The organism is Streptomyces sp. PSU-S4-23, from assembly GCF_055632315.1.
Window position 1 is genome coordinate 8037347 of sequence record NZ_JBVMUU010000002.1, and the last position, 57330, is coordinate 8094676.

Consider the following 57330-nt stretch of genomic DNA (forward strand, 5'->3'; position numbering starts at 1 on the left):
CCCACGGAGGTGCTGCGCCCCGACGGCGTCCCGTGCACGGTCGGCGCATGGGCCTTCCACACCCTGTCGATCGGGGACCGCTACACCCTTGCCGTCGCCGTCGGCGACGCCGGCTTCGGCCCCACGGCGGACACGGCGGCGGGCACGTCACTCGATCCCGGCGTCGTCGACGCCCTGGTGGAGGCACTGGGGGAGGAGGAGCGGGAGACGGCTGCGGCCGACGTGTGGTGACGAGGCGGTGATGCATCCCCGGCGCGGCGGCACCCCCGGCGCGCTGCCGTCCGTGCACGAGGTCCGGTCCCGCCCAGGCCGGTTGCGCCCGGGCCGGTCCCGCCCGGGCCGGTCCCGCCCGGGCCGGTCCCGCCCGGGCCGGTCGTGTCCGGGCCGGTCCCGCCCGGGCCGGTCGTGTCCGGTGCCGGGGCAGCTCCCCCGGCACCGGGCGGGTGAATCCTCACGCGGCCCGCTGGAGCGGCCATGACGGCTGGAAGAGCCAGACGCCGGGGCGGACTTCGAGCGGGATCGAGGACACCGCGGCCGACCGCCCCGACGCAAGTGCCGTGCGCAGGGCGGAGGCCGTGCGCCGCGCGTACTCGATCCAGCGGCGGTCGCCGGCGGAGCGCGCGGCGCTCTCGCACTCCCCGAGACGGGCGAGCGCCTCCTCGTGGCGGCCCTCGCGCTGCGCCACCAGGGCCAGTCCGCGCAGCGACTTGGCGGAGCCCCGCGGGTCGCCGTTCTGCCGGCTCACCGACAGGGCGCGTGCATAGGCCTGTTCGGCCTGGGTGACCCGCCCCGTGCCGAGGAGCGCGTCCCCCTCGGCGGACAGACAGCGGCCGGCCGCCGCCCGGTCACCGTGACGGGTGAACAGCTGCCAGGCTTGGCGGTACTGGGCGATCGCCAGTGAGGTCCGGTGGCGCTGCCAGGCCAAGTCGCCGAGGGACCGCAGGATGACGGCCTCCGCGTGGATGTCCCCGGACCGGCGGGCCGCGTCCAGCGCGAGGTCGTGCGTCGACTCCCACTCGTCCCACAGGGCACCCGCCTCGTAGTAGCCGGCCGCGGCCGAGGCCAAGGCGGAGCACAGACTCCACAACCCGGCCGCATAAGCCTGCCGCACGGCCTCCGACAGGCCCGCGGACTCCTCCTGGAACCAGCGCAGCGGCGCGCTGCCGACCACCTCCTCGGGACGGATCGCGGCCAGGGGCTCCACCTCGTACGCGAGCCGGTCCCTGCCGGGCGCCAGCTGCGCGTCCGCGTACCTGGCCAGGGTCAGGAAGGCACGGCACAGCCGTTCCACGGCCGCGGGGCCTTCCTGCGGGGACTCCTGGGCCAGCACCTCCAGGGCCAGCGAGCGCAGCAGCGCGTGGAAGCCGTAGCGCACGGGTTCCAGCCGCCCGGGCCGCCGCCGTGCCTCCAGCAGATGGGCCTGCACCAGCTTCTCGGTGAGCCGCTCGGCCCCCGCCCGGTCCGTGCCGAGCAGCGCGGTCGCACTCCACAGGGCGAAGTCGGGCAGCGAGGCCAGCCCCAGGATCCGGAAGGCGTGCCTGGTCTCCTCGTCCACGTCGCGGTAGGCGGTCAGCAGACTGCTGCGTACGTCGAGGTCGCCCAGGGCGAGCGCGGCCAGCCTGGTCCGCTCGTCGCGCAGGCGCCGGGCGAGCCCGGCGGCAGTCCAGTGCGGGCGGGCCGCGAGCCCGGCGGCCGCCACCCGGAGGGCCAGCGGTAGCCAGCCGCAGAGCCGGGCGATCTCCGCCGCCGCCTCCGGGTCCTCCCGCATCCGCTGTCCGCCGCACGCGGCCAGCAGCGCCTCGGCCTCGCCCGGGGCGAGCACGTCGAGGGTCAGGTGCTGGGCGCTCTCCAGCGCGCCGAGCACATGACGGCTCGTCAGGATCACGGTGCTGTCGGGCACGGCCGACAGCACCGGCCGGATCTGCGCCTCCGAGACGGCGTCGTCCAGGACGATGAGCATCCTGCGGCCCTCGGTGCGCGCGTGCAGCAGTTCCGCGAGTTCCGCCTCGGACGACGGCAGCGGCTGCGCGCCGGAGTCCGTTCCCGGTCCGGCTGCCGTCGCCTGGGGCCCGCGCAGCCGTCGCAGCAGGGTCGCCAGGGCGGTCCGCGGTTCGACGGCCCGCCCGCCGGCGTCCCGCAACGTCACCAGGAGCCGTCCGTCGGGGAACCGCTCGGCGGCGTCGTGGGCCAGCCGCACGGCCAGCGCCGTCTTTCCGACGCCCGCCCGTCCGGACACCACGAGCACCTTGTTGGGTCCGGGCGGATCACCCGCCAGCAGCCGCTCACCGACGGCCAGTTGGTCCTCGCGTCCGGTGAGGTGCGCCACGGCCGGCGGCAGCCACACCGTGGGCCCGGCATCCCGGCCGCCGTCCGCGGACCCGTCGGCCGGGCGGTCGTGGGATCCGCCGACGGGAACGAGCCGGCGCGCGGGCTCGCCGCGCCAGGCCAGCGAGGGGTCACAGGCCAGGATCCGTTCCAGCAGTCTGCTCAGCGCCGGGCCGGGTTCCACCCCCAGTTCGTCGACCAGGGACCGCCGCGCCTGGTGATAGACCTGCAGGGCGTCGGACTGCCGGCCCGAACGGTAGAGCGCCACCATCAGATGACAGCGCAGCGTCTCGCGCAGCGGATGTTCGTGCGCCAGGGCCATCAGCTCACCGACCAGTTCGTGGTGCAGCCCGAGCCGCAGATCGGCGGAGATCCGCTGCTCCAGTACCTCGGCGCGCAGTTCGTTCAGTCTGATCGCGGAGGTCTCCAGCGAGGGTCCGTGCGGTATGCCCGAGAGCGCGGGTCCCGTCCACAGCCCGAGCGCGCGGCTCAGCGCCTGCGAGGCGGCCTCGTACTCGTGCCGGCCGTACGCGGCCCGGCCCTCGGTCCGCAGCGACTCGAAGACGGCCAGGTCCAGCTCCTCCGGGGCGACCCGCATCAGATAGCCGGGGGACCGGGTCAGCAGAGGCTGCGGTGAGCCCGTTTCCGCCGCGGCCTCGCCGGTGTCCTCCAGCAGGGCCTTGCGGAGCTGGGACACATACACCTGGAGGGTGGTGGTGGCCGTGCGCGGCGGTTCCGCGCCCCACAGTTCGTCGATCAGGGTATGGGTTGACACCACCGTGTTGCTCTGCACCAACAGGGTGGCGAGGACCGCGCGCGGCTTGGCCGCGGACGGTGTACGAGGTGCCATGTGCACGGGGCCGAGGACTCTGTATCTCATCGCGCGCCTCAGCAATCCTGCAGCACGGAGGCGGAGACACGGGCCACGACCCGGCTGCCCTGGAGGAACGACAGCCGCAGGTCGACCACCGGGCGGCCGGCCGCGTCCCGGGACACCCGTCCGTCCGTGCGGCGCACCCCCTCACGGACCGTGCAGTGCAGCGGCAGTCCGGGTTCCGCGAAGCCGCGGAACGAGGCCTGCCAGCGGGACAGCACGGCGTGCGAGGGGATGAAGCCGCGCAGCTCCGCCGCGGCGAGCAGCCCGACCTGGCGGGACACCTCCAGGAACAGCATCGGCGGCACCTCGTCCGGCGCGTCCGGGGCCCCGAGCCGCAGCCCGGCGGCGGCCCTGGCGTCGATGGGGAAGGACAGCCCCTCTTCGCCGTCCGCTCCGGTGTGCTCGGGCAGCCCGACCAGGACGTTGCGGCCGTCCCGGTGGCCCACCTGTTCGGGCAGCGGCACGCCGGGGGAGGCCGGATCACCGTCCCCGGCCGCCACCGACTCCTCGCTCTGCCGCCGCCCGAGCACGCGATGGTTGTGGTAGACGCCCTGGGCGAGGAAGACCAGCCGGGCCGAGGCGGTGCCGCAGCGCTCGCCGTCGATGGAGACGGCGGCCTCGCACTCCAGGCCGCGCGGCACGCCGCCCACGACGTCGAGTGGCGTCACCGCGAGTTCCAGCGCGAGCCCGGCCCGCATGCCGCCGCGGCGCCATGCGTCCAGCCGGGTGATCGCGGCGCCGCCGGAGGCCACCACGGGGTGCCAGCTCTCCGGCACCCTGAAGTACCGGCGCGCCGCGAACAGCATGGTCTGGCGCAGTGATTCCACGGGGAACAGCAGGTCGTGGTAAGGCGACACGGAATCGCCGAACAGCGGGTGTTCTTCGGGCAGTTCCGCGGAGAAGGCGAAGTTCTGCCGTACCGGCGCGGTCGCCTTCAGCAGAAAGGCTTCGGGGCTGGCCGGCCTGTGGACCAGGTGGTGCGGTCCGAGGAAGGAGGGGGACGGAGCGGTGAAGGTGGGCATGAGGGGTCCTCTGGGGCGGTGTCCGGCGGCTCTGCGGAAACACATGTGGGGCGCATGCGCTTGACGTGTGCACGTTGCCTGACTCCGCTGAAGGACCAGGGAAGCCGTACTGAAGTACGAATGACGTCGGCCCCCTCCCCTAGGCGATCAGCCCGTTTTGACCGGCTCTCCCTCGACGATCGGGTGGTCCCGGGGCAGGGGGTCCGCCGTGCTCGCACCGCCGGGTGCCCCGGTCGCGGCGAAGACGTCCCGGTCCGCGGTGAGATAGCCGGACCACTCGTCGGGAAGGGAGTCCTCGTAGAAGATCGCCTCGACGGGGCACACGGGCTCGCAGGCGCCGCAGTCCACGCATTCGTCGGGGTTGATGTACATCTTGCGCGGGCCTTCGTAGATGCAGTCGACGGGACACTCGTCGATGCATGCCCTGTCCTTGAGGTCCACGCAGGGCTGGGTGATGACGTACGTCATGAGGCCTCCACGGTCCAGGTGTCGTTGCCGGTGAGGAGGGCGGCGAGGTCGCCCTTGCCGTTGTGCTCGATGGCGGTGTCGAGTTGGTCGGCCATGAGGGTGTCGTAGACGGGCCGGTCGACGGAGCGGAAGACGCCGATGGGGGTGCGGTGGAGGGTGTCGGGGTCGGCCAGGCGGGAGAGGGCGAAGGCGGTGGTGGGGCTGGGGTTGTGGGCGTCGTGGACGAGGATGTCGGCCTCGTTGTCCGGGGTGATGGTGACGACGTTCAGGTCGCCGGTGTGTGGGTCGCGGACGACGCCGTGTGTGTGGTCGGTGCCGAAGCGGATGGGCTGTCCGTGTTCGAGGCGGATGACGGCTTCGTCGGCGGTCTGCTTGTCCTTGAGGGGGTCGAAGGCGCCGTCGTTGAAGATGTTGCAGTTCTGGTAGATCTCCACCAGGGCGGTGCCGGGGTGGGCGGCGGCTTGGCGCAGGACCTCGGTGAGGTGTTTGCGGTCGGAGTCGATGGTGCGGGCGACGAAGGAGGCTTCGGCGCCGATGGCCAGTGACACCGGGTTGAAGGGTGCGTCCAGCGAGCCCATCGGGGTCGACTTGGTGATCTTGCCGAGTTCGGAGGTGGGGGAGTACTGGCCCTTGGTCAGGCCGTAGATGCGGTTGTTGAAGAGCAGGATCTTGAGGTTGACGTTGCGGCGCAGGGCGTGGATGAGGTGGTTGCCGCCGATGGAGAGGGCGTCGCCGTCGCCGGTGACGACCCATACGGACAGGTCGCGGCGTGAGGTGGCCAGTCCGGTGGCGATGGCGGGGGCGCGGCCGTGGATGGAGTGCATCCCGTAGGTGTTCATGTAGTACGGGAAGCGGGAGGAGCAGCCGATGCCGGAGACGAAGACGACGTTCTCCCGGGCCAGGCCGAGCTGGGGCATGAAGCCCTGGACGGCGGCGAGGATCGCGTAGTCGCCGCAGCCGGGGCACCACCGCACTTCCTGGTCGGACTTGAAATCACGTACCGAGAGCGGACTGTCCGCCTTCGGCACCAGCGACAGTGCCTCAGTGGGCATGGACGGCCTCCTTGAGTGCGGTGGCGAGTTGTTCCGCCTTGAACGGCATGCCGTTGACCTGGTTGTAGGAGTGGGCGTCGACCAGGTATTTCGCGCGGATGAGGGTGGCGAGCTGGCCGAGGTTCATCTCGGGGATGACGACCTTGTCGTAGCGTGCCAGGACTTCGCCGAGGTTGGGGGGGAAGGGGTTGATGTGGCGCAGGTGGGCCTGGGCGATGGGGGTCTGGGTGGTGCGTAGTCTGCGGACCGCCGCGGTGATGGGGCCGTAGGTCGAGCCCCAGCCCAGGACGAGTGTGCGGGCCTGGTCGGGGTCGTCGACGGTGAGGTCGGGGACCTGGATGCCGTCGATCTTGGCCTGGCGGGTGCGGACCATCAGGTCGTGGTTGGCGGGGTCGTAGGAGATGTTGCCGCTGCCGTCCTGCTTCTCGATGCCGCCGATGCGGTGTTCCAGGCCGGGGGTGCCGGGGATGGCCCAGGGGCGGGCGCGGGTGTGCGGGTCGCGTTTGTAGGGCCAGAACACCTCGGTGCCGTCGTCCAGGGTGTGGTTGGGGCTGGTGGCGAACTGCACCCGCAGGTCCGGCAGCTCCTCCGGTTCGGGGATGCGCCAGGGCTCGGAGCCGTTGGCCAGGTAGCCGTCGGACAGCAGGAAGACGGGGGTGCGGTAGGTCAGTGCGATCCGTGCGGCCTCCAGTGCGGCCTGGAAGCAGTCGGCCGGGGTGCGGGGTGCGACGACGGGTACGGGGGCCTCGCCGTTGCGGCCGTACATCGCCTGCAGCAGGTCGGCCTGCTCGGTCTTGGTGGGCAGTCCGGTGGAGGGTCCGCCGCGCTGGATGTCGACCACCAGCAGCGGCAGCTCCAGGGAGACCGCCAGCCCGATCGTCTCGCTCTTGAGTGCCACACCGGGGCCGGAGGTGGTGGTCACCGCCAGCGAGCCGCCGAAGGCGGCGCCCAGCGCCGCGCCGATCCCGGCGATCTCGTCCTCGGCCTGGAAGGTGCGCACACCGAAGTTCTTGTGCCGGGACAGTTCGTGCAGGATGTCGGAGGCGGGGGTGATGGGGTAGGAGCCCAGGAACAGGGGCAGGTCCGCCTGCCGGGAGGCGGCGATCAGGCCGTAGGCCAGGGCCAGGTTGCCGGAGATGTTGCGGTAGGTGCCCACCGGGAAGGCCTTCGCGGCCGGGGCGACCTCGTAGGAGACGGCGAAGTCCTCGGTGGTCTCGCCGAAGTTCCAGCCGGCCCGGAAGGCGGCGATGTTCGCCGCCGCGATGTCGGGTTTCCTGGCGAACTTGGACTGCAGGAACGCTTCCGTGCCCTCGGTGGGCCGGTGGTACATCCACGACAGCAGGCCCAGCGCGAACATGTTCTTGCTGCGTTCGGCTTCCTTGCGGGTCAGGTCGAAGTCCTTGAGTGCCTCCACGGTCAGTGTGGTCAGCGGCACGGGGTGGACGTGGTAGCCCTCCAGTGAGCCGTCCTGGAGCGGGCTGGTGTCGTAGCCGACCTTCTGCAGCGCGCGTTTGGTGAACTCGTCGGTGTTGACGATGATCTCCGCGCCGCGTGGCAGGTCGGCGACGTTCGCCTTCAGTGCGGCCGGGTTCATCGCGACCAGGACGTTCGGGGCGTCGCCGGGGGTGAGGATGTCGTGGTCGGCGAAGTGCAGCTGGAAGGAGGAGACGCCCGGCAGGGTGCCGGCGGGAGCGCGGATCTCGGCGGGGAAGTTCGGCAGCGTGGACAGGTCGTTGCCGAAGGACGCCGTCTCGGAGGTGAAACGGTCACCGGTGAGCTGCATACCGTCACCGGAGTCACCCGCGAACCGGATGACCATCCGATGCAGGGAACGGACCTCATGAGCCGGACGAACCGCTCGTTCCGTGTCCGTGGGGGCGCTCATGTCACTCGTACGCGTGGTGTCAACGGCCACCGGCCGCTCCTTCCCGTCGACGCAGCAGGGTGCCTGCCGCCGCACGGTAGGCAGCGCCCCTTGTGACCGGCCAAAGCCGGTCGGTCAGGCCGCGGGAGGTCGTGAGGGCGGAACGGTGCCGCACCGGCCGGAGGCCGTGCCGGTGGTGGGCGCACCGGCCCTGCCGGTCACCGCGGCCGCCGCCGGCGTGACGGCTTCCGCCGGGCGGGCCGAGGGCCGGCCGCGCCGGCGGTGCGCGTCACAGCAGCCAGTCCGCGTCCCTGGCGATGCGGATCGCGTCGACGCGGTTGCGCGCGTTGAGCTTGGTGACGATGGTGGTCAGATAGTTGCGCACCGTCCCCGCCGACAGGCGCAGCATGGAAGCGATCTCCCGCGCCTCCGCGCCTTCCGCCGCGAGCCGCAGGACCTGCGTCTCCCGGTCGGTGAGGGGGCTTTCGAACTCTCCCCAGGCGGCCAGCGCCAGTTCAGGGTCGACGGCGCGGTGTCCGGCTGCCACCCGCCGTACCGCGGAGGCGAGTTCACCGGGTGGGGCGTCCTTGAGGAGATAGCCGGAGACCCGGGCTTCGAGGGCCCGGCGCAGGGTGCCGGGGCGGCCGAGGCTGGTGAGGATGAGGACGCGGCACTGGGGGAGTTGTTTGCGCAGCTGGGTGGCGGCCGACAGACCGTCGACACCGGGCAGGTCGATGTCGATGATGGCGACGTCGGGCCGGTGCTTGAGGGCCATGTCGACGATCTCGTCCCCGCGTTCGACCTCACAGACCACGGTGAAATCGTCCTGGAGATTCAGCAGGGCGACCAGGGCGCCGCGGATCATGTTCATGTCCTCGGCGATCAGTATCCGTATCACTGAGCTCCCGTCTGCGGTACCTGAAGGCCCGGATCGCGGCGAGGTGACGTGATCCGTACCCTTCCTGAAGCGGCGCGCGATCATGCAGCTGATTCCTTGAGCGGGAACATGCCCCCTCGTACCTCCACGGTCGTCTCCTGCGGTTCGTTCAGGGGCACTTCGGTCGAGAACCGGAATGTGCCGTTCTTCGCGCGACCCGACTTCAGCCGTCCGCCGGCGCTGTGCGGCGAGGGAGTGTGGCAGACGGCGTCGACGCCGTCGTTCTTCATGGTGGTGACGAGCATGTGACCCGGCAGCGCGGCGATCACGACGGTGTGTGCCGGCCGGGGGGCGGGGAGACCGCTGCCGTGTCTGGCCGGGGCCGCGCCTGCACGGCTGCCCCTTGACTCGTTCGCACTGTCGGAACGGTCGTGACGGTCCATCATCTGCACGGCCTCTCGCAACCATGTGCGCCATCTTGCGCAGATGATAAGTCAATGTCGTGAAGAGTGTGCAGGAATCAAGCGCTCACGGGCACAAATTTGCGTAACACCCGAGCCCCGGACGAAAAGTTGAAACCTGCTCAACTTTTCCCGTACCGCCTGTACCGCGTGAGTTCGCCACTTCTTCCCAAGGCTACCCGTGCCCGCTCTGCACAAGCGGCTCTTTAGAGCCTCCCCGCAGGATTCGAGCGAACAGCACGCGTCGGCGTCGGGCCGGCAGTCTCGGGAGAGGTCAGCGATGCGCGTTCTTTTCACCATCTTTCCGGCAACGGCACACCTTTATCCGGTCGTACCACTGGCATGGGCGCTGCAGAGCGCCGGTCACGAGGTCGTGGTGGCGAGCCCCGAGGGCGTGGTCGATCCGAAGGTGATCGCGAACATCACCGCGGCCGGTCTCACCGCGGTGTCCCTGGGCGGCAGGGAGGAACTCACGGCCTCGCTGGCGCCCCTCATCGCCGGGGCGGGCCCCAACCGGCCCACTCTGGCGCTCGATCCCGACGACGACAACGCCTGGCGCACCGCCAGGGCCGTTCTCGCGGGCATGTTCAACGCCTACTACCCGCCGGAGCCGGCGGAGGGCGGGCGCCGGCCGGTCCTTGACACCCTGGTGGAGTTCGCCCGGGAGTGGCGCCCGGACCTGGTGCTGTGGGACCCGCTGGCACCGACGGGCGCGGTGGCCGCGCGCGCGTGCGGCGCCGCCCACGCGCGACTGCTGTTCGGGATGGACAACATCGGGCTGATCCGTTCCAGGATGCGGCAGGAGCGGGCCGATCCGTCCTCGAGCCCGGCCGAGGACCCGTGGATGCAGTGGCTGGGCCCCGTGCTGGAGCGGTACGGCCTCGACTTCGCCGAGGAGACGTGGGTCGGCCAGTGGACCCTGGACCTCACCCAGTCCCGGATGCGCAACCCGCTGGACCTGGCGTACGTCCCGGTCCGCCGGGTCCCGTACAACGGGGCCGCCGTCCTTCCCGAGTGGCTGCACTCCCGGCCCGAGCGGCCCCGCGCGGTCCTCACCCTGGGGGTGAGCCGTCGGCTGCTCGCGGGCCGGCACAGCGGCTTCCCGATGCGCGAGTTCTTCGACTCCGTCTCCGGCCTGGACCTGGAACTGGTCGCGACGCTGAACGGCGAGCAGCTTGCCGCCGTGGGCACGCTCCCGGACAACGTCCGGGCCATCGAGTACGTACCGCTCAACCAGGTGCTGCCCAGCAGCTCGGCGATCATCCACCACGGCGGCGGCGGGACGTTCGCCGCCGCCGTGGCGTTCAAGGTGCCGCAGTTCGTGGTGCCGCTGCCGATGTGGGACGAGATGGTCACGGCACGCTACGTCGCCCGCCGGGACGCCGGACTGGTCGCCGACCCCGCGGCGCTCGACGTCGACGTCATGCAGAAGGACCTCGTGCGGCTGCTCGAGGAGCCGTCCTTCCAGCTCGGGGCCCGCGGCCTGTACGAGGACATGCTGGCCGCCCCGGCGCCGAAGGACGTGGTCCCGGTCCTGGAGAGGCTGACCGCCGAGCACCGCGGCTGAGCGGCAGCCGTCCGCCGCCGCAGGGCTCCCGTGCCGCGCCGGCGTGTGCCCCCGGCCCTCCGGCGCGGGGTGCCCGCACCCGCCGGGCTTCCACCCGTCCAGCACGAGCCGAGTTCAGGGAGAAAGGGCGAGCGCGCCGTGCGCATCGAGGAAACCAGCATTCCCGGCACGTTCCTGATCGAGCCGGACCACATATCCGACGACCGGGGCGTGTTCTACGAGTCGATGCGGTCCGACGAACTGGAGCGGTCCGCGGGGATCCTCTTCCAGCCCCGGCAGATCAACTACTCGGTGTCCAGGCGCCACACCCTGCGCGGCATCCACAGCGTGAGCATCCCCCCGGGGCAGGCCAAGTTCGTCACCTGCGTGCGGGGTGTGCTGCGCGACATCGTCGTCGACCTGCGGATCGGGTCGCCCGCCTTCGGCCGGCACCAGGTGAACGAACTGGACGCCGCCTCGGGCCGGTCCGTGTACGTGCCCGAGGGCGTCGGCCACGGATTCCTGGCGCTCACCGACGACGCCTGCATCTGCTACGTCGTCTCCACCACGTACGTCCCCGGAACGCAGATCGACATCAACCCGCTCGACCCCGACCTGGACCTGCCCTGGGAGTGCCCCGGGACACCGCTGATCTCGGACAAGGACGCGAAGGCACCCACGCTGGCCGAAGCCCTGGCAGCAGGCATGCTGTCCGACTTCGAGGCCGCCTGACGCAGCGTCACCTGCTGTCCGGCCGGCCACGGCGCACCCGGGCCACGAGCGCACGGCCGAGGGCTGCGAACCGCGCACCGGATCGAAGCGGCATCACCACATGAATCGAGAGGACCTCCCATGAAGGCTCTGGTGTTGGCCGGCGGATCGGGCACCCGCCTACGGCCATTCAGCTACTCGATGCCCAAACAGCTCATCCCGATAGCGAACGTGCCCGTCCTGGAATACGTCCTGAGGAACGTCCTGGAACTGGGCGTGACCGAGGTCGGGGTCATCGTCGGCGACCGCGCCGAGGAGATCCGCGAGGCGCTCGGGGACGGATCGCGGTTCGGGGCACGTCTGACCTACATCCGGCAGGAGGCTCCGCTCGGACTCGCCCACACCGTCGCCATCGCCCGGGACTTCCTCGGCGACGACGACTTCGTGATGTACCTCGGCGACAACATGCTGCCCGAGGGGATCGCCGGCATCGCCGAGGAGTTCGCCGCGCACCGCCCGGCCGCCCATGTCGTGGTCTACAAGGTTCCGGACCCGCGCGCCTTCGGCGTGGCCGAACTGGGTCCCGGCGGTGAGGTGCTGCGCCTGGTGGAGAAGCCGCAGCAGCCACGCAGCGACCTGGCCCTGATCGGCGTGTACTTCTTCACCGCCACCATCCACGAGGCGGTCGAGGCCATCGAGCCGAGCGCCCGCGGCGAGCTGGAGATCACCGACGCGATCCAGTGGCTGGTGTCTGCGGGAGCCGATGTGCGGGCGGCCCAGTACGAGGGCTACTGGAAGGACACCGGGAACGTCGAGGACGTCCTGGAGTGCAACCAGCACATCCTGGAGAACCTGCGGCCCTGCGTGGACGGTGAGGTCGACGACGCCAGCGTGCTGGCCGGACCCGTCGTCGTGGAAGAGGGGGCGCGCATCGTGCGCTCCCGTATCGAAGGGCCGGTGATCATCGGTGCCGGCACGGTCGTGGAGGACAGCCACATCGGCCCGCACACGTCCATCGGACGCGGCTGCGCGGTCACCGGAAGCCGGCTGGAGTACTCCATCGCTCTGGACGGGGCGTCGGTCACCGGCGTCCAGGGCCTGAGCAGTTCCCTCATCGGCCGCTCCGCCTGCGTCGGCACCACCAGGCAGAGCACGGACCGTTACCGCCTGGTCGTCGGAGACCACACCCGAGTGGAAGTCGCGGCATGAGGATCCTCGTCACCGGGGCAGCCGGTTTCATCGGCTCCAACTTCGTCCGCAACCTCCTCGCGAACCGCTACGCGGGATGGCAGGACGCCCGCGTCACCGCCCTGGACAAGCTGACCTACGCCGGCAACCGCGACAACCTGCCGGCCTCGCACCCGCGTCTGGAGTTCGTCAGGGGCGACATCTGCGACGCGGGCCTGCTGCGCGAACTGCTGCCCGGACACGACGCCGTGGTGCACTTCGCCGCGGAGTCCCACGTGGACCGTTCGCTGGAGGGCGCGGGAGAGTTCTTCCGCACCAACGTCCTGGGCACCCAGACGCTGCTCGACGCCGTACTGGACAGCGGAGTCGAGCGGGTCGTGCACGTCTCCACCGACGAGGTGTACGGCTCGATCGCGGAGGGCTCCTGGACGGAGGACTGGCCGCTGCTGCCCAACACCCCCTACGCGGCCTCCAAAGCCTGTTCCGACCTGGTCGCCCGCACCTACTGGCGCACACACGGAGTGAACCTCTCCATCACGCGCTGCTCCAACAACTACGGGCCGTACCAGCACCCCGAGAAGCTCATCCCGCTGTTCGTCACCAACCTGCTGGAAGGACGGCAGGTGCCGCTGTACGGCGACGGACGCAACATCCGCGAATGGCTGCACGTGGACGACCACTGCCGTGGCATCCACCTCGTGCTCAACGACGGCCGGGCCGGCGAGATCTACAACATCGGCGGCGGCAACGAGCGGACCAACCGCGCCATCACCGAGCGTCTGCTCGAACTGACCGGCTCCGGAGCCGAGATGGTCCGCCACGTCCCGGACCGCAAGGCGCACGACCTGCGGTACTCCATCGACGAGTCCAAGATCCGCGAGGAGCTGGGCTATGTGCCGCTGACCGGGTTCGAGGAGGGCCTGGCCGCCACGGTGGCCTGGTACCGGGACCATCCCGACTGGTGGAAGACCGTCAAGTACGGGGCCGGCCGTGCGGACGGCTGACGGCGGCGCGGCGGCCGGGCGCCGAGTCGTGGTGCTCGGCGGCACCGGCTACCTGGGCCGCAGCATCGCGGAGGCGTTCCACGCCGACGGCGCCCTGGTGCACCTGGTGTCGCGGAGCCCGGCCGGGGACGGCCCGGCGGATGCGCGCCTCGTTCCCATGGACCTGCTGGCGGCCGGCCCACGGGAACTCACCGGCTTCTTCGGTTCGGTGCGGCCCGACGTGGTGGTCAACGCCGCCGGCCGGGCCTGGCGGGCCGACGAGGCCGAGATGACCGCCGGCAACGCGGAACTGGTCGCCCGCGTCACGCAGTCACTCGCCGAACTGCCCCACCCGCCGCGGCTGATCCAGCTCGGCAGCGTCCACGAGTACGGTGCCGGCACCCCGGGCGCCGGCACCTCCGAGGATCATGAGCCCGCTCCCGTCACCCCGTACGGGCGCACCAAACTCCTCGGCACGCGCACCGTCCTCCGGGCCGCGGCGGAACACGGCCTGGACGGTGTGGTACTCCGCCTCGCCAACGTGATCGGTGCCGGGGCGCCGGCCGGCAGCCTCTTCGGCATGGTCGCCGCCCACCTCGGTGAGGCCGCGCGTGCCAGGTCCCGGGGCGAGAAGCCGGACGAGCTCAGGCTCCCGCCGCTGCGCGCCCACCGCGACATCGTGGACCTGCGCGACGTCGTCGACGCGGTACGGGCCGCCGCCACCGCGCCGGGGGCCGACGTCGGCGGCCACGTGGTCAACATCGGCCGGGGCGAGGCGGTCCCGATGCATGCGCTGATCGACCGCATGGTCGAACTCAGCGGCGTGGACCTCCCGGTCGTCGAGACCGTTCCCGGCCACTCCCCCCGCGCGGATGTGGAGTGGCAGCAACTCGACGTCTCACGGGCGCGGCGGCTCCTGGGATGGCGGCCGCGGCGCACCCTCGACGCCTCGCTGCGCGACCTGCTCGCGGCGGCGGTGCCGGTGCCAGTCAACGGAAGGACATGACGATGAGCGACAACAAGGAACTGGTGCTGGACACGGTCCGCAGATACCACCGGGAGACGGCGCCCGACCGGGAGTTCGTGCCCGGTGTGACCGAGATCTGGCCCTCCGGCGCGGTCCTGGACGAAGAGGACCGGGTCGCCATCGTCGAGGCCGCCCTGACCATGCGTATCGCCGCGGGGCCCAGCTCCAGGAAGTTCGAGTCCGCCTTCGCCAAGCGACTGAAGCGGCGCAAGGCCCATCTGACCAACTCAGGTTCGTCGGCGAACCTCCTCGCCGTGTCGGCCCTCACCTCGCACCAGCTCGGTGACCGGAGACTGCAGCCGGGCGACGAGGTGATCACCGTGGCGGCCGGATTCCCCACCACCGTCAACCCGATCCTGCAGAACGGGCTCATACCGGTCTTCGTGGACGTGGACCTGACCACGTACAACACCACGGCCGACCGGGTGGCGCGGGCGATCGGCCCCAAGACGCGGGCGATCATCATCGCGCACGCGCTCGGCAACCCCTTCGAGGTCGCCGAGGTGGCCCAGCTCGCCAAGGACCACGACCTCTTCCTCATCGAGGACAACTGCGACGCGGTCGGCTCCACCTACGACGGCCGGATCACCGGCACCTTCGGCAACATGACCACGGTCAGCTTCTACCCCGCGCACCACCTCACGATGGGCGAGGGCGGCTGCGTCCTCACCTCCGACCTCGGCCTGGCCCGCATCGTGGAGTCGCTGCGCGACTGGGGGCGGGACTGCTGGTGCGAACCGGGCAAGAACAACACCTGTTTCAAGCGGTTCGAGTACCAGATGGGCAACCTGCCGGCCGGGTACGACCACAAGTACATCTTCTCCCACGTGGGGTACAACCTGAAGGGAACCGACATCCAGGCGGCGCTGGGCCTGGCGCAGCTCGCCAAGCTCGACGGCTTCATCGAGGCCCGGCGACGCAACTGGCGCCGGCTGCGCGAGGCCCTGGACGGCGTGCCGGGCCTCCTGCTCCCCGAGCCGACCCCCCGGTCCGAGCCGAGCTGGTTCGGTTTCGTCATCACGGTCGACCCCGAGGCCCGCTTCACACGCGCCGAACTGGTCGCCCACCTGGAGGAACGGAAGATCGGCACCCGGCGGCTGTTCGCCGGCAACCTCACCCGGCAGCCCGCCTACATCGGCCGGCCCCACCGCATCGTCGGCGACCTCACCAACAGCGACATCATCACCGAGCACACCTTCTGGATCGGTGTCTACCCGGGGCTCACGGACGAGATGCTCGACTACATGGCCGCCACGATCAAGGAGTTCGTGGCCCAGCACGGCTGATCCCGACGGGCCACCTCCCATCCAGAGACCAGGGGCGACGACGATGGACATTGTGGGAACCGGATTCCTGGCGCGCAGTCTGCGTCCGCTGGCCGGCCGGCATCCGGACACCGTGGCCCTCGCGGCGGGGGAGTCCCGGACCAGCGGCGCCACCGACGCGGACTTCGCGCGGGAGGTCGCGCTGCTGCGCGATGTCGCGAAGCAGTGCGCGGCGACCGGGCAACGGCTGCTGTTCTTCTCGACGGCCGCAACCGGCATGTACGGGTTAGCCGAGGGGCCGGGCAGAGAGGACACCCCGGTGACCCCCTACACCCCCTACGGCGCGCACAAGCTCGCGCTCGAGGAGCAACTGCGCGCCTCCGGAGTCGACCACCTCATCCTCCGTCTTGGGCACCTGGTGGGCCCGCACGGGCGGTACCACCAGCTCATGCCCACGCTGTTACGTCAGGTACGCGAAGGGGTGGTGTCCATGCACCGGGGCGCGACCCGCGACCTGATCCGTGTCAGCGACGCGATCACGATCATCGACCGGCTGCTCGCCGCGGGTCTGCGGGCCGACACGGTCAACGTGGCCTCCGGGTTCGCCGCCCCGGTGGAAGACATCGTCGACCACCTCGCCCGCCTGTTACGGCTCACGCCGCGCAAGGAGTACGTGGACACGGGTGTCCGCTACGCCATCTCCACGGAGAAGTTACGCGCCCTGGTCCCCCAAGTGGCGGACATGGGCTTCGGCCCCGGCTACTACCGCCGGGTCCTGGACGACTTCATCGCGGCCGAACATGCCTGACCCGGCGGCCGCGTACGCACACCCAGAAAGGCGGGGAGTTCCTCCGATGCCGACCCACACCCTCCAGACGCGTGAGAGCAAGAACCTGCCCGCCCGCATCGCACTGTCGGCCGCCACCGCCCAGGGCGCGCACCTGCGCACCGAGCATGTCGACGACTGGCTGGCCGAACGGGCCAGGGCCCATACCTTCCGGGTGGACCGGATACCGTTCGCGGAGCTGGACGGCTGGTCGTTCCAGGAGGCCACCGGGAACCTGGTGCACCGCAGCGGCCGGTTCTTCACCGTCGAGGGCCTGCACGTCACGGAGGAGGGCGAACCGCACGGCGACGGCCCGTACGCCGACTGGTACCAGCCCATCATCAAACAGCCCGAGGTGGGTGTCCTCGGCATCCTCGTCAAGGAGTTCGACGGGGTGCTGCACTTCCTGATGCAGGCGAAGATGGAGCCGGGCAACCCCAACCTGCTCCAGCTCTCGCCCACGGTCCAGGCGACCCGCAGCAACTACACCAAGGCCCACAAGGGCGCGGACGTCAAGTACATCGAGTACTTCGTCGGGCCGGACCGGGGCCGGATCATCGCGGACGTGCTCCAGTCCGAGCACGGCTCGTGGTTCTACCGCAAGTCCAACCGCAACATGATCGTGGAGGCGGTCGGCGACGTGCCGCTGCTGGACGACTTCTGCTGGCTCACCCTCGGCCAGATCGGCGAGCTGCTGCACCGGGACAACGTGGTCAACATGGACTCGCGTACGGTGCTGTCCTGCCTGCCCTTCGGGGACGCCTCGGACGGCGCGCTGCTCTCCGACATCGCCCTGCTGTCCTGGATCACGGGCGAGCGCACACGGCACTGCGTGCGGGCCGAACGCGTCCCGCTGGACTCCATTCCCGGCTGGAAGCGCGGCGAGAGCACGATCGAGCACGAGGAAGGCCGCTACTTCAATGTCGTGGCCGTGTCCGTACGGGCGGGAAACCGCGAGGTGACGGGCTGGACCCAGCCCCTGTTCGAGCCGGTCGGCCTGGGCGTGACCGCCTTCCTCACCCGCGCGTTCGGCGGTGTCCCGCATGTGCTGGTGCACGCCCGCGTCGAGGCCGGCTTCCTCGACACCGTCGAGCTGGGGCCGACCGTGCAGTACACGCCGGACAACTACGCCCATCTGCCCGAGACGAAGCGCCCCCCGTTCCTGGACACGGTGCTGCGCGCCCGCGCGGACCGCATCCGCTACGAGGCCGTGCATTCCGAGGAAGGCGGCCGCTTCCTCAACGCCGAGAGCCGCTACCTCGTCATCGAGGCGGACGAGGCCGAGGCTCCGCTGGACCCGCCGCCCGGCTACGCCTGGGTCACCCCCGCGCAGCTCACGTCCCTGGTGCGGCACGGCCACTACCTGAACGTACAGGCCCGCACCATGCTCGCGTGCCTCAACGCGACCGCGGTGAGGACCCGATGACCGGCCCCGTGCGCGTGGGGGTGATCGGATGCGCGGGCATCGCGGTGCGCCGCATGCTTCCCGCCTTCGCGGCCAGCCCCGACATCGAGATCGCGGCAGTGGCCAGCCGTGACCCGGCCAAGGCGCGGCAGGTCGCGGAGCGCTTCGGCTGCCGGCCCGTCCATGGATACGGCGAACTCCTCGAACTGGACGACATCCAGGCCGTCTACGTGCCGCTGCCCGCGGCCCTGCACGCCCAGTGGACCGAGGCGGCACTGAGCACGGGCCGGCACGTCCTCGCCGAGAAACCCCTGTCCACCGACCGCCACCGCACCGGAGAGCTGCTCGAACTCGCCGGCGCCCGCCGCCTGGTGCTCATGGAGAACGTCATGTTCGTCCACCACCACCGGCACCGGGCCGTACAGCGCCTGGTCACCGACGGCGCGATCGGCGAACTCCGCGCGTTCCACGCGGCGTTCACGATTCCGCCGCTCCCGGACGGTGACATCAGATACGACCCGGAACTCGGCGGCGGGGCACTGGCGGACGTCGGGATCTACCCGCTGCGGGCCGCACTGCACTTCCTGGGGCCCGAACTCGACGTCGTCGGCGCCCGTCTCGTCCAGGGAGCGGGACGGCAGGTCGAGACCTCCGGCGCCGCGTTGCTGAGCACTCCCGGCCCCGTCACGGCTCAGATCACGTTCGGCATGGAGCACGCCTACCGCTCGTCGTACGAACTGTGGGGCAGCGAGGGCGGCATCACCGTCGACCGGGCGTTCACCCCGCCCGCCGACCATGTCCCCGTGATCGGTCTCCACCGCGACGGGAAGGACGAGGAGATCCGGCTGGAACCCCACGATCAGGTGGCGGCCACCGTCGCAGCCTTCGCCTCGGCGGTGCGCGCCGGAACCTCTCCGGACACCCGCGACACCCTGCGGCAGGCAGAACTCCTCGACGCGATACGCCGGTCCGCCGCGCACGGAAAACCCATCGGAACCGGGTGAGCGGTCGCCACCCGGTCTCTCGGAAGGAGACACTCGTGCAACGCCACATCGCTTTCTTCAACTTTCCGGCCGTCGGCCATGTCAACCCCACGGTCGGCGTGGTCGAGGAACTGGTGAAACGAGGCCACCGCGTCACCTGCACGGTGACGGGGCACTTCGCTCCCATCGTGAAGGCCGCCGGGGCCGAGCCGGTCGGATACGACTCGGTCTTCGGCGACTTCTACCGCGCCCCCCTGACCGCCGACGAGAACGCGGGAGAGGGATTACGGTGCCTGAACGAAGGCGTGGCCCTCGTGGAACAGGTCGCACCGTTCTACCGGGAGAACAGGCCGGATGTGATCGTCCATGACTTCATGGCATGGGGCGCGCGTTTCCTCGCCGCCGAGAACGGCATTCCGTTGATCCGGACGTTTCCGGTGTTCGGGGCGAACGAACACTTCTCGATCCGGGAGAAGTTCCCCGTGGCGGAGCTGAACGATCCGCGGATGATCGAAGCGGCGAAGAAACTCGCGGCGGTGCTGCCCCAGTTCGGACTGCCCGCGGACCCGATGGGTTTCCTCACGAACATCGAGAAGCTCGGCATCATCTTCCTCCCGCGCGAGTTCCAGTACGCCGGCGAGACCTTCGACGACCGGTTCGTCTTCACCGGGCCCTGCATCGTCGAACGCCCCTACCAGGGCACCTGGCGGCCGGCCTCGCCCGACCGGCCCGTTCTGCTGATCTCGCTCGGCACCTCCGCGAGGGGCTGGCCGGAGTTCTTCTCGATGGCCATCGAAGCCTTCGGCGACTCCGAGTGGGACGTCCTCATCACCGTCGGTGACCACACCGACCCCGCCGGGCTCGGACCGCTGCCCGCGAACGTCGACGTACGGCGCTATGCGCCACAGCTGGACGTGCTGCGCCACGCCCGGCTGTTCATCACGCACGGCGGCATGAACAGCACCATGGAGTCACTGCACAACGGTGTGCCCATGGTGGTGGTGCCGCAGACGAGCGAGCAGCTGGCGAACGGCCTGCGCGTGGAAGAGCTGGGTCTCGGCCGTCTTCTGGCCAAGGAGGACGTCACGGTGCACAGCCTGCGCGACGTCGCGGCCCAGGTGACGGGCGACGCGTCCGTGACCGGCCGGGTGCGGGCCGTGCGGGAGCGTATGCGTTCCGTCAATGGTCCGGCCGTCGCCGCCGACGCCGTCGAGGCGTACCTGGCCCGCTTGGGCTGAGCGCCGCCGCCACGACCTGCGTCCCGACCGGTACCGAGCCGAACCCGCCTCGTACAAGCGGGGCACAAGGGGACGGCGGAACACTGGGGATGTGCCCACCTCCGCCCGCAGCCGCAACGGGCCGCACGAACCGCGCCCGGCGGCCGGCCCGCCGGCTGCCGGGCCACCACCCACGGCCTCCCGGTGGCGGCTGCCCGCCGGGCTCGGCCGGACCGGGCACATCGCAGTCGACCGGGCCTTCGGCTTCGGTCCGCGCCGTCCCGACGGCGCACTCCACTGACCGGGGACGGTGATCCGACATCATGGACCATCTGGAAGAGCTCAAGGAATTCGCCCGTCTGCACGCCCGCGGCCAGGGCATGACGGCCGAGCACGCCGCACGTGTCCTCACCCGTGTCACCAATGACACCACCGGGGATCCCGGCTCCTGGGCCGCGGTGTGGACCGCAGAGGGCCGGGCCGCCGCCGCTCGTGGCGACCTCCTCGACGCGTGCCGGCACTACGCCCTCGCCCGTTTCCCCTACCACGGCGACGCCGATCGCGTCCTCGCCCAGCAGCTCTGTGTCGACACCTTCGACCAGTGGCGCCGCGACCAGGACGGTATCGAGCGCCTGGAGTTCGACCACTCCGACGGCACCGTCGCCTGCTGGGCCGCCGGGCTCGACAGGCCCCGCCCGCTGCTGGTCGTCATGGGCGGCATCGTCAGCGTGAAGGAACAGTGGGCGCCGCTGCTGCCCCTGCTGCGCAGGCTCGGCTTCGCCGCCGTCGTCACCGAACTGCCGGGCGTCGGCGAGAACACCGTCACCTACGGCCCCGAGTCCTGGCGCACCCTCAGCTTCCTGCTCGACCGGCTCGCCGACCGCGCCCAGGTCGGTGACACCTCGATGCTCGCCCTCAGCTTCAGCGGCCACCTCGCCATGCGTGCCGCCGCCGAGGACCCCCGCATCCGCCGGGTCCTGACCGTGGGCGCACCCGTCGCCGGCTTCTTCGCCGACGAGGACTGGTGGCCCCGTGTGCCCGGCATCACCGCCGACACCCTGCGCCGCCTCACCGGCAGCGCGGACCTCACCGAACTGCGTCACCGCCTGCCGGGTTTCGCCTTCACGCCGGAGCGGCTTCGGCAGGTGCGCATTCCCGTCCGGTACGTCGCCAGCAGCCGCGACGAGATCATCCCGGGCAGCGAACAGGCGCTGCTGCGCCGCACGCTCGACGATGTCCGGTTCAAGACGTTCGACGACGTGCACGGCTCGCCCGCCCATCTCGGTGCGATGCGGCGCTGGCTCTTCTCCCAGTTGCTGTGGCTGCGCTTCGCGCGCCGCGGCCCCCGGCAGGCGTCCCGTTCCCTGGTCGGTGAGAGACCCTCATGAGTGAGCGCGGGAACGACCGCGAGGCGACCTCCACAACCGCCTGCGGCACGGTGCGGCCGTGGCAGACGCTGGCCTCACTCGGCATCACCGAGGACGACCTGACGGCTGTTCACCACAGGCCCTCCGCGCACCGGTTCCCCTCGGAGCGTACGGCGAACGCCGCCGTCACCTCCCTGCACGGGGGACCATGACGCGGGTGGCCCCGCAACCGCGGCCGGTGGCGCAGCCCTCGCCGGGATGCGATCAGGCGGCTGATCCATTGGGCGGGAACATGATGTGCCGCACCTCCGCGGTCGTCTCCGGCGGCCTTTTCGCCGGCACTTCGGCCAGCAGCCGGAATGTGCCGTCCGTCCCGGGCCCCGACTCCAGCCGTCCGCCCACCGCGGTCATCCGGGCGTGCAGATTGCCCAGTCCGCTGCCCCCGTGCGGTGAGGGGTCGTGGTAGGCGGGATCGACGCCGTCGTTCTCGACCACCAGCCGGACCAGGCCCTCCTGCTGGACGGCCCGGATGCCGCAGCGTGAGGCGTCGCTGTGCCGCAGCAGATTGGTGACGGCCTCCCGCAGTGTGGTGGCGAGCGCGGTGTCCACCTGGGGGGAGAGCGCCCCCAGGCGGACCTCCGTCCGTACGTCGATGCCGGCGGCGTCGAGCATCGAGCGGGCCGTCTTGATCTCCTGCTGCAGTGACATCTCGCGGAACCCGCTGGCGACTTTGCGGACATCGGCGAGGGACTGTCCGGCGATGCTCAGGACCTCGTTGATCTCCTTCATCGCGCGTGCCGGGTGCGCCGGGATGAGCCGGTGGATCAGTTCGCCCTTCAGGGTGATCGCGGAGAGGCTGAAGCCGAGCAGGTCGTGGAGGTCCCGGGCGAAGCGCAGCCGTTCTCTGGCGACTGCCTGGCGGGCGAGTTCCCCGCGGGCGGCGTGCAGTTGCGTGATCAGTTCCGTCAGCCGGGTGAGTCCGTAGACGACGAGTCCGGTCAGGAGCGAGGTCTCGGCGAGGTGGATGCCGTCGATGAGCGGCCGGCCTTCGAGGACGGGCGGGGTCAGCATGCTCAGCCCCGTGATCCCGTAGAGCGGCCAGGCCACCGGCGGCGGCAGGAGGAGCAGCACGGAACCGGCGAGGTATCCGGACACCGTCCCCCAGGAGGCGTGGAACACCGCGAGCGGCAGATAGGTCAGCAGTGTCTGGATGCTCAGGGTCAGGCACTTCTGGGGCAGAAGCGCCCGGCCGCTGCCCGGCGCGGAGTGGACGAGCTGCAGGGCGAGGACCGCCAGGAGGAGGAGCACACCGGTTGTCTTGGCCGCCCGGGACACACCGGCGCTCAGGATGGTGGTGGTGGTGAAGAGCGCGTAGCCCAGCAGCGCGGCGATGAGGATGGTGCGCGCCAGCCGGGGGGCGGGGAGACCGCTGCTGGGTCTGGGCGGGGACACCGCCTCATGTCTGCCCCGTGACTCGTCCGCACTGTCGGAACGGTCGTGGCTGTCGATCATCGCACGGCCTCTCGCAACTGTGTGCGCCATTCTGCGCAGATGATAAGTCAAGGGTGTGACATCCGGGCAGCAACGAGACCAACCCTCGGACGGTGAGCGAAACCAAGCTCAACTCCGCATCGTGGGTGGACCGTTCGCGTGCGGGCAGGCCGACCCGCGGCCCGGAGAGTCTGTGCGTGTCCACCGCCAGATGATGCCCGGAGTGACAGGAGTTGATGCGGAGCATTTGCCTTATGGGAGAAGCTTATTGAGTACCTGTCAGGAACTGTTCGGAGACTTGTGACCCGCCGGGCGTCGCACGGTGACCGGACCGGGCGGTGACCGGTGGCGCCGCCTGCGCGAGGAGTTCCCTCACGAGCGCGGCCACCTGCTCCGTCTCGATGAGGAAGCCGTCGTGGCCGCAGGAGGACTCGATCACCCTGAGACGGTCCGCCGTGGGGATGCCCGCCGCCAACTCCGCCTGCTGGGACGGAAGGTAGAGGCGGTCGGAGTCGACCCCCGCCACCAGGGTCCTCGCGGTCACCCGGCGCAGGGCGGCGCGCACACCGCCGCGGCCGCGCCCGATGTCATGGCTGTTCATGGCCTCGGACAGCACGACGTAGCTGCCGGCGTCGAAGCGGCGCACCAGCTTGGCCGCATGATGGCCGAGATAGGACTCGACCTGGTACCGGCCCCCGTGCCACGGGTCCTTCGTGCCCTGCGGTGAACGGCCGAAGCGGGCCTGGAGTTCGGGCTCGCTGCGGTAGGTGATGTGGGCGAGCCGACGGGCCAGGCCGAGTCCGGCGTCCGGTCCCTGACCGGTGTCGTGGTAGTGGCCGTCACGCCAGTGCGGGTCGGAGCGGATGGCGTGCAACTGGGCGCCGGCCCAGGCGATCTGCTCGGCGCTCGCGGCGGCCGCGGTGGCGAGCAGCAGAAGCGCGGCCGTGCGCTCCGGATGCGACACGGCCCATTCCAGCGCCCGCATCCCGCCCATCGAGCCGCCGACCACCAGGGCCCAGCGGTCGATGCCCAGCGCGTCGGCCAGGCCCGCTTCGGCCGCGACCTGGTCGCGCTGTGTCAGAAACGGGAAGTCGCCGCCCCAGCGTCGTCCGTCGGGGCGCAGCGAGGAGGGGCCGGTGCTGCCCTGGCAGCCCCCGAGCACGTTCGGAGCGACCACGAACCAGCGGTCGGTGTCCAGCGCGCGCCCCGGGCCGACGAGCCGGTCCCACCAGCCGGGAGTGGGGTGGCCGGGCTCGGCGGGGCCGGCGACATGGCTGTCGCCGGTGTGGGCGTGCAGGACGAGCACGGCGTTGGACGCGTCCGGTGCGAGCCGTCCCCACGTCTCGAACGCGAGGCGTACGCCCGGCAGTTCACCGCCCGCCTCCAAGACGAGCGGCCCCTCGCGCACATACCACCGGCGACGCCCGGGCGGGTCCCCCTCCCGCCAGCCCCCGGAGGCCGGCGGGAGGGGGACCCGCGAAGGCGTCAGTACGGTGCTCAGGACGCGCCCTTCGCCGCGCGGAACCCGGCCTCCAGGTCCGCCTTGAGGTCGGCGAGGTTCTCGATGCCCACCGAGAGGCGCACCAGCCCCGGGGAGGTGCCGGTGGCCGCGAGCTGCTCCTGGTCGAGCTGGCTGTGCGTGGTGGACGCCGGGTGGATGATCAGGCTGCGAACGTCGCCGATGTTGGCGAGATGGCTGAACAGCTCGACGGCGTCCACGAACCGCTTGCCCGCTTCGACGCCGTCCCGCAGCTCGAAGGACAGCACCGCGCCCGCGCCGCGCGGCAGGTAGCGCTGCGCCGCGCCGTACCAGCGGCTGGACGGCAGCCCCGGGTAGTGGACGGCTGCGACCTCGTCGCGTTGTTCCAGCCACTCGGCCAGGGCCTGGGCGTTCGCGGAGTGCCGTTCCATGCGCAGGCTGAGCGTTTCGGCGCCCTGCAGGAGCAGGAAGGCGGAGTGCGGCGCGAGGGCCGGTCCCAGGTCGCGCAGCAGCTGCACCCGGAGCTTGACGGCGAAGGCACCGGGGCCCAGGGCGGACCAGTACCGCAGGCCGTGGTAGCTCGGGTCGGGCTCGGTGAAGTCGGGGAACCGCTCGGTGTGCGCCCCGAAGTCGAAGGTGCCGCCGTCGACGACGACACCCGCGATGGTCGTGCCGTGCCCGCCGAGGAACTTGGTCGCCGAGTGCACCACGATGTCCGCGCCGTGCTCGATGGGCCGCAGCAGATAGGGAGTCGGCACGGTGTTGTCCACGATGAGCGGAACCCCGGCCTCGTGCGCCGCGTCGGCGACCGCCCGCACGTCCAGCACGTTCGCGCGCGGATTGCCCAGTGTCTCCGCGAACAACGCCTTGGTCCCCGGCCGGATCGCCGCCCGCCAGGCGTCGATGTCGTCCGGGTCGTCCACGAAGGACACCTCGATGCCCAGCTTCGGCAGCGTGTGCCGGAACAGGTTGTACGTGCCCCCGTACAGCGACGTACTCGAGACGATGTGGTCGCCGGCGCTCGCCAGGGTGAGGATCGCCAGGGTCTCCGCCGCCTGCCCGGAGGACACGGCCACGGCGGCGACCCCGCCCTCCAAGGCGGCGATGCGCTGCTCGAACACGTCCTGGGTGGGGTTGTGGATGCGGGTGTAGATGTTGCCGGGCTCGGCGAGCGCGAACAGATCGGCGGCGTGCCGGGTGTTCCGGAACACGAACGACGAGGTCTGGTAGATCGGCGTCGCCCGGGCCCCGGTCGTCGGGTCCGGCGCGGCGCCGGCGTGGATCTGCTTGGTCTCGAAGGACCAGGCGGATGTGTCCGGTCCGAACGGCTGGCTCATGGTTCTCCCCTGCGCAGGGCATCGTGGACGCCCGAGAATGTAGAAAGAGGCAAATGCGGATGTAAGGCGAAAAGGACGCCGGGTGAAGGAAGCGCACGACGCGGGCACGCACACCCGGGGAGGGCAGCGCTCAGCGGGGCGCGATGGGAAAGGGGTTGATCAGATGCCGGAGCGCGGCGTCAGCTCACGGCGCAACAACACGTGGTGGTGACACGCACGTAGTCAACGTGGCGGCGGGTCACAAGCACGGTCATGGAGACAGATAACCACATGGGCGCATCACCGCACCAGCTCACCCCGGTCGTCTCACATGCCGGGACGCGCTTTCGGGCATCCGCGGTCAAGGTCATGCGCTCGGGCGGATGCGCTCGGGCACCTGGGCCGTGATCGGGTCCGCGCGGAGCGGTGCCGGGCGGACGGTGGCTTCCCCGGTGACGGTCTGGCTCGCCACGCGGCCCCGGTCAGCCCGCGTCGGCCGCCGCGAAGCTCACCTCCGCCGTGCCGACGGTCCCCCCTCGGCGCCCGGGCGCGCTCTGCCACTTCCAGTAGAGATTGGTGTGCGCTATCACCTGCTCCGGGGCCGGCGCGCCGAACGCGGTGAGGTCCTCCGTCGTGTGCGCGTCGCCGACCAGCGTCACGTCGTACCCGCGGACGAGCGCGCCGTGCAGGGTCGAGCGGATGCAGGCGTCCGTCTGGGCGCCGGTGACGATGAGCCGCCCCACTCCGCGCTCGGCCAGCACCGCTTCCAACTCGGTGTCCTCGAACGAGTCGTAGTAGGTCTTGTGGACAAGCGGTTCCGCATCGCGACGCACCAGCTCCGGCACGTACTGCCAGCTCTCACTGTCCGGTTTGAGCTCGTCGCTTGAGTGCTGCACCCAGACCACGGGCGCGCCCTCCGCGCGCGCCCTGTCGATCAGGGTGTTGATGTTCGCGATCACGCTGTCGCGGTGGGGAGAGCCTGCCACCACCCCGTTCTGGACGTCGATGACGAGCAATGCGGTGTGCGGCCGGTTGGGCAGCGTCGTCATGGGTGCTCCGGTTTCTCGTCACGGATCCGTGTCGACTTCACCGTAGACGGGGCCACTGACAACGGCCCTGGCACGCGGTCAGCGCAGCAGTCCCGCCAGACGGCGCCAGGCCGCCCGGGGAAGGGAGTCGCGGGAGCCGTCCTCGATCACCTGCAGCGCGATGTGGTCCGCGCCCGCCGTGCGGAAGGCTTCGATCCGTTCCCGGATCCGTTCGTCGTCCCCCCAGGCGAAGAGCGCGTCGACCAGGCGGTCGCTGCCGCCGCGCGCGAAGTCGTCCTGCGTGAAGCCCAACTGCTGGAGGGCGGTCGTGTAGTTCGGCAGCTCCAGGTAGAGGGCGAGGCTGCCGCGGGCCGTCGCCCTGGCGCGGTCCGGGTCCGTGTCCAGGACCACCTTCGTCTCCGGTGCGAGCAGGGGAGTGCCGCCCAGGACGGCGCGGGCCCGGGCCGTGTGCCCGGGCGTCACCAGGTAGGGGTGGGAGCCTGCGGCGCGGTCGCGGGACAGCTCCAGCATCTTCGGGCCGAGCGCTGCCAGCACGCGGCGCCCGGCGGGCACGCCCGCGGCGTCGAGTGCGTCCAGATATTCGACCATCGCCGAGTACGGGCGGCGGTACCGCTCCGTCAGCGCGGCATGGCTCACGCCCAGTCCGAGCAGGAAGCGCCCGGGGTGCGCCGACTCCAGCTCGGTGAAGCGCGCCGCGGTCTCGGCCGCCCCGTACTGCCAGATGCTCTGGATGCCGGTCGCCACGGTGAGCCGAGAGGTCGCCTCGATCAGCGGTACCGCGTGGCGCACGGTGCTGCTGCGGCCCAGCCAGACGGCGCCGAAGCCCAGTTCCTCCAGTTCGGCGGCGGCCTCGGCCAGTTCGCCCCGCCTGCCGGGGTCCTCCGAACGCAGTCCGGCACTCCAGATGCCGTAGGCGCCGAGGGTCTCCTTCAGGGAGCCCTTCAGGGGGCCTTCGCGGTCCTCGCTCGTGACGTTGCCCATCGGGTCCGTTCCCTCCGTACTTCGGTGCCGCGTCCGGTCCGTGTGACCTGCCCCGCGTCACCCGGATCCCGGACCCCAGCAGAGCCCAACGGGCGGCCGCCGGTGCGTATTCCACGCCGGAGGCACCCTGGCGTACTCCTCGAGAGGCCGCACCACCGCGCACACTCCGGGACCGTGCGGCCGCGTTCGGCGGGCTACGCCGTGGACACGGCCGGCGGCCGCTGGGGGAGCGCCGCGCGGATGCGGGCGATCGGCGCCGGGAGGAACAGCGAGCCCACCGTCGCCGCCGCAGCAGCGGACAGGGCGATGCCCCAGGCCAGGGGCCCGAGGGGGGTGCAGCCGAAGAACTGGCTGAGGACCGGCGTCTGGACGACCGCCGCCAGGGCGGCCAGGGAGCCCAGCGAGGAGAGGACGATCGCCCTGCTCCGGCCCCCGGCCAGCAGGGTCTGGCCGAGCTGCGTGCCCACGAGCGCGACCAGGGCGACGGTGCGGGCGCGGCGGCCGCGGCCGGTGAACCGGGCGGCGAGCCAGCCCGAGGCGGCACCGAGCGTGGTGGCCACGGCGCGGCAGACCGTCTCCTCGGTCAGGGCCGTGCCGAGCGAGACCTCCGGTCCCTCGTGGAGCATGCGCTCGGCCGCCTCCGGCCGGGGCGGGCGCAGCGCGACGGCCATGGCCGGGACGAGGTCGGTGAACAGGTTGACCAGCAGCAGCTGACGGGCCGTCAGCGGCGATGTCCCGGTGGCGGCCGCACCGAGGAGGGTGAACGCGATCTCCCCCAGGTTGCCGCCGACCAGGATCGCCAGGGCCTGGCGCACGGAGGCCCACATGGCGCGGCCCTCGACGAGCGCGGCGAGCACCGTCTCCAGCCGGTTGTCGGTGACGACGAGGTCGGCCGCCGCGCGCGCCGCCGGAGTGGCCCGCACCCCGAACGCGATCCCTATGTCGGCGAGCCGGATCGCGGGCGCGTCGTTGGCGCCGTCGCCGGTCATCGCGACGGTGCGGCCCAGCCGCTGGAACGCCTGCACCACGCGGACCTTGTGCACCGGGGTGCCGCGCGCGACGACCCCGATCTCGGGCAGCAGGGCGTCGAGCGAGCGGTCGTCCAGGGCGTCGAGTTCGGCACCCGTCACCACCCGCCTGCCGTCCAGGACCCCCAGGTCGGCGGCGGCCTTGCCGGCGGTGCTCGGATGGTCTCCGGTGATCATCACGATGTGCACTCCCGCGTCCGCGAGATGGCGCACCGCGTCCGCGGCGGTGCCGCGCACACGGTCGGCGAACGCGAGGAAACCGACGAAGCCGAGGCCCCCCACCGCCTCGTCGGTGAGCCTCCCGTCGGCGGCGTCGCGGAGCTCGGCGACCGCCAGGACGCGATGGCCCTCGGCCGCCAGCTTCTCGCCGGTGGTGAGGATGTCGGCGCGGTCCTCCTCCGTCAACCGCCGGCCGGCGCGGGTGGCGCAGCGCGCGACGACCTCCTCCGGGGCTCCCTTCACGGACAGGATGCGGCGTTCCCGGGACCGGCCCAGGGTGGCGTGGAAACCGCGGCTCGGCTCGAACGGCAGGCCGGAGAGCCGCCGCCAGTCCGGTGCGCCCGTCGCCCGGCGCACGCCCGCCTCCCGGGCGCCGTCGGTGACCGCGCCGTCGGTCGCGTGCTCCAGTCCGTTGCCGCCGTGCGGGCGCGGTGTCGCCCGCAGCGCGGCGGCCAGGACGGCGCGCTGCTCGTCGCCGAGGGACTCCAGGGGCCGGCTGTCGCCGTCGGCCGCGACGGCGACGAGGAAGATGTGCCCATGGGTGAGGGTGCCGGTCTTGTCGAAGCACAGCACGTCGGTGCGGCCGGCGGCCTCGATGGTGCGGGGATCCCTGACCAGGGCCCCCCGGGCGGACAGCCTTCTGGCGGAGGCGAGCTGGGCCGCCGAGACCAGGAACGGCAGCCCCTCCGGAACACTGGCCACGGCCAGGCCGACACCCGCGCCGACCGTGTCCCGGGCACGGCGCCCGCGCAGGGCGCCGGCCACCACGACCGCCACGGCCGAGCCGAGGGCCACCGGCAGGGCACTGCGGGTGATCCGGGCCAGCCGGCGCTCCACACCGACGGCGGGCGCGGCACCCCGGCCCACCGCGGCCGCCCGGCTCGCCTCGGTCGCGGCGCCGGTCGCGACCACCAGCGCGCGGCCACGCCCGGCCGCGACGGTGGTGCCCTCGTAGACCATGGACGTACGGTCGGCGAGTTCCGACGCCAGCACCGGCGCGACGTCCTTGGCCACCGGGAGCGACTCGCCCGTGAGCGCGGACTCGTCGGCCTCCAGATGGTGCGCCTCCAGCAGACGCCCGTCGGCCGGGACGACATCACCGGCGCCCAGGTCCACCACGTCGCCGACGACCAGGTGCTGGGCGGGAACGGTGGTCTCCGTCCCGTCCCGCAGAACCCTCGCCACGACGGCCGACTCGCGCCGCAGCCGGGCCTCCGCACGGGCGGTCCGGTGCCGCTGGAAGCCGCCGAAGAGCCCCGACACCGCGGTGACGGCCATGATGACGACGGCGTCGAGGACGGCACCCACCGACGCGGACATGGCCGCGCCCGCGCCCAGCACGGGCGTGAGCGGGTTGGCCATCTCGGCGAGACAGGCCCGGCCGAGCGACGACGAGGGCGCGCGCTCGCCGGGTACGGCACCACGCCTCCGCGCCTCCTCGCCCGACAGTCCACCGGCCGTGCTCCCGGTCCGGGAGAGCAGGGTGGCCGGGTCCATGGCATGCCAGGGATGACGGGACTCGGCGGGCAGGGGCGGGGGAAGCCGCAGCAGCCGTACCGCCGACCAGACCCCGGCGGCGATGCCGAGCGCGGCCGCCGCGTTGAAGGCCGTCACCCCGCGCGCGGCGGACCGCTGCCGCCGTCCGGTCAGCGCCGCCGTCGCACCGACGGCCGCGGAGACCTGGGCGAGCCGCACACCGCGCCGCGCACTGTCCCGCGCGCCGCGGCAGCCCCGCACGACGACGGTGGCCGCCAGCGGATCGGAGTCCATGTACAGATCCGCGCCCCAGGGCGGGGTCCCGTCCGGGCCGGAGATCCCCACCCCGACGTCGGCCGCCCGCAGGGCGGACCGGTCCCGGGAGACCAGCAGGACACCGTCGCCGTCCCGCTGGAGGGCCCGTACGGAGGCGAGCAGGCCCTCGCCGGCGTCACGCACCGCGTCGGCATCCCGGACGGCGGGGTCGGCCGTGTGCGGACCCGCGGTCACGACGGTCAGCCCGGCGTCGTGGGCGGCGGGCACGAAGGCGTCGGCGGACTCGTGCATCTGCGGCACCACGCTGATCACGGCGAGCAGACGGCGTCCGTGTGCCAGCCCCAGCACGAGCCGCGCGCCGTCGTGGCGCAGCCGCTCCCGTTCCTGCGTCCCGGTACGTCCCTGCAGCGGCAGCCGCTCGACCGGCCCGAGCGCCCACTCGCCCTGCCGGGACAGCCGCTCGGGCGTGGCGCCGTCGAAGAGCCGATGGGCCCGCGCGGCGAGTTCTCCCGCGGGCACGTCCTCGTCGAGGGGGACCAGATCGGCCAGAAGGTGGGACCCGGTGGCCAGGACATCCGTGTCGAGGAGCATCGTGCCGACACGGTCGAGCCTGCGCAGGGCATCGGGTTCGGCCACGAGGACCCCCCGGCGCGCCAGGCCCCTGCCGAAGGCCGAGGCGAAGCCCTCTCGGGCCAGCAGAGGTGCCTTGGGGATGGCCGCCAGGGCGCCGCCGAGGGCCCTTCCGGGGCGCCGGGTGACGAGCAGTGAGCCGGCGAAGGTCGCCGCCGCCACCAGGGGCACCTGGTCCGCGTAGCGTTCGACCGGTCCCGGCCGCAGCGGCGTCTTCCGTGCCGGTGCCGGCGGCGCCGCCCCGTGGGAGCCGGCGGCGGCGGTGCCCGTGAGACGTGGTTCGGCCGCGGCCCAGGACGCGTGCTCCGCCTTGGCCTCCACCACCCGCAAGGCATGCCGGACGGTGTCCACGCCGACCCCGAGCACACCGCCGGAGCCGGCATGGCCGATCGCTGTCAGCCCGGCCATCAGCAGTCCGGCGTTGTCGGTGCCGACCGCCCGCTCGACCAGGCGACGCAGCCGCGGATGGACGTCGACGAGCGGGACGAGCGCCGCGGCCTGGGCAGGGAGGGGAGCACGGCGGGTCAGTCCCGCCGCGGCGGCCAGGGGCGCGGCCGCCACCTGCACGGCCACCGCCCATGCCGCCCGCCGGGAGGCCCCGCCGGAGAGGGGATGGTCGGGCAGCGGGTGGTCGGCACCGTGCGCCTCCTCGACCGCCTCGACCGCCTCGATCAGGGCCGCCACGGTCTCCGCCGCGTCCGAGGGGCCCTCGGTGGCGACGACGACATGCCCGAGCACGGTGTTCGCCGCGGCCCAGACCACGCCGGGCACCTCCGCGAGCCGCCGCTCCACGTCCTCGACGAGCCTGGCCGCCGACGGGTGGGGCAGGTCGCCCTCGCGCAGCCCCCGTACCGGGACGTGTGCGCGCCCCTCGAAGTGCCGTATGTGCCGTGTGGTGTCGCGGCCCCGCAGTGCGCCGGCGGCGGATGACACCGCGGCTCGCACCAGGCCGCCTCCCGGCAGCAGTGCCACAGCGCATCACCTGCCTCATCCGCCCCACCCCGGGCCCGGAACGTCCCTTCCTGCGCGAGTAGCCACGAACCTCATGGTTCACACGAAATCAATGCAGACAGCCATCAATCGGTGATAGGGGGCATGCCGCGCGAAGCGCGCGAGAATTGAAGAGGCACACCGTAAGGACTCCACGAAAGGAGGGCAGGCAATGCCCAGGACAGCGGCGACCACGCGACAGCGAGAAGCACCGCAGAAGCAGCCCGCGCAGACACATGCGCACGAGGGTGCGGGCCTGCACCTGCACACGCGCACGCTCCACCCCCCGGTGCCGATTCCGTATCTCACCAGGGAGGACGTGACGAGTACCGCGAGGACGGCGACGTCACGGCTGCCCGGCAGGCCGTCGGCCAAGGATCTCGTGTTCTACGGAGGTCTCGGAGCGATGGCCGTGGCAGGGGCGCTGGAATGGCCCGTCGCCCTGGCCGTCGGCGGGGCCACCTGGCTGGTGCGCAGCAGGAAGCACGACGGGGCGGTCGAGGTGCCGGCTGAGCACGACGGCTCGGCCCGGGGCGCGGGCAGGAAGAACGCCTGACGCGGACCGGCGGGACCACGGCACGGCGCGCGGCAGCGACGGCGCTGCCGGGCGTCGGTGTGCCGGGCGGCGACCGGAGTGCCGGGCGGCGACAGCGGTGCCGGGCGGCGACAGCGGTGCCGGGAGGGCGCCGGAGCGTCGCGAGGACGCCCGAGCGTCGGGGGGCGCCGTGTGTCAGGCGGTGGCAGGCGCGCCGACCGTGCGCAGGTGGCGTGAGTACGCGGCCCACAGCTCCCACGCCAGACGCAGGATGACCGCCTCGGCGAGCGCGACGCCGATCTTCGTTGCCACGGCTACAAGTATCTGGCTCATGTCGGATGACTCTCTCTCGGGATCCGATGTCCGATATCCGAAGATGCATCCCTTTCATCCGTGGTGGGCGTCGTGTGGGCCTCTTCTGGGTGTCGCTTGGGTGAACAGTGGGTGTCTCACCCTTCGAGCACATCCGCCCACCGGCTGACCCCGCCGCAGTGCACCCGTGTTCCGCACCGGGCGGACAGCGTGGCGACGATGTCGAGACCTCGGCCGTGCTCGTCGGGGTCGGGCGCGGGTGCCGATCGCCGGCCGGGGCGGGTCGGGCCGGTGTCGGTCACCTCGACGCGTACGGCTCCGCACGCGTCCGCCCGTACCCGTGACAGTCGCAGCGTCGCGGGCGGCACGGCGTGGACGAGTGCGTTGGTGACCAGCTCCGACACCACCAGGAGCACGTCATCGGCGACCCTCGTGGGCAGGTTCCAGGTGCTGAGGGCCGCCCGTGCGCGTCGGCGTACGACCGAGACGGCCTCGGGGGCATAGGGCAGCGCAAAGACGTGTTCGACGCCCTCGGTGTGAGGCGCGGCGTCGAGTTGCGTCACTGTCATGTGCCGTCCTCCTCCGGGAGTGAAGCGATGCCGGCCGGGTGCCGGGCGTTATCGAACGCTAGGGAGGCGATCGGGATGGGTCAATGAACAGCGGTCGGCATTGCCGAACGGCGGTCCTCTATTAGGTCAAATCGGACTAATATGACCCCATGGTCGGCCCGGTGCAGTCCATAGAACGGGCAGCGGCGATCCTGCGTCTTCTCGCGGGCGGTCCCCGCCGACTGGGACTGGGCGAGGTGGCGTCGTCGCTCGGGCTGGCGAAAGGCACCGCCCACGGCATTCTGCGCACCCTGCAGCACGTCGACTTCGTCGAGCAGGACGCGGCGACCGGCAAGTACCAGCTCGGAGCGGCGCTGCTCCACCTGGGCACCAGTTACCTCGACGTCAACGAGCTGCGATCACGCTCCATCAACTGGGCCGACGCCCTGGCCGCGCGCAGCGGGGAGGCAGTCCGCCTGGGCACGCCCCTGGAGGGCAAGGTGCTGATCGTGCACCATGTCTTCCGCCCCGACGACACCCTCCAGACCCTGGACGTGGGCACGCTGCTGCCGCTGCACGCCTCCTCGCTCGGCAAGGTACTGCTGGCCTATGGGGCTGCTTCCGCGGATCCGTTGCTGAAGGCGGGACTGGAGGCCTACACCCGGCACACACTGGTCCGCCCTGAGGACCTCAAGCGGGCGCTCGGCGAGATACGCGACCTCGGGTGGGGCGCCGAGGTCCAGGAAATGGCGATGGGCGACGCCGGAGTCGCCGCGCCGATCCGGGGGCACGGGGGCCTCGTGGTGGGCGCCATCGGCGTGTCCGGGCCGGTCGAGCGGATCTGTGACACCAAGGGCCGGCCGCAACCGGCCCTGCTGACGTTGCTCCGGGAGGCCGCACGGGCGATTTCAAGAGACCTGGGCGCGGCCCGCTGGTAGGTCACGCACCTCCGCGACGCATCGGAAGGCAGGCCCGATCATGGTTGAACGGTATGTGATGTCAATCGATCAGGGCACCACGTCCACACGATGCATCCTGTTCGACCACCGTGGGCGGCTGGCGTCGGTGGCCCAGCGGGAGCACCAGCAGCACTTTCCCCGGCCCGGCTGGGTCGAGCACGACCCCGTCGAGATCTGGCGCAATCTGCAGCGCATCGTCCCCGACGCCCTGTCCAACGCCGGCATCGAGGCCGAACAGATCTCCGCCATCGGGATCGCCAACCAGCGGGAGACGACGGTGCTCTGGGACCGGCGGACCGGTGCCCCACTGGGCAGGGCGATCGTCTGGCAGGACACCCGGACCGCTTCGCTCGTCGACGAGCTGAGGGACCGCCCCGGAGACGAGTTCTTCCTCGAACGCTGCTGCCTGCCCCCCTCGACCTACTTCTCCGCGCCCCGGATCCGCTGGCTGTTCGACAACGTCCCGGAGCTGGAGCGGCGCGCCGAGGACGGCGAGGTCCTGTTCGGCACGATGGAGAGCTGGCTGATCTGGAACCTCACCGGGGGCACGGACGGCGGCCTGCACATCACCGACGCCACCAACGCCAGCCGCACCATGCTCATCGACATCCGGACGCTGACCTGGGACGAGCAGCTGATGGAGTTCTTCGGCGTGCCGCGCCCGATGCTCCCGGAGATCCGGCCCTCGGCCGAGCCCTACGGCGAGGCCCGCGCGATACTGCCGGGCGTCCGCATCACGGCCGCCCTCGGCGATCAGCAGGCGGCACTGTTCGGACAGACGTGCTTCTCGCCGGGTGAGGCGAAGTGCACCTACGGGACAGGCAGCTTCCTGCTGATGAACACCGGCACCGACGTCGTGCGGTCCCGGCACGGGCTCCTCACCACCATCGCGTACAAGATCGCAGATCAGCCCACGGTCTACGCCCTGGAGGGCCCGATCGCCGTCACGGGCTCACTCGTGCAATGGTTCCGCGACCGCCTCGGCCTGATCGGCAGCGCACCCGAGATCGAGACCCTGGCGCGCACCGTCGAGGACAACGGCGGCTGCTACATCGTGCCCGCCTTCTCCGGTCTGTTCGCCCCCCACTGGCGCAGCGACGCCCGGGGCGTCATCGTCGGCCTCACCTCGTACATCACCAAAGGCCATCTGGCCCGCGCCGTCCTGGAGGCCACCGGCTGGCAGACACGGGAGGTCGTCGACGCCATGAACGCCGACTCCGCCCTCGCCCTCAAACAGCTCAAGGTGGACGGGGGAATGACGTCCGACAACCTGCTCATGCAGTTTCTGGCCGACGTGCTCGACGTCCCCGTGGTGCGGCCCATGGTCGCCGAGACGGTTTCCCTGGGCGCGGCCTACGCCGCTGGCCTCGCGGCCGGCTACTGGTCCGACCTCGAGGTCCTGCGCCGCAACTGGCATCGGGCCGCGCAATGGCTGCCGGACATGGAGCCCGAACGGCGAGAGCGGGAGTACGCATGCTGGAAGCGAGCCGTGGACCGCTCCCTGGGATGGATCCAGCCCTCGGCGCATCCCCCGGCGCAATCACCGGGACGACCTCCGCGACACCACCCTCGGTACCCGTGACACGCCGGCGGGACCTCCCGTCGCCCGCTCCCGCCCCGCCCCCGCCCCTCGGACCGCGATCCGGTCGTCCATGCCGGCCGGGCCGGAGGTGCCCGGTACCTCGCTCAATGTTCGGCGCCGCGGCGCAGCGGACCCCAGGAACCGGTCTGGCGTCCGACCGCCCGCTCCGCCTCTTTGATGACCCGCTCGTCGACCCAGCCGACGGCCTCCACGTCCCCCACCAGCGGTTCGTTGTCGGGACCGCGCCCCTCGACACGGCCGCGAAGAATCCACGGGCGCACGCCCTCGCCTTTTTTGTGGGGCAGGTGCGAGTAGTCGTGGAGCCGCCGGGCCACCCACAGTTCGACGGGCCGGTCCTCCCACCAGGGCTCGACGCGGAGAGGGTTGGCCGACAGGCCCGGCATGCGGATGCCGGTGAGGTCGTCCCGGCTGCCGGTGGCCGCCAGATCGGCGGAGGGGCCGTGCGACCAGCGGACGTAGAGGTCGCAGTGGCGTTGCACCAGGGCTCCCAGCTCGCCGAGGGACCGCAGGACGGGAAGCTCGTCCGTGGTTCTCATGCGCTCGCCCCTCCTCTCGGTCACGTTCGGCGGGGCCGTCCCCGTGATCACCGGTGTGCCGGCCGGGTACCCCGGTGCGGGTGAGACATCCGCGACGGCGTGGAGGGTGCGGACCTGTTTGTCGCGATCTGTCGGGGTTACCCGCGGGGGAGGACGAGAAAGCCGACACGGGAAGGAGGGCATGGCCGTGAGCAGCGCGACCAAGGAACGCGAGGAAGCGGCGAGGCTGCCGGAAGGCGACGTGGTGCGCATCCTGCTGGAGCAGCATGCGCGGATCCGCGATCTGTTCGCGGGGGTCAAGACCTCGCACGGCGAGCAGAGGAAGGAGACCTTCGACGAACTGAGGGCTCTCCTGGCGGTCCACGAGACGGCAGAAGAGATGATCTTGCGGCCGACGGCGAAGAAGACAGCCGGGGAGGCCGAGGCCGAGGCCCGCAACCACGAGGAGGAGGAAGCGACCAAGGTCCTCGCCCAGCTGGAGAAGATGGACGTGGACAGCGCGGAGTTCGACACCGAGTTCGCCGCCTTCGAGCAATCCGTGATCGACCACGCCGAGCACGAGGAACAGGAAGAGTTCCCCGCGGTGCGTCGGGGCTGCGAGGAGGGCGAGCTCAAGGGGATGGGTACCCGGCTGCAGATGGCCGAGAAGATGGCGCCGACCCATCCGCACCCGACTGCGGCCGGATCGCCCGCCGCCCAGTGGATGGCGGGGCCCATCGCGTCCATGATCGACCGGGTGAAGGACTCGATCAGCAGCAAGTCGGGCGGCGGCTGAGGCGGCAGGGCGGGGGCCGGACACCGTGTGCTGAAAGGAGACACGCCGTGAGCGAGGAACCTGCCGGCCGTTCCGGGCACGTCCCCGACCCGACGCACCGGCCGTCGGCCCCGGCCGAGGCCGGCCGCGGACCGGTGCCCCGTTCGCGCTCGGGAGCCATCGGCCGCCGCTGGGCGAGAACCGGCACGGAACCGGCCACCGCCCAGAGCGCGCTGCGGCTCCGTGTCGTCCTCAGCGGCGCCGCCCTTCCGCTGTTCGCCGCGGGGGCCGTCCTGATCGGGCTGTGGGCGGCCAACTCGCAACCCGGACCCGGTCAGTCGCCCAGCCGCGGCGTACTGGTCGCCCTGGCGGTCGTGTGCGGGGCCGTCGCCCTGGTGGCGGCGTTGGACCTGTGGGCCCTGAACCGCCGCCTACGGCGCGAGCGGGGAAGCCGCGCCTGAGCGGCCGTGCTCGTCATGCTCGTCAGGCCCTTTCGCGCCCAGGACACAGGTCGAGGGGGCTGCACAGCTGGATCACCTGGTATCGGCCCTGCCGGGACTCCGCGCCGGGCGAGCCGGCGTCGTGGCGCAGGAACCTCCACTGCGAGGGCTTGACGTGCCTCGTCTCGTCCGCCTTCTCCACGTGGACCTGAAGCGTGCGGTTCCGTGGATCGTTCGTCTCCACGAGAACCTCGTCGTCGCCGAGCGGGAAGTGATCGTGCAGGAGGCACAGGCCGAAGCGGTCCAGATTCCCATGCTTCTCCAGCACGGTCACCAGATCTTCTACGAACTCCGCGTCCTGTGGCCCCAGTCCCTCGGTTTCCTCGAACCGGGGAAGTGCCGTTCCGGGTGCCTTCAGCTCGGTCATAGCCTCTCCCGTAAGACCGCTGGTAAGTATTCCATTACATGATCGGACCCCGAATGTATTCCTGCAATTCGGGAGCACGACCGGTCTGTTGACCTGCGGAAGCGTGTCCGGACCTGACCGGCGGCCAGTCGCGGATACCCTCTTCGGGAATTCGATGTCGGTGTCATGTGACGCGGATGAGGGCGCTGTGTGCGGGCAGTCGGGAGAAGGTGCCGGGCGAGGGCGGCACCTTGCTGCCCTGATTGGGGGGTGCCGTTGGTTGCGCCTGTTGTCGTTGTTGGCCGTGGCCATGATGTGGTGGGGGTGTTCACCTGGCCAGGCGCAGGCGTATGACACGGCCCGTAATGGTTGCCTAACGGCACAAATCGACGCCCACGTCGGAGTGGTAAGGCTCAGATTCCAACACCGTGACCGCCCTTACCCCGAGGTCGACTCGGACATGACCATCCGAATTTCAGCGGACAAGTGGCCACTCGCAAGGAATCTGACACTCAGTGAGGATTCCTCGGGATATCAGACGGCGATGCGTTGCCTGCTGCTGGGGAGTGGTGGAAAGCTGCCGCTCCACAGGGGGGAGTGGCGTTTCCACAGCCCCCGCGTCTCGGCGGAGGGCGATTGGGTCACTGTGCACTACGACGCGGTCGCCTGGATCCAGCGCGCGGAGACGATCCTGGTCGGCCCATGGAAGATCGTCGTCAGCCAACATGAGCAGAACTGGCGCGTGTCCCTTCAGCCTCCCAACACGCTGGTGAACACTCGGTGGGAGCACATCGAGATAAGACTGGCCGGCCTTGGCGTCGACAGCGTGTCGCCCCCACCCTCGGCTGCCGATGAGAGCGGTCTGGTGTGGTCGAGGCAGTGGCCCGGCGGGGTGCAGGTCGATGTGGCTCCTCCCTGGCAGCGGTCTTTCGTCCTCAGCGACGAGTGGTCGGTGCTCGGGGCGGCAGGCGTCTCGTCATGGTGGGTCTGCGCCTCCGTAGTGATTGCGGTGGCCGCGCTTCGTGCCTCTCCGGCGCGGCCGTCTGCTGGGGCGGCGCCACTGGAGGAGAATGAGCGGGCGTCGAAGTGGCGTGTTTCCCGAAAGACCGGAGGCAGTTCCTATCAGGGCCTCACACGGGCTGCCCTGCACTGGGCCGTCCTCAGCGGAGCGATCGCCCTGACGCTGCTTCTCCTCAAGCCGGAAACGCACCTTCCCCCGTCTTGGCGCACCGTCACCGGCGTTGTGGCGGGCCTGGCCCTTGTCCTCGTCGCCCGTCCATGGTGCCGCACCTTCTCGGGAGGTGCCGCCATGTCCGGAGACTCGGAGTACGTCGACCCGCAAGGTGTTCAACGCCGTCAGGCTCTGGTCGTGACCGCCGCCGCATCAGCGGCGGCCGTGATCGGCTTGCTTGTGGTCCTGGTCCCTCGGTTCCACACCCTGGGAGCGAAGGGAGGACTGGAACTTCCCGCTCTCGTCGGGCTTGTGTTGTCGGGCTTGGCGACGCTGTGGCTGTGGTTGGCCGCCTTGGTGGCATGGGCGTGGCGCTTCGCGCGGGAAGGAGGAATGATCCGGAAGTCCTGGGCCGCCAGGTGGGATGACGCGCCGGTCCGCTGTACGGCTGCCGTCGCGGCCTTGCTGACCATGATGGCGGCGGCTGTGGTCGCTTGCTTCTGGTGGGCCCACCGACTCCAGTGGAAGCGTCGGCAGTGGCTCAGAGACAATGGGGGGATTGCCTTCGAAACCGACCTGAGCAAGTTCCTGCGGGAATTCCCGTTCAGCGGCCTCAGATTTGTCTATGCCTATACGTGGATACTGACAGGCGTCGCACTCGTTGCGCTGTTACACGCGCGCCTCAAGGGCTGGCATTCTCGGGCTGAACGCAGACAACAACGACTCTCCTTGGGGCCGTCGCACACAGATTTTCTGCTGGTGGTCACGATCTTCGCCTTCTTCGTCGGGCTGAGGCAGGTCGTGTTTGCGGGCTCCGTGGCACTCTATGCTCTCTGGCTCGTGTTGATCATGCTCTCGCTGTACGGCGTCCTCGTGGTGGGTCGGCGGTTGTCGGTGCTGGGGCCGACGGAGGCCCACTTTCGCATGCACATGTTCGGCACCCCTCAGCGCCGACGCGAACTGCTGAGAAGGGCCCAGCACTACCGCAACGTTCACCAGCAGCTCTACTTGCACGACCGCGGTCGCTCCGAGGGAACGACGCGAGAGCAGTTGGAGGATCAACTGCGCCAGCTGGATCGATGGCTGTTCGCCACGCAGGGCCATCCCACTGCCCAGGTCTCCGTGCTGGACGTCGTGCTCGGCTGGGGACCCGCGGATCACTGGTGGGACAACGCGCGGCATGCCGCGCGCCTGGCCTTCTGTTTCGGAGTTCCAGCCAGTGCGGCCGTGGTCTGGCTCAACTACCTCTCGTCGCCGCAGAAACGGACGATTACGCTCCACGATGCCGTCGGCCTTCCGCAACTTGCGGCGGAATTTCTGGCGTGGCAGGCCGCCTGGGCGGGCGCGGGCATGGCCCTGGGGGCGCTGTGGCGCCTGCTGCCCGGGCGGCGAAGTCCCGTGCGGGCGTTGAGCCTGACCGCCGCCTATGCCATCCCCGTCTGCCTGGGAGTCCTCCTCAGTCGCTTCACCGACTCAGGAATCGGCTACGCGTTGCTGAACGTCCTGTTCATGCTGATCGTCCTGACGCTCACAAGCATGTGGATGGACATGGCGTCCTTCAGCGAGGAGCGGAAGTTCTGGTCAACCCGCTTCGGTTTGCTCCTGTCCATCTATCAGATGCGTGGTGTATCCGCTCAGTTCGCGTACATCGCGGCCCAGGTAGCGGTCGCCGTGTCGATCTGGCGGCAGGTGGCCGAGGGCGCGCCGCTGCGCTAGGAGCGGCGGCGGGACAAGGCCGGGCACGTCGCCCCCTATGAACCACCGAATCCGGTGTGCGCCGGGTGCGCGTGGCGGCACTTCGTCCAGCGCGTCCGCCCTGACCGCCGCCGTATTTCAGCCGACCGGTCCAGCGGTGGACGTGCGCGGCACCGGTGCGCGATCCGCGGAACTGACAGGTGCCGGGCCTCGTGCGATCCGTGGCTGCGGCCGGCGCCCCGGTCAGGAGGCGTTCACGAGCGACATGTAGAGCTCCCAGTTCCAGTTCGGCCCGGGGTCGGTGTGGTCGGTGCCCGGAACCTCGTAGTGCCCGATGATGTGCGCCCGGTCCTTGGGGATGCCGTATCTGGTGCAGATCGCCGCCGTGAGCCTGGCCGACTCCTGGTACAGGGCGTTCGTGAAGTACTCCGGTCTGTCCACCCATCCTTCGTGCTCGATGCCGATGCTGCGGGTGTTGTAGTCCCAGTTCCCCGCGTGCCAGGCGATGTCGTGCTCGCGGACGCACTGCGCGATGTGTCCGTCGGCCGACCGGATGACATAGTGCGCGGACACCTTCTTCCGGGGGTTCTGGAAGACGCCCAGGGTGGTCGTGTACGTCGCCTGCGTCACATGGATGACGACCAGGTCGAGCGGATACTCGATCGGCCGGTCGGAGACGGTGTAGTTGGCCGGGTCGGCCGACAGCCAGTCGACCGAGGGCTGGTCGACGATCCGAGGCCGGGCACGGGCCGGTGTCGAGGGCAGCAGCGCGTAGGGAAGCGCGGCGAGGGCCGCTCCCTTCAGCAGCCGCCGTCTCGTCGTGACCGGGCTGGTTCGTTCCGATCCGGTGTGTTCCATGCAGCACATGCCTTTCCATGCCTGGGTTCCCGCAGCCGATCCCGTCCGCTGTGTGCTCAACGCCTCAGCGTGGCCGCTGTTTCGCGCAAGCGGGCGTGGATTCCGCGGTGTGTCTCGCGTGCGGGCAGCCATTCCTTGCGGAGTTTGGCCACACACGTGTAGTTGGTGTCGCAGACGTTCGCCAGCGGGGACTCGACCGTCTGGGTGGCGAACTGGTAGGCGTCCAGCTCGCTGAACCCGTAGTCGCGCACGAGCCACCGCACGAGGTCGAGCTGGGATATCCGGAACGCGTCCTCCAGCGGGCGGGCGGAGCCCGTGGAGATGATGTGAGTGTCGGACTCGATGCGCGGCCACGGTGTGGCGAGGCCCTTGAGCAGTTCGACGATCACCACGGTGTGCATGGCGCACTCGACGGCCACCCCGCAGGTCTCACCCTCGCCCTGCCGGGCATGCCCGTCGCCCAGGCTGACGAGTCCGCCTTCGACGTTCACCCCCAGATAGCAGGTGACGCCCGCACGCATCTCCGGGGTGTCCATGTTGCCGCCGTGCGCGTCCGGCACCAGAGCGGAGCGCACCTCCAAGTTGGCCGGAGCCACGCCCACCGTCCCGTGCATCGGGTCCATGGGCAGTTCCACGCGGATGTCGCCGTCGCGCGCGCTGAACTCGGCGGTGCCCCGCGCTCGGTCGAGCTGCCAGATCCACACCGCCTCCGGCAACGGCGGCTGCAGGGTCGCCGTGGTGTGCGTGGAGGTCAGCGCGCCGAACAGCGGCACCGTCGTCGACGCCGCCCAGTCCCGGGCCGGCTCGATCGACACGAAGTGCACCGCCAGGGTGTCGCCCGGCTCGGCGCCCTCCACATGGAACGGACCGGTCTGCGGATTGAGGAAGGGGAACTCGCACACCTCGGACACCAGGTCCTTTTCGGATCGCACCCGCCCGGCGAAACAGTCCTCGGTGTACAGATCGAGGACCGTGCCCGGTGCGATCCGGGCGACGGGTGGCGCGCCGCCGAACGTCCAGGCGTACTCGTCCGGCGCGGGCCGCACGGTCAGGATGCGGGGGTCGGTCATGGCTGCACGGCTCCGTTCGGCCGAAGGTCGGATGTCGGGGACTCGTCGAGGTGGACGCGGGCGGTCTCGGCTATGCGTCCGGGATGGCGCCGCACCAGGACGAGCAGCACCGTCACCCCGGCCGCCATCCAGACACCGACGACGGGGCCGGCGTAGGACACCGGCGCGGTCAGCGCGGTCACGAAGTCGAAGACCGGCAGGCCCGCCGCAGTCAGCAACGCGGGCATGAAGGCGGCGATCCCCAGCAGCGGGAACAGCAGGTGCCGCACCGGTCTGAACGACTCCCGCCTGCGGCGCAGGAAGTAGCCCGCGCAGGCGAGGTTCACCACGATGTACACACCGATGACGACCGTCACGATGATCGTGGCCAGCAGCAGGAACGCCGTGACGGGGTCGTAGTACAGGCCGAGGCCCAGCATGACCGCCACCGCGACCGCGCCCTGCACGGCGACACCGGCGGCAGGGGAGCGGTACCGGGGGTGCACGCGCGCGAAGAGCCGCGGGAACACCCTGATCCGTGCGAGCGCGAAGGCCGTACGGGTCGAGACGTTGGCGCACGCGTTCGCGTTGGCGATCGTCGAGTTGACGACGGCCAGGAACACCAGCACCCAGAACAGTCCGAAGGACGCCCGGGCGACACCCTCCCACGACGACGCCCCCGAGGCACCGAAGGCGGCGAAGCGGTCGGGACCGATGAACACGCTCATCGCGTAGGTCGTGATGACGTAGAAGAGCCCGATCGCCAGCGCCGCCCCGAGGACCGCGCGGTGCATGGTCCGCCGTGGATCCTTCGTCTCCTCCGCCAGCGGTGCCGCCGCCTCGAATCCCGCGAAGGCGAGCACCGTGTACACCGAACCGGCGAACACGCCGCCGACGCCACCGTGCCCCTGCGCCGTGTGTGCCGTGCCGAACACCGACAGCGTGTTGCCGCCGCCCGCCCGCACGATCAGCCAGATGGCGAAGACCAGGAAGACAAGGATCTCGAAGATGCCGAGGACCGTGCCGAAGCGGGCCGAGGCACGCACGCCGAGGTAACCCGCCAGCGCGATCACCACCGCGCCCGCCAGCGCCCACGGCCACCACAGGTCCTCGGGATAGGAGGACCACTCCTGGTGGAGCGTTCCCGCCGTCGTGAAGCCGAGTTGCAGGAGCAGCAGAGGCGGCACCAGCGCCTCCACGAACACATAGCCCCAGCCGACGAGAAAGCCGACCGCCGGATGCAGACCCTGCGCCGCATAGGTCGTCACCGAACCCGCGGCGGGTAACTGCCGTGCCAGCTCGGCCACGCACGACGCGGTGCACAGACAGGCCACCAGAGCGATGAGCACGGACAGCGGCAGGCTGCCGCCCGCGAAGGCCGCGCCCGAGGGAATGGACGCGGCGACCGCTGCCGCGGGCGCCATCGCCGTGATGCTCTGGAACAGGACCTCACGCAGCCCGATCGCCTCACGCCGCAGTCCCGGAACGTTCTCCCCCGTCATGGGAACCCCCGATTCGACTCCGCACAGCCCTGTCCGACGGCTGCGCCTCGCGTGAATCACGGTACGGGGCTGGCCCGTTGGGCAGGAAGAGCGCGGCGTCTTCGGTGGACAGCGACGGAATTGTGGATAACCCCGCCACCCGTTGGAGGGAAACGCCGTGGAGGAGGGCCCCGGATGCCAAGGGCCACCGGCGAGGAAGGCCCGTCACACCCGCTCGGCGATCGCCGCAGGATCGTCGAGCACGGCTCGCACCACCGAGTGAGCGGCACCCAGCAACGGCCCCTCGGAACCCAGCCGCGAGACGGTCACGGCACAGGGCGGGCCGGCCGTCCGCCGGGCCAGCTCCCGCTCCAGCGACGGCAGGAGCCAGGGTGCCAGCGCGGCGAGCGCTCCGCCGAGCACGACCGCCTCCGGGTCCAGCAGGTTGACCGCCCCCGTGAGCGCGATACCGAGGGCGGTCCCGGCGCCGCGCAGGGCCCGGCACACGTCCTTGTCGCCCTGTGCGGCGCGCTCGGCCAGCATGCCGACGCGGTCCTCGCCCGGCGTCAGCCCGGCCGCGCGCAGTACCGCCTCCTCACCGGCGTACTGCTCCAGACAACCGCGCCCGCCGCATGCGCACTCCGGCCCTTCCGGACGCACGGGCACATGGCCCAGCTCACCCGCGAAGCCATGGGTGCCGCGCAGCAACCGCCCGTCCACGACCACCGCGCCACCGATGCCGATCTCCGCCGAGACGTGCAGGAAGTCGCGAGGAGTGGAGTCGCCCAGCCAGAGTTCCGCGAGCGAGCCGAAGTTGGCCTCGTTGTCCACGGTCAGCGGCAGTCCCGCGGGCAGCAGGGTACTGAGATCGACGTGGTGCCAGTCGAGGTTGGGGGCGCGGACCACCGTCCGGGCGTCGCGCGCGACCAGGCCGGGCACCGCGACGGCGAGGCCCGCCGGCCACAGGCCCTCCCGCTCCGCCTCGGCGACGACCCGTTCCACGAGTGCGGTCAGTTCGGCGAGTACGGGCCCGGGGGCGCGGCCGCGGTTCGTGCCGTGCCGCACCGCGCGCGCCCGTACCTCTCCGCGCAGATCGACCGCGGACACCGCGAGGTGGTCCACACCGATCTCCGCGCCGATCCCGGCGGGGCCGCGTCCGCTGACGGCGAGGGCGGACCCCGGCCGCCCCACCCGGCCGGGCCGCTCCGGCCCCAGCTCCTCGAGCAGTCCGGAGCGGATCAGCTCGTCGACCAGCGTGGAGACCGCGGCCCGGGTCAGCCCGATCCGTGAGGCGACAGCGGCACGCGACAGTGGCCCCTCGGCGCTCACGGTGTGCATGACCCGCGCCAGATTGCGGCGGCGCATGCCCTGCTGCGTGTCGGGCAGCCGGCGGCCGGGGCTGGACGGATGGGCCTCGTGCAGTGGTGCGGTCATGCCTCCCTCGGATCCCGTCAGCGCCGGTCCGGCTCCCGCTCCAGCAGCGGTGCCGCGTCGGAGAGTACCCCGGCGATCCTGGCGAGCGTCGACTCGTCCCGCTCCACGGCCTCCAGCACCGGCCCGCGGGCGGTGTCCCAGCGCCGGGCCACCGCGGCGGGGTCCTCGCCCGTCAGCAGTCCGGCGGCCTGCGCGGCGGCACCGAGCGCGACCAGTTCCCTGGCATCCGGGATCTGGACGGGACGCCCCGAGAGCCGGCGTACGGTCTCCTGCCACGCCCTGCCCCTGGCGCCGCCGCCGATGAGCAGCAGGGGAGTCGTGCGGTCCGCGTCCGTGTCGAGCACCAGGTCGAGGGCGCCGAGCAGCGAGTGCACCGCGCCGTCGTACGCGGCTTGGAGCAGTTGCCCGGCCGTGGTGTCGTGCCGAAGGCCGTGCAGCAGCCCGGAGGCGTGCGGGAGGTCCGGGGTGCGCTCGCCGTCGAGATAGGGGAGCAGCGTGACACCCGTGCCGGGCTCGACGGCTTCACGGTCCAGGCCCAGCAGGGCGGCGATCCGGTCGACGGCGAGCGTGCAGTTCAGGGTGCAGGCCAGCGGCAGCCAGTCGCCGTGCGCGTCCGCGAAGCCCGCCACGGTGCCGGTCGGATCGGCGGGGCGTCGCCGTGAGACCGCGTACACCGTGCCGGATGTGCCCAGGCTCAGCACGGGGGTTCCGGGGCGCAGTCCGAGGCCCAGTGCGGCGGCCGCGTTGTCCCCTGTGCCCGGCGCGACCAGGGTGCCCTTGGAGAAGGGCAGGTCATGGGTGTCGCGCACCGTGCCGGCCACCTCGCCCGGGCGGACCACCCGCGGCAGCAGGCCCGGATCGAGGCCCACGCGGGCGAGTGTCTCCTCGTCGTACGACTCCGTCGCGGACGCCCACCAGCCGGTCCCGGAGGCGTCACCGCGGTCGGTGGTGCCCTGACCCGTGAGGCGTTCGGTCAGGTAGTCGTGGGGCAGCCGCACGGCCGCTGTCGTGCGGACGGTCTCCGGCTCGTTCTCGGTCAGCCAGGCCCACTTCGTGACGGTGAAGGACGGGCCCGGCACGCTCCCGGTGCGTTCCGCCCACGCCTTGGCGCCGCCCAGCTCCTCCACCAGCCGGCGCGCCTGCGGTGCAGATCGCACGTCGTTCCACAGCAGGGCCGGGCGCACCGGGTCGCCCTGTGCGTCCAGGGTCACGAGGCCGTGCTGCTGGCCGCCGATCGACACGGCGGTGGCCTCGTGGGCCGCTTCGCCGCACTGGCGCAGAGCCTCGCAGAGGGCGTCCCACCACTGGCGGGGATCGCTCTCGCGGCCCGCGCCCGACGAGACGGTGTGCGGTGCCTGGCCGCTCGCCATCACCCGTCCGGTCGACGCGTCGACGACCAGGGCCTTGGTGGACTGGGTGGACGAGTCCACCCCGACGACGAGCGGACCCTCGGCTGCTGACATCGGGCTCTCCCCTTCCGCGGTACGAAGACACCTGGGTCTCTTCCCACAGATGCGATCGCATACTAATTTGTTAAGCGCCATGACGAAATAGTCTTCAGCGAGCAAGGAGCCGTGGCATGGACTACCAGCCCACCCCCGAGGACAGGTTCACCTTCGGTCTGTGGACCGTCGGCTGGCAGGGAAGGGACCCGTTCGGCGACGCCACCCGGCGCGCCCTGGACCCGGTCGAGACGGTGCAGCGCCTCGCCGAGCTGGGGGCCTACGGAGTGACCTTCCATGACGACGACCTGATCCCCTTCGGGTCCTCGGACAGTGAGCGCGAGTCGCACGTCAAGCGCTTTCGGCAGGCCCTCGACGCGACCGGGATGACCGCGCCGATGGCCACCACCAATCTCTTCACCCACCCCGTCTTCAAGGACGGCGCGTTCACCGCCAACGACCGGGACGTACGCCGCTACGCCTTGCGCAAGACCATCCGCAACATCGACCTGGCGGTGGAACTGGGCGCGAGGACGTACGTCGCCTGGGGTGGCCGGGAAGGCGCCGAGTCCGGTGCGGCCAAGGACGTGCGCGTCGCGCTCGACCGTATGAAGGAGGCGTTCGACCTCCTCGGTGAGTACGTCACCTCCCAGGGCTACGACCTCCGCTTCGCCATCGAGCCCAAGCCGAACGAGCCGCGCGGCGACATCCTGCTGCCCACCGTCGGACATGCCCTGGCGTTCATCGAGCGACTGGAGCGGCCGGAACTGTACGGCGTCAACCCCGAGGTGGGCCACGAGCAGATGGCCGGCCTGAACTTCCCGCACGGCATCGCCCAGGCCCTGTGGGCGGGCAAGCTCTTCCACATCGACCTCAACGGCCAGTCCGGCATCAAGTACGACCAGGACCTGCGTTTCGGGGCGGGCGACCTGCGTGCCGCGTTCTGGCTGGTGGACCTCCTGGAGAGCGCCGGGTACGGCGGGCCGCGCCACTTCGACTTCAAGCCGCCGCGGACCGAGGACCTCGACGGCGTATGGGCTTCGGCCGCGGGCTGCATGCGCAACTACCTCATCCTCAAGGAGCGCTCGGCGGCCTTCCGTGCGGACCCCGAGGTGCAGGAGGCTCTGCGTGCCTCGCGTCTGGACCAGCTGGCACAGCCGACCGCCGCGGACGGACTTCGGTCCCTGCTCGCCGACCGCAGTGCTTTCGAGGAGTTCGACGTGGAGGCGGCCGCCGCGCACGGTATGGCGTTCGAGCGCCTGGACCAGCTGGCCATGGACCATCTGCTGGGTGCGCGCGGCTGACGGCCGCCGGGAGACATGCCGCCTTCGGATGGTGGGTTCGGCCCGTCTTCCGGGGGCAGCGGTCCATCTCCGGGGGGCACAACCCGTCTCCCCGGACAACCCGTCTCCCCGGACCCGAGACCGCCGTCCGGGACTCAGGGCGACCTCTTGAACGACGTCCCGGGCGGCATCGACTCGCCCTTCGGCTCCCCCTTCGCCGAGCCGGCGGCATCGCGATGAGCGGTGGACGACGGCCCGCGTCGGCGGTCGTCCGTCAGTCCGGCCGGCGGGGCGGCCTGTGGGCGGCAAGGCGTTCGCGGGCCTCTGTATAGGTGTCCGCGTCGATCTCGCCGGAAGCGAAGCGCCGGTCGAGGATTTCCTCCGGTGTCTCTCGCGGCGGCCCCCAGCGGCGCTCTTCCGGTGTCTCTCGTGGCGGTCCCCAGCGATGCTGCTCGGCGCCGTGACCACCGTGCTGCGCAAGGCGGATCACGGCCCACACGATGAGGCCGATCAGCACGATCCACACCAGCGGCATGAAGGCCATCCAGGCCCAGCCACCGCCGTCCCAGTACATCACTGTCCTCACCTCCTCAGGAGGTTTCCTCCTTCACTGTCCGTGCGGGGCGGCCGGGGGCGCCAGGGCCCTTCGGCCCCGATGCCGAGGCGCCTGGCACCCGGCCGGGGGTCCGGATGCCTGTTCCCCGCCCGCTGGGTGGAGGGACAGGGTTGTTTCGATGTGCTTCTATGTTGACGTTTTTCGATTCAGAGGGCAGTGTTTGCATCAACAAGCATCGATACAGGCATGTGCCGGGGTTCGCCTCGCCCCGTCAGCCGCGTCAGTCAGGAGTGAGCCATGAGCGAGCAGTCCACCGACCTGCGCGAAACCGTCCGGCAGCGGTACGCCGCAGCGGCCGTGCAGGTGTCCGAGGGCGGCATCGCGTGTTGTGGGTCCGAGCCGGTCGAGGTCGATGAGACCTTCGGCGCCGCCTTCTACGAGGCCGACGAGCGTGACGCGCTGCCCGCCGAGGCGGTCGCGGCGTCCCTGGGGTGCGGCAACCCGATCGCCGTCGCCGAACTGAGCGAGGGCGAGCGCGTCCTCGACCTCGGCTCCGGCGGCGGTATCGACGTCCTGCTCTCGGCCCGCCGGGTCGGCCCCGGCGGCAGGGCGTACGGGCTGGACATGACCGACGAGATGCTCGCTCTGGCGCTGACCAACGCCAAGAAGGCCGGTGCCACGAACGTGGAGTTCCTCAAGGGCACCATCGAAGCCATCCCGCTGCCGGCGAACACCATCGACGTGGTCATCTCGAACTGTGTGATCAACCTGTCCGTCGACAAGCCGGCCGTGTTCGCCGAGGCGTTCCGCGTGCTGAGGCCCGGCGGTCGGCTCGGTGTGTCGGACGTGGTGGCCGACGACGCCCTCACGCCCGGGCAGCGCGCCGAGCGCGGCGACCACGCGGGCTGCATCGCCGGTGCGCTGTCCTTCGCGGAGTACCGTGCGGGCCTGGAGGGGGCGGGATTCGCGAACGTCGAGATCACCCCGACTCACGCGGTCGCCGACGGCATGCACTCGGCGATCGTCCGCGCCACCAAGCCCCTCGGTGTGGCGACGGAGGGCGCGACGGCGGCGGAGGCGCGGACGGTCTGAGGGCCGGGGACGCCTACTCCGGGACGACCTGGAGTGCCGTGTCCGGATTGCAGTGCGGGCAGGCCGCGACATGCGCGTACAACGCCTGCCGCGCCTGCTCCTCCGTGATCGCCTTGACGCGGACACCCTTGGCCATGTGGCAGTCGCCCGTGTGGATCCGTGTCGGCGGGCCCCCGGTGCCGATGCCCCGTTCCATGAGCCATTCGGGCGTCCGGGGGCGTCGTGCCTCACCTGTGTGCCGCTCCGTCTCCCGCCGTTCCTCGTCGGCGATCCACCGGTCGATCTGTGCCAGGGCCGCCGTTGCCTGCTGTACGACCACGCGGCGCGCGAAGCGCAGCAGCTCCAGGCGGGATGGCGATCCTTCGTTCACGCGTTCGATTCTAGGGGTGAGTGGCCGGCTGCACAGGTGACCCCCGCATCTGGGGCGTGTGCTTCCGGATCGGCGCTCTCGGCGGCGCCTGTGTCATCTGCCGCGCGGGAGGGTTCGGCCCTCACGTCGGTCTCGGTCTGCCCATGGGCGACCCTGCCCCGCTCCGCTCACGTGGGCCCGGCGCGCCGACGCCGGCCTCTTCGGCACGCTCGGTCTGCTCGGCCGCGAGCCTGTCGCGCGTTGGGCGACGGCTTCCTCGTAGCCGCGGCACCCCTGGGTGGGCGGCCTGTTGCGCACCGTCCGCAGGTTCTGGCAGGAACACGGCCGCGACGGCGCGCAGGTCGACGTGGCGCTCGGGCCCCCAGGGGCGGTCGACGACGCCCGTGCCGCCATGCACGACCACTACGCCTTCATCGGCGTGGCCGACCGGAGGGTGGGCGGCATGCTCATCAAGGCCGACGGAGATCCGCGATGCGATCGCCGGCTTCGCCGACCTCGGTGCCGACGAGGTCATGCTCTACTGCCATGGCCTCGACCCGGCCCAGGTGGACCGCCTCGCCGACATCCTGTGACGCCTCGGCGCGCCTCAGGGGGCGGTGGCCGGAGAGATGGCTTGCGGCACTCCAACCCATGGTCCAACTCACAGTCGTATCAACCAGTTTGACGTTCCATTCCTTCGGCTCCTGACGCAGCCGCCGGAGTGACTGTGTTGATCGCCGCGACACGTGGGAGGCATGTACGGGCGCGGCGGGCGGCACCAGGATTACTCCAATCGTATTGTTCATCAGATTTTCGGTATGTCCTATACGACGGAAATTGGGATCTTATGTACGTTCACTTACGCATCGGCTCACAGTCGACGTGTCTCAGACAGGAGAAGTGACATGGCAACGCGTTCCATCGCCGTTACCGCCGCGGTCGCCACTGGTGCGGCCCTGGTGGCCACCGGTATCACCTACGCCTCGGCCGCCTCGGAGCCGGCCCAGGCGGCCGCGGTCAACCAGGCCGCCGCTGTCCCCGCCGCGGCCCCCCAGGGCGGCGGCGGCAACAGCAAGGGCAACGAGGGGCATGACTACAAGGGGCATGGCTACCGCCACTACAGGGTGGGCCTCATCCACGTCAACGAGCGGACCTACGCCGCCCACGCCGGTGGCTGCATCACGGTGGTCAGCGGCCTCGGCTCCAAGAGCCTCAACGTGCGCAACGACAGCTGGAAGACGGTCGAGGTCTTCAACGGGGCCACGTGCGACAACGGCTCGCCTGTCGCCACGGTCGGCCCGCACAGCTCCAGCAACGGGCTGTACCCCCGACACGTCCGGGGCGGCGTCCGCGTCCGCGACGGCGTGGTGGGCAGCTTCCGAGTGGTCGAGGACTACTTCCGCCACGGCTACGGCTACGACCACGACGGCTACGACCACGACGACTACGGTAAGTGACCGAGCTGACTGTTGTGATGTATGGCGAGAACCCCGGCCTGCCGGAATCGGGCCGGGGTTCCGCTCTCTGCCCCCGCATTCCACGGTAAGTCGTCACCGTGGCGTTGCGCACAGACCCGGGTGCCGCTGGGCCGCCGCCGCGGTGCCCGGGCACCGTCCGGTCAGCGCAGGGCGGAACGGGCGGTCTCGAAGCTGCGCGCGTGGGCGGCCTCGTCCTCGGCGTTGTGCGAGAAGAGCTGGGCGGCCGCGCTGTCGCCGGCTGTCCGTGCCTTCTGGGCGAAGGCCGGGTACATGCTCCCGGACTCGTACCGTTCGCCGGTGATGGCCTTGGTGAGGTTCTCACGCGTGGTACCGACGGTGCCCGCCAGTTGTGCCATAGCCGCGAAATGCTCGCGCAGTTCGATCTCGGCGATGCCGCTGAACAGGCGTGCCAGTGCCTGGTTGCCGTGTGCGGTCGCGGCCTTCGCGAACTGGGTGTACTTGGCGGCCGCCAGCGCCTCACCGTGCATGGCGGTGTCGAGGTCGGTCTTGGTCCGGGCCGCGCGGACCCTGGGCGCACCGGCCCGTACGGCCTCCGCCGCGGCGGAGGGCGGTGCCGGGATGCTTCCCCTGCCCGTGCGGACCGCCTCCAGAGCCTTGGTGAACGCGGAGTGGTGGGCGGCCTCGTCCCGGGCCAGCTCCTCGAACACTTCGGCGGCGGAGGCGTCACCGTCCTGTCTGGCCTGCTTGGCGAAGGTGGCATACATCGTCTGGGACTCATATGCCTCACCCTTGAGGGCCGCCTGGAGGTCGGCGGCGTCGCTGCCCGCCAGGCCGCTCAGCGCGGCCTCCTCCGCGAAGTGCTCACCCAGTTCCACCTTCGCGGTCCGCTGGAACAGGCCGTCCACCGACGCCAGACCCTGTTTTCGGGCCTGCGCGGCGAACAGGGAGTACGAGGCGTACGCGTATGCCTCGCCGCGCATCGACGCGTCGAGGTCGGTACGTGTTTGTGCGTGCAGCGCGCGGATCGCGTCATCGGGCATGGCCGAGGCGGCGCTTCCCACGGACATGCTCAGCGTCAGGACGAGAGCGCCCGTCGTCAGGGCGCGTATCGGACAAGGCATCACGCGGACCTCCCAATCGGACCGTTGAGCCCCCCAGGCATCACACCAACAAGTGAGGGACGCGGCGAACAGGCCGTGGCATTCGGGTGAGGTGACCGAGGAGCGCGTCTGGCGCGGCATCTGGTGCCGTGGTGTGCGTGACCTGCGGATACTGGTCGCACGGTCACCACGCCGGAGGCGGCGGGTGCGGCTGGGACCGTCGGCACGTGGCTGGGACCGTCGGTGCGTGGCCGGGACGGCGGGTCCGGCGATCGGGGTGAGGCGAGGAGGGCGGGCGCGGAGAGGGAGCGGGTGCGCCCGGACGGCGGGCCGAGACCTCGGCCGGCAGACTCACTGCGGTGGAACGGCGCAGCCGGAGGGCGACACGGGGTACAGCACTCCGGGCCATGACGTCGGCTCCCCGTCGGCTCCCCGCGTGCCTCCCCGGCGGCCCGCGCCGGGGAGGTTTCTCAGGGATGACTGAGGGTCCGGCTCAGGGTCCTGTCAGGGACGAGGGCCGGAACCGCGTGCCGCGCGCGCCCGTTCTCAGAGCAGAGAGCGGCAGTAGCCGCGAAGGAGGCGACACATGTCGAAGAACGCGAAGATCGCCACGGGGGGAGTGGTGGTCGGGCTCATCCTGTGGATCTGGCTGCCCTGGTGGGCCGCCCTCCTGATCGTGTTGGGAGTCCCGACCGCCGCGTACCTCACCCTGGACCCCTCCCAGCGGCGCAGGCTGCGCCGAGTGGCACGCAAGGAAATCGGTCGCTGAGGGGCTAGTGACCCGCAGCGTTCCCCGCCAGTGCGCAGGAGTGGACCACGTCGCCGCCCGCGGGCCTGCCGACGGTACCGTCCGCGGGCGGCTGCTCGCCCCGTTCCACCCACGCGGTGAGCGCGCCGAGGGCCGCCCGGTAGCAGGGCAGGATGGGCCGCAGCCGATCGGGGTAGCCGTCGTACAGCCCGTCGACGTGGGTGCCGCCCTCGACGGTGTAGTAGCGGTGCAGCCGCCCGCGCCCGCTCTGCTCCACCATTCGCGTGTACACATCCGAATCCGTGGCCTTCGGCAGCAGGGCGTCCAGATCACCGTGCAGAGTGATCATCGGTTTGCCGATCCGCCCGGTGAGGGCGACCCGGGCCACCGCGCGATGGACGGACGCGGGGCGTGCCGCGTAGTCGTAGGCCGCGTCCGACCGGCAGGGCGCCAGGATCTGCTCCGTCGTGGAGCCGGCGGACGCGCCGGGGCAGGCGGCGTCGTACGTGGGATCGAACTCGGCGCGGTAGATCTTCTGCGTGACACCCCAGTACGCCTTCTCGTGGTACGGCCACAGGAACTCGGACCCGCGCGCGAACCCGGCCGCGTAGAGATCCTCGTCCCGGGCCGATCCCAGGATCCGGCCCACGGCCGTCGGCAGTGACGTCAGGAGGCTGGGACCGTCCGTGGTCCACAGGGTGCCCTCCCAGTCCACGCCGCCGTCGTACAGCTCGGGGTGGTGCTCCAGTTGCCAGCGCGTCAGGTAGCCGCCGTTCGAGACACCCGTCATGTACGTGCGCCGGGGCGTCCGCCCGTAGCGCTGTGCCACCGCGCGCTTGGCGGCGACGGTGAGTTGCGTCGTGCGCCGGTTCCACTCGGCCACGGCATCCCCGGGGCGGGTCCCGTCGCGGTAGAAGTCCGGCCCGCTGTTGCCCTTGTCGGTGGCCGCGTACGCGTAGCCCTGCGCGATCACCCAGTCCGAGATCGCCGTGTCGGTCGCGTACTGCTTGCGGGTGCCCGGGGCGCCCGTGATGACGAGACCGCCGTTCCAGTGGTCCGGCAGCCGGATCACGAACTGGGCGTCGTGCTGCCATCCGTGCGTGGAGTTGAGACGCGAGTCGTCCGGGAAGTACCCGTCGACCTGGAGCCCCGGTACACCGGACGGATTGCGGGTGGCCTTGGCGGTCAGACCCGCCTGGTCCGCCATGTCCGTGTACGGGGTCCCGGCGAGACCCGAGGTCGTCAGGTCGTCCAGGCAGGCGCTGGTCTGGAAGGCCGCGCCCGGTACCCGTACCCCCTCCCGCCCTGCGCAGTGGCCACCGTCGGTGGCGGCCGCGGGGCCGGTGAGGGCGGAGCTCAGCAGAGCGGCGGTGAGCAGCGCGACGCTGCGGGACAGGCGCATGAGGGGCCTCCGGGACATGAGGGGAGCGCAGGGCGGCCCCATGCTGCGACCACGGAAGCCCACCGACCATGGGTGCGGACCACATGGGCACCGATGTCCCTATGGGGTTTCACACGGCAGCCCCTGACCACCCCGTCCTGTGCCGCTCGCCGTCCCGTCGCCTCAGGCCGGACGCACCGCCATCTTGTCGAGCGCCTCCAGCAGCCCGGGCAGTTCCGGGCCCCGGCCCACCGGGAGAACCTCGCCGGGCTCCTCGTCGAGCAGGACGAACGCGATGTCGTCCGTCCTGGCCACCATGGACCAGCCGGGTCCGTCGGCGCGCAGCGTGCGGGCACCCCCTGGGGCGAACGAGGAGCGGACCCGGCCCAACGGCGGGGGAGTGCTCACGTAGGCGCGCGCCTCAGTGAGGACCCGGCGGATGCCGCTGCGGGCCCCACTCGTATCCTCCTCGGACTTCGCAACCTCCTCGGGCTTCGCGTCCTCCTCGACGGAGGCCGCGCCGTCTGCGGGTGCGAAGTCGGCGTCGTCGATCTGCTCGCGCCACACGGCCCACTGGAGTGCGATCTCGTCCGCGCCCAGACGACGTTGGGCGGGCCCCCAGATGTCGGTGTCCGGCGGGGAGAGCGGCTCGCGGTCGCTGAGCTCGGGCGAGGGATCGTGCGGGGCGGGTATGCCGGGTGCGGCGACGGCCACGGCCAGCGGCCAGCCCGGCAGAGCGGCGACGACCGTCCGCTCGTCGGGCGACAGTTCGTACTCCATTCCGCAGTCCCACGACGCGATCGCCACGGCCACCAGTGACACGTCGTCGATGACCACCGTCCAGCGCGCGCCGTCGCCGTCCTGACCGAGCACGAGGCCGTAGCCGTCGGCGAGGGGCGGCAGATCGAGCGCCGCGCAGGCCTCCGGATAGTCGTCGCCCAGCACGCTGGGGAACTGCGCGGGCGTCAGCAGAACCGCCGTCAGCACATACAGCGCGTCGTCCTCGGCGGCGACGGCGTCCTCGTCCGTCCCGGCCATGCCATCCTCCCCATCGGTTCCATCCGTCGGCGCACCCTAATGCGCCCGCGAGCCGGTTGTCACGAGTGCGAATGACACCAAGAGCTGCGGCTGCCCGGTCGAACGGGACGAAACGACCGAGTGGAACCGGTATCGGACGGCGGGCAGGCAGAGCAGTCTGCACACCGCTGCCCGAGGCGACTCGTCCCGCTCCCGTGCGAGGGCGACGACCGCCCGCCACGCCGGCTCGCTCAGGCCGAACGACAGGGTTCCGGATGACACCCGCGACACGGCCGCGTCCATGCGGTCCTGCTCGCCCTCGGCGCACGCCGACACAAGGGACGAACAGGTTCTCCCCCTGCCGCTCTCAACGTAGAGTTGAAGCCTCGGCGGCCGAAGGGGGACGAGACGGTGAGGCGCTTCGAGAGACTCGAACAGCTGCGGCGCCTCGACCCCGAGAGGGACGCCCTGGAGATCTACCGGCTCAGCGTCGCCTACGAGTTCCCCTGGGACTACACCCGCGCCCTGGAGCTGGCTCTGTACCGTACCTACGCCGTCCCCGGCATCGGCCGGCTGCTCGCCGAGACCGCGGAACTCACGGACCGCCCGCAGAAGCGCTACGACGACACCGCGCTGCTCCTCGACGCGGTCGTCGAGCACGGCTTCGACAGCGACGAGGGCCGCACCGCGATCCGCCGCATCAACCAGATGCATCGCAGCTACGACATCGGCAACGACGACA

At 71.2% G+C, this 57330-nt stretch carries 51 protein-coding genes (2 of these 51 only partly in view); 24 read left to right on the top strand and 27 right to left on the bottom strand.

Annotated features, from left to right (window positions below):
- Positions 1 to 231, top strand: partial view of a 4'-phosphopantetheinyl transferase family protein gene (locus ACZ79I_RS36330; RefSeq protein ID WP_471503477.1) — the final stretch only. Its footprint begins 645 nt before the window's first position; only the last 231 of its 876 coding nucleotides appear in the window; its start codon lies beyond the left edge, outside the window; the stop codon is at positions 229 to 231.
- Between the two features lie 220 nt (positions 232 to 451).
- Here ACZ79I_RS36330 and ACZ79I_RS36335 read toward each other — a convergent pair whose 3' ends face one another.
- From ACZ79I_RS36335 to ACZ79I_RS36365, 7 genes are all read right to left on the bottom strand, one after another.
- Positions 452 to 3205: an AfsR/SARP family transcriptional regulator gene (locus ACZ79I_RS36335; protein ID WP_471503479.1), complete on the bottom strand. Its 2754-nt coding sequence runs from the start codon at positions 3203 to 3205 to the stop codon at positions 452 to 454.
- A gap of 8 nt (positions 3206 to 3213) precedes the next feature.
- Positions 3214 to 4224 carry an AfsA-related hotdog domain-containing protein gene (locus tag ACZ79I_RS36340; protein ID WP_471503481.1) on the bottom strand — a complete coding sequence of 337 codons (1011 nt, stop codon included), beginning with the start codon at positions 4222 to 4224 and terminating at the stop codon, positions 3214 to 3216.
- A 147-nt stretch (positions 4225 to 4371) separates the two neighbouring features.
- Positions 4372 to 4692, bottom strand: a complete 321-nt coding sequence (gene fdxA, locus ACZ79I_RS36345; RefSeq protein WP_471503483.1) for a ferredoxin — start codon at positions 4690 to 4692, stop codon at positions 4372 to 4374.
- A complete protein-coding gene (locus ACZ79I_RS36350; protein WP_471503485.1) occupies positions 4689 to 5744 on the bottom strand; it encodes a 2-oxoacid:ferredoxin oxidoreductase subunit beta in 1056 nt (351 codons plus the stop codon). The genes fdxA and ACZ79I_RS36350 overlap by 4 nt, the downstream gene beginning before the upstream one ends.
- Positions 5734 to 7629, bottom strand: coding sequence for a 2-oxoacid:acceptor oxidoreductase subunit alpha (locus tag ACZ79I_RS36355; RefSeq protein WP_471505444.1), 1896 nt, complete (start codon positions 7627 to 7629; stop codon positions 5734 to 5736). The genes ACZ79I_RS36350 and ACZ79I_RS36355 overlap by 11 nt, the downstream gene beginning before the upstream one ends.
- Positions 7630 to 7897: 268 nt before the next feature.
- On the bottom strand, positions 7898 to 8506 hold the full coding sequence (locus ACZ79I_RS36360; protein WP_381079314.1) for a response regulator transcription factor: 609 nt from the start codon (positions 8504 to 8506) through the stop codon (positions 7898 to 7900).
- 80 nt (positions 8507 to 8586) lie between these two features.
- Positions 8587 to 8814, bottom strand: coding sequence for a hypothetical protein (locus ACZ79I_RS36365; RefSeq protein ID WP_471503487.1), 228 nt, complete (start codon positions 8812 to 8814; stop codon positions 8587 to 8589).
- Positions 8815 to 9226: 412 nt separating this feature from the next.
- Here ACZ79I_RS36365 and ACZ79I_RS36370 point away from each other — a divergent pair, with 412 nt between their 5' ends.
- From ACZ79I_RS36370 to ACZ79I_RS36425, 12 genes are all read left to right on the top strand, one after another.
- Entirely contained in the window at positions 9227 to 10513 is a 1287-nt protein-coding gene (locus tag ACZ79I_RS36370; RefSeq protein ID WP_471503489.1) for an activator-dependent family glycosyltransferase, read from the top strand.
- Positions 10514 to 10651: 138 nt separating this feature from the next.
- Positions 10652 to 11224, top strand: coding sequence for a dTDP-4-dehydrorhamnose 3,5-epimerase family protein (locus ACZ79I_RS36375; RefSeq protein WP_471503491.1), 573 nt, complete (start codon positions 10652 to 10654; stop codon positions 11222 to 11224).
- A 120-nt stretch (positions 11225 to 11344) separates the two neighbouring features.
- Positions 11345 to 12412 (top strand): glucose-1-phosphate thymidylyltransferase, encoded by a 1068-nt coding sequence (locus ACZ79I_RS36380; RefSeq protein ID WP_471503493.1) that lies wholly within the window; start codon positions 11345 to 11347, stop codon positions 12410 to 12412.
- On the top strand, positions 12409 to 13395 hold the full coding sequence (gene rfbB, locus ACZ79I_RS36385; RefSeq protein WP_471503495.1) for a dTDP-glucose 4,6-dehydratase: 987 nt from the start codon (positions 12409 to 12411) through the stop codon (positions 13393 to 13395). Before ACZ79I_RS36380 ends, rfbB begins: the two co-directional genes overlap by 4 nt.
- A complete protein-coding gene (locus tag ACZ79I_RS36390) occupies positions 13382 to 14380 on the top strand; it encodes an NAD-dependent epimerase/dehydratase family protein (RefSeq protein WP_471503497.1) in 999 nt (332 codons plus the stop codon). The genes rfbB and ACZ79I_RS36390 overlap by 14 nt, the downstream gene beginning before the upstream one ends.
- A gap of 2 nt (positions 14381 to 14382) precedes the next feature.
- Positions 14383 to 15687, top strand: a complete 1305-nt coding sequence (gene rfbH, locus ACZ79I_RS36395) for a lipopolysaccharide biosynthesis protein RfbH (protein ID WP_471503499.1) — start codon at positions 14383 to 14385, stop codon at positions 15685 to 15687.
- A 43-nt stretch (positions 15688 to 15730) separates the two neighbouring features.
- Positions 15731 to 16474, top strand: coding sequence for an NAD-dependent epimerase/dehydratase family protein (locus tag ACZ79I_RS36400; protein ID WP_471503501.1), 744 nt, complete (start codon positions 15731 to 15733; stop codon positions 16472 to 16474).
- A gap of 46 nt (positions 16475 to 16520) precedes the next feature.
- Entirely contained in the window at positions 16521 to 17918 is a 1398-nt protein-coding gene (locus tag ACZ79I_RS36405) for an NDP-hexose 2,3-dehydratase family protein (protein ID WP_471503503.1), read from the top strand.
- Positions 17915 to 18901: a Gfo/Idh/MocA family protein gene (locus ACZ79I_RS36410; protein WP_471505446.1), complete on the top strand. Its 987-nt coding sequence runs from the start codon at positions 17915 to 17917 to the stop codon at positions 18899 to 18901. The genes ACZ79I_RS36405 and ACZ79I_RS36410 overlap by 4 nt, the downstream gene beginning before the upstream one ends.
- Positions 18902 to 18936: 35 nt before the next feature.
- A complete protein-coding gene (locus tag ACZ79I_RS36415; RefSeq protein ID WP_471503505.1) occupies positions 18937 to 20118 on the top strand; it encodes a macrolide family glycosyltransferase in 1182 nt (393 codons plus the stop codon).
- 302 nt (positions 20119 to 20420) lie between these two features.
- Positions 20421 to 21485: an alpha/beta fold hydrolase gene (locus ACZ79I_RS36420; RefSeq protein WP_471503507.1), complete on the top strand. Its 1065-nt coding sequence runs from the start codon at positions 20421 to 20423 to the stop codon at positions 21483 to 21485.
- Positions 21482 to 21676 (top strand): hypothetical protein, encoded by a 195-nt coding sequence (locus ACZ79I_RS36425; RefSeq protein ID WP_471503509.1) that lies wholly within the window; start codon positions 21482 to 21484, stop codon positions 21674 to 21676. Before ACZ79I_RS36420 ends, ACZ79I_RS36425 begins: the two co-directional genes overlap by 4 nt.
- 52 nt (positions 21677 to 21728) lie before the next feature.
- On the opposite strand, the gene ACZ79I_RS36430 is transcribed toward ACZ79I_RS36425, so the two are convergent.
- From ACZ79I_RS36430 to ACZ79I_RS36455, 6 genes are all read right to left on the bottom strand, one after another.
- On the bottom strand, positions 21729 to 22916 hold the full coding sequence (locus ACZ79I_RS36430) for a sensor histidine kinase (protein WP_471503511.1): 1188 nt from the start codon (positions 22914 to 22916) through the stop codon (positions 21729 to 21731).
- A 304-nt stretch (positions 22917 to 23220) separates the two neighbouring features.
- Positions 23221 to 24456, bottom strand: a complete 1236-nt coding sequence (metX, locus tag ACZ79I_RS36435) for a homoserine O-acetyltransferase MetX (protein ID WP_471505449.1) — start codon at positions 24454 to 24456, stop codon at positions 23221 to 23223.
- Entirely contained in the window at positions 24453 to 25772 is a 1320-nt protein-coding gene (locus ACZ79I_RS36440; RefSeq protein WP_471503512.1) for a bifunctional o-acetylhomoserine/o-acetylserine sulfhydrylase, read from the bottom strand. Before ACZ79I_RS36440 ends, metX begins: the two co-directional genes overlap by 4 nt.
- Positions 25773 to 26233: 461 nt before the next feature.
- On the bottom strand, positions 26234 to 26800 hold the full coding sequence (locus ACZ79I_RS36445; protein WP_471503514.1) for a cysteine hydrolase family protein: 567 nt from the start codon (positions 26798 to 26800) through the stop codon (positions 26234 to 26236).
- 78 nt (positions 26801 to 26878) lie between these two features.
- Positions 26879 to 27781, bottom strand: coding sequence for an LLM class F420-dependent oxidoreductase (locus tag ACZ79I_RS36450; protein WP_471503516.1), 903 nt, complete (start codon positions 27779 to 27781; stop codon positions 26879 to 26881).
- 194 nt (positions 27782 to 27975) lie between these two features.
- Complete coding sequence (locus tag ACZ79I_RS36455; RefSeq protein WP_471503518.1) at positions 27976 to 32382, bottom strand: cation-translocating P-type ATPase; 4407 nt, start codon at positions 32380 to 32382, stop codon at positions 27976 to 27978.
- Positions 32383 to 32572: 190 nt separating this feature from the next.
- Here ACZ79I_RS36455 and ACZ79I_RS36460 point away from each other — a divergent pair, with 190 nt between their 5' ends.
- Complete coding sequence (locus tag ACZ79I_RS36460) at positions 32573 to 32956, top strand: hypothetical protein (protein WP_471503520.1); 384 nt, start codon at positions 32573 to 32575, stop codon at positions 32954 to 32956.
- 428 nt (positions 32957 to 33384) lie between these two features.
- Here the strand turns inward: ACZ79I_RS36460 and ACZ79I_RS36465 are convergent, their stop codons facing one another.
- Complete coding sequence (locus ACZ79I_RS36465) at positions 33385 to 33816, bottom strand: ATP-binding protein (protein ID WP_471503522.1); 432 nt, start codon at positions 33814 to 33816, stop codon at positions 33385 to 33387.
- Positions 33817 to 33965: 149 nt separating this feature from the next.
- Between ACZ79I_RS36465 and ACZ79I_RS36470 the strand changes: the two genes are divergently transcribed.
- Both ACZ79I_RS36470 and glpK read left to right on the top strand, forming a co-directional pair.
- Complete coding sequence (locus ACZ79I_RS36470) at positions 33966 to 34733, top strand: IclR family transcriptional regulator (RefSeq protein WP_471503524.1); 768 nt, start codon at positions 33966 to 33968, stop codon at positions 34731 to 34733.
- A gap of 40 nt (positions 34734 to 34773) precedes the next feature.
- Positions 34774 to 36336, top strand: coding sequence for a glycerol kinase GlpK (gene glpK / locus ACZ79I_RS36475; protein WP_471503526.1), 1563 nt, complete (start codon positions 34774 to 34776; stop codon positions 36334 to 36336).
- Between the two features lie 104 nt (positions 36337 to 36440).
- Here glpK and ACZ79I_RS36480 read toward each other — a convergent pair whose 3' ends face one another.
- Positions 36441 to 36893: a DUF6098 family protein gene (locus ACZ79I_RS36480; protein WP_471503528.1), complete on the bottom strand. Its 453-nt coding sequence runs from the start codon at positions 36891 to 36893 to the stop codon at positions 36441 to 36443.
- A 187-nt stretch (positions 36894 to 37080) separates the two neighbouring features.
- Between ACZ79I_RS36480 and ACZ79I_RS36485 the strand changes: the two genes are divergently transcribed.
- A complete protein-coding gene (locus ACZ79I_RS36485; RefSeq protein WP_471503530.1) occupies positions 37081 to 37668 on the top strand; it encodes a hemerythrin domain-containing protein in 588 nt (195 codons plus the stop codon).
- 47 nt (positions 37669 to 37715) lie between these two features.
- On the top strand, positions 37716 to 38108 hold the full coding sequence (locus ACZ79I_RS36490; RefSeq protein WP_471503532.1) for a DUF6343 family protein: 393 nt from the start codon (positions 37716 to 37718) through the stop codon (positions 38106 to 38108).
- A 22-nt stretch (positions 38109 to 38130) separates the two neighbouring features.
- Here ACZ79I_RS36490 and ACZ79I_RS36495 read toward each other — a convergent pair whose 3' ends face one another.
- Positions 38131 to 38514, bottom strand: a complete 384-nt coding sequence (locus tag ACZ79I_RS36495) for a hypothetical protein (protein WP_471503534.1) — start codon at positions 38512 to 38514, stop codon at positions 38131 to 38133.
- Between the two features lie 292 nt (positions 38515 to 38806).
- Between ACZ79I_RS36495 and ACZ79I_RS36500 the strand changes: the two genes are divergently transcribed.
- A complete protein-coding gene (locus ACZ79I_RS36500) occupies positions 38807 to 41380 on the top strand; it encodes a DUF6185 family protein (RefSeq protein ID WP_471505452.1) in 2574 nt (857 codons plus the stop codon).
- Between the two features lie 222 nt (positions 41381 to 41602).
- On the opposite strand, the gene ACZ79I_RS36505 is transcribed toward ACZ79I_RS36500, so the two are convergent.
- From ACZ79I_RS36505 to xylB, 5 genes are all read right to left on the bottom strand, one after another.
- Positions 41603 to 42217: an N-acetylmuramoyl-L-alanine amidase gene (locus tag ACZ79I_RS36505; RefSeq protein ID WP_471503536.1), complete on the bottom strand. Its 615-nt coding sequence runs from the start codon at positions 42215 to 42217 to the stop codon at positions 41603 to 41605.
- A 56-nt stretch (positions 42218 to 42273) separates the two neighbouring features.
- Positions 42274 to 43287, bottom strand: a complete 1014-nt coding sequence (locus tag ACZ79I_RS36510; RefSeq protein ID WP_471503538.1) for an acetamidase/formamidase family protein — start codon at positions 43285 to 43287, stop codon at positions 42274 to 42276.
- Positions 43284 to 44768, bottom strand: coding sequence for an APC family permease (locus ACZ79I_RS36515; protein WP_471503540.1), 1485 nt, complete (start codon positions 44766 to 44768; stop codon positions 43284 to 43286). Before ACZ79I_RS36515 ends, ACZ79I_RS36510 begins: the two co-directional genes overlap by 4 nt.
- A gap of 204 nt (positions 44769 to 44972) precedes the next feature.
- Positions 44973 to 46181, bottom strand: coding sequence for an ROK family protein (locus ACZ79I_RS36520; protein ID WP_471503542.1), 1209 nt, complete (start codon positions 46179 to 46181; stop codon positions 44973 to 44975).
- Between the two features lie 17 nt (positions 46182 to 46198).
- Positions 46199 to 47644, bottom strand: a complete 1446-nt coding sequence (gene xylB / locus ACZ79I_RS36525; protein ID WP_471503544.1) for a xylulokinase — start codon at positions 47642 to 47644, stop codon at positions 46199 to 46201.
- Between the two features lie 116 nt (positions 47645 to 47760).
- Between xylB and xylA the strand changes: the two genes are divergently transcribed.
- The gene (gene xylA, locus ACZ79I_RS36530; RefSeq protein ID WP_471503546.1) at positions 47761 to 48927 is read left to right on the top strand and encodes a xylose isomerase; all 1167 of its coding nucleotides are present in this window, start codon (positions 47761 to 47763) and stop codon (positions 48925 to 48927) included.
- Positions 48928 to 49180: 253 nt separating this feature from the next.
- On the opposite strand, the gene ACZ79I_RS36535 is transcribed toward xylA, so the two are convergent.
- A complete protein-coding gene (locus ACZ79I_RS36535; RefSeq protein ID WP_471503548.1) occupies positions 49181 to 49483 on the bottom strand; it encodes an SHOCT domain-containing protein in 303 nt (100 codons plus the stop codon).
- A gap of 276 nt (positions 49484 to 49759) precedes the next feature.
- On the opposite strand from ACZ79I_RS36535, the gene arsM reads away from it, so the two are divergent.
- Positions 49760 to 50554 (top strand): arsenite methyltransferase, encoded by a 795-nt coding sequence (arsM, locus tag ACZ79I_RS36540; RefSeq protein ID WP_471503550.1) that lies wholly within the window; start codon positions 49760 to 49762, stop codon positions 50552 to 50554.
- 13 nt (positions 50555 to 50567) lie between these two features.
- Here the strand turns inward: arsM and ACZ79I_RS36545 are convergent, their stop codons facing one another.
- Both ACZ79I_RS36545 and ACZ79I_RS36550 read right to left on the bottom strand, forming a co-directional pair.
- Positions 50568 to 50924: a DUF6233 domain-containing protein gene (locus ACZ79I_RS36545; protein WP_471503552.1), complete on the bottom strand. Its 357-nt coding sequence runs from the start codon at positions 50922 to 50924 to the stop codon at positions 50568 to 50570.
- Positions 50925 to 51373: 449 nt separating this feature from the next.
- Complete coding sequence (locus ACZ79I_RS36550; protein WP_471503554.1) at positions 51374 to 51709, bottom strand: hypothetical protein; 336 nt, start codon at positions 51707 to 51709, stop codon at positions 51374 to 51376.
- Between the two features lie 99 nt (positions 51710 to 51808).
- On the opposite strand from ACZ79I_RS36550, the gene ACZ79I_RS36555 reads away from it, so the two are divergent.
- Positions 51809 to 52360, top strand: a complete 552-nt coding sequence (locus ACZ79I_RS36555) for a hypothetical protein (protein ID WP_471503556.1) — start codon at positions 51809 to 51811, stop codon at positions 52358 to 52360.
- A gap of 161 nt (positions 52361 to 52521) precedes the next feature.
- On the opposite strand, the gene ACZ79I_RS36560 is transcribed toward ACZ79I_RS36555, so the two are convergent.
- Positions 52522 to 53463 (bottom strand): ferritin family protein, encoded by a 942-nt coding sequence (locus tag ACZ79I_RS36560; protein WP_471503558.1) that lies wholly within the window; start codon positions 53461 to 53463, stop codon positions 52522 to 52524.
- Between the two features lie 565 nt (positions 53464 to 54028).
- On the opposite strand from ACZ79I_RS36560, the gene ACZ79I_RS36565 reads away from it, so the two are divergent.
- Positions 54029 to 54211 (top strand): hypothetical protein, encoded by a 183-nt coding sequence (locus ACZ79I_RS36565; protein ID WP_471503560.1) that lies wholly within the window; start codon positions 54029 to 54031, stop codon positions 54209 to 54211.
- A gap of 4 nt (positions 54212 to 54215) precedes the next feature.
- Here the strand turns inward: ACZ79I_RS36565 and ACZ79I_RS36570 are convergent, their stop codons facing one another.
- Entirely contained in the window at positions 54216 to 55592 is a 1377-nt protein-coding gene (locus tag ACZ79I_RS36570; RefSeq protein ID WP_471505454.1) for a tannase/feruloyl esterase family alpha/beta hydrolase, read from the bottom strand.
- Between the two features lie 162 nt (positions 55593 to 55754).
- Positions 55755 to 56609, bottom strand: a complete 855-nt coding sequence (locus tag ACZ79I_RS36575) for a hypothetical protein (protein ID WP_471503562.1) — start codon at positions 56607 to 56609, stop codon at positions 55755 to 55757.
- A gap of 390 nt (positions 56610 to 56999) precedes the next feature.
- On the opposite strand from ACZ79I_RS36575, the gene ACZ79I_RS36580 reads away from it, so the two are divergent.
- A protein-coding gene (locus ACZ79I_RS36580; RefSeq protein ID WP_471503564.1) for an oxygenase MpaB family protein crosses the window boundary here: on the top strand, positions 57000 to 57330 show its start. Its footprint extends 575 nt past the window's final position; 331 of the gene's 906 nt are visible here — the first part of the coding sequence; its start codon is at positions 57000 to 57002; its stop codon lies off the right edge, out of view.

Coding starts and splice junctions, on each gene's coding strand:
- ACZ79I_RS36335 (WP_471503479.1), bottom strand. CDS start 3,205: ATGAGATACAGAGTCCTCGGCCCCGTGCACATGGCACCTCGTACACCG.
- ACZ79I_RS36340 (WP_471503481.1), bottom strand. CDS start 4,224: ATGCCCACCTTCACCGCTCCGTCCCCCTCCTTCCTCGGACCGCACCAC.
- fdxA (WP_471503483.1), bottom strand. CDS start 4,692: ATGACGTACGTCATCACCCAGCCCTGCGTGGACCTCAAGGACAGGGCA.
- ACZ79I_RS36350 (WP_471503485.1), bottom strand. CDS start 5,744: ATGCCCACTGAGGCACTGTCGCTGGTGCCGAAGGCGGACAGTCCGCTC.
- ACZ79I_RS36355 (WP_471505444.1), bottom strand. CDS start 7,629: ATGAGCGCCCCCACGGACACGGAACGAGCGGTTCGTCCGGCTCATGAG.
- ACZ79I_RS36370 (WP_471503489.1), top strand. CDS start 9,227: ATGCGCGTTCTTTTCACCATCTTTCCGGCAACGGCACACCTTTATCCG.
- ACZ79I_RS36380 (WP_471503493.1), top strand. CDS start 11,345: ATGAAGGCTCTGGTGTTGGCCGGCGGATCGGGCACCCGCCTACGGCCA.
- rfbB (WP_471503495.1), top strand. CDS start 12,409: ATGAGGATCCTCGTCACCGGGGCAGCCGGTTTCATCGGCTCCAACTTC.
- rfbH (WP_471503499.1), top strand. CDS start 14,383: ATGAGCGACAACAAGGAACTGGTGCTGGACACGGTCCGCAGATACCAC.
- ACZ79I_RS36400 (WP_471503501.1), top strand. CDS start 15,731: ATGGACATTGTGGGAACCGGATTCCTGGCGCGCAGTCTGCGTCCGCTG.
- ACZ79I_RS36405 (WP_471503503.1), top strand. CDS start 16,521: ATGCCGACCCACACCCTCCAGACGCGTGAGAGCAAGAACCTGCCCGCC.
- ACZ79I_RS36410 (WP_471505446.1), top strand. CDS start 17,915: ATGACCGGCCCCGTGCGCGTGGGGGTGATCGGATGCGCGGGCATCGCG.
- ACZ79I_RS36420 (WP_471503507.1), top strand. CDS start 20,421: ATGGACCATCTGGAAGAGCTCAAGGAATTCGCCCGTCTGCACGCCCGC.
- ACZ79I_RS36425 (WP_471503509.1), top strand. CDS start 21,482: ATGAGTGAGCGCGGGAACGACCGCGAGGCGACCTCCACAACCGCCTGC.
- ACZ79I_RS36440 (WP_471503512.1), bottom strand. CDS start 25,772: ATGAGCCAGCCGTTCGGACCGGACACATCCGCCTGGTCCTTCGAGACC.
- ACZ79I_RS36445 (WP_471503514.1), bottom strand. CDS start 26,800: ATGACGACGCTGCCCAACCGGCCGCACACCGCATTGCTCGTCATCGAC.
- ACZ79I_RS36450 (WP_471503516.1), bottom strand. CDS start 27,781: ATGGGCAACGTCACGAGCGAGGACCGCGAAGGCCCCCTGAAGGGCTCC.
- ACZ79I_RS36460 (WP_471503520.1), top strand. CDS start 32,573: ATGCCCAGGACAGCGGCGACCACGCGACAGCGAGAAGCACCGCAGAAG.
- ACZ79I_RS36465 (WP_471503522.1), bottom strand. CDS start 33,816: ATGACAGTGACGCAACTCGACGCCGCGCCTCACACCGAGGGCGTCGAA.
- ACZ79I_RS36470 (WP_471503524.1), top strand. CDS start 33,966: ATGGTCGGCCCGGTGCAGTCCATAGAACGGGCAGCGGCGATCCTGCGT.
- glpK (WP_471503526.1), top strand. CDS start 34,774: ATGGTTGAACGGTATGTGATGTCAATCGATCAGGGCACCACGTCCACA.
- ACZ79I_RS36480 (WP_471503528.1), bottom strand. CDS start 36,893: ATGAGAACCACGGACGAGCTTCCCGTCCTGCGGTCCCTCGGCGAGCTG.
- ACZ79I_RS36495 (WP_471503534.1), bottom strand. CDS start 38,514: ATGACCGAGCTGAAGGCACCCGGAACGGCACTTCCCCGGTTCGAGGAA.
- ACZ79I_RS36500 (WP_471505452.1), top strand. CDS start 38,807: ATGTGGTGGGGGTGTTCACCTGGCCAGGCGCAGGCGTATGACACGGCC.
- ACZ79I_RS36505 (WP_471503536.1), bottom strand. CDS start 42,217: ATGGAACACACCGGATCGGAACGAACCAGCCCGGTCACGACGAGACGG.
- ACZ79I_RS36510 (WP_471503538.1), bottom strand. CDS start 43,287: ATGACCGACCCCCGCATCCTGACCGTGCGGCCCGCGCCGGACGAGTAC.
- ACZ79I_RS36515 (WP_471503540.1), bottom strand. CDS start 44,768: ATGACGGGGGAGAACGTTCCGGGACTGCGGCGTGAGGCGATCGGGCTG.
- ACZ79I_RS36520 (WP_471503542.1), bottom strand. CDS start 46,181: ATGACCGCACCACTGCACGAGGCCCATCCGTCCAGCCCCGGCCGCCGG.
- xylB (WP_471503544.1), bottom strand. CDS start 47,644: ATGTCAGCAGCCGAGGGTCCGCTCGTCGTCGGGGTGGACTCGTCCACC.
- xylA (WP_471503546.1), top strand. CDS start 47,761: ATGGACTACCAGCCCACCCCCGAGGACAGGTTCACCTTCGGTCTGTGG.
- arsM (WP_471503550.1), top strand. CDS start 49,760: ATGAGCGAGCAGTCCACCGACCTGCGCGAAACCGTCCGGCAGCGGTAC.
- ACZ79I_RS36550 (WP_471503554.1), bottom strand. CDS start 51,709: ATGAACAATACGATTGGAGTAATCCTGGTGCCGCCCGCCGCGCCCGTA.
- ACZ79I_RS36555 (WP_471503556.1), top strand. CDS start 51,809: ATGGCAACGCGTTCCATCGCCGTTACCGCCGCGGTCGCCACTGGTGCG.
- ACZ79I_RS36560 (WP_471503558.1), bottom strand. CDS start 53,463: ATGCCTTGTCCGATACGCGCCCTGACGACGGGCGCTCTCGTCCTGACG.
- ACZ79I_RS36565 (WP_471503560.1), top strand. CDS start 54,029: ATGTCGAAGAACGCGAAGATCGCCACGGGGGGAGTGGTGGTCGGGCTC.
- ACZ79I_RS36570 (WP_471505454.1), bottom strand. CDS start 55,592: ATGCGCCTGTCCCGCAGCGTCGCGCTGCTCACCGCCGCTCTGCTGAGC.
- ACZ79I_RS36575 (WP_471503562.1), bottom strand. CDS start 56,609: ATGGCCGGGACGGACGAGGACGCCGTCGCCGCCGAGGACGACGCGCTG.